Origin of the sequence: Hufsiella arboris (assembly GCF_009834875.1) — a bacterium.
Taxonomy (GTDB): domain Bacteria; phylum Bacteroidota; class Bacteroidia; order Sphingobacteriales; family Sphingobacteriaceae; genus Hufsiella_A; species Hufsiella_A arboris.
In genome coordinates this window covers 1-57,671 of record NZ_WVHT01000002.1, presented here as the reverse complement: position 1 = coordinate 57,671, position 57,671 = coordinate 1, and the positions used below count along the sequence as shown (strand labels likewise).

General features: G+C 41.5%; 41 protein-coding genes, 1 tRNA gene and 1 pseudogene (1 of these 43 running past the window's edge). 11 read left to right on the top strand and 32 right to left on the bottom strand.

Features of this window, described 5'->3' with window-relative positions; translation table 11 throughout:
* On the top strand, positions 1–17 hold the end of the coding sequence (locus tag GS399_RS03925; protein WP_160843294.1) for a hypothetical protein. The gene continues 478 nt to the left of window position 1, outside the view; 17 of the gene's 495 nt are visible here — the last part of the coding sequence; its start codon lies off the left edge, out of view; its stop codon occupies positions 15–17.
* A 19-nt stretch (positions 18–36) separates the two neighbouring features.
* The gene (locus GS399_RS03920) at positions 37–1,770 is read left to right on the top strand and encodes a hypothetical protein (RefSeq protein ID WP_160843293.1); all 1,734 of its coding nucleotides are present in this window, start codon (positions 37–39) and stop codon (positions 1,768–1,770) included.
* 14 nt (positions 1,771–1,784) lie between these two features.
* Here GS399_RS03920 and GS399_RS03915 read toward each other — a convergent pair whose 3' ends face one another.
* Entirely contained in the window at positions 1,785–2,498 is a 714-nt protein-coding gene (locus GS399_RS03915) for a hypothetical protein (protein ID WP_202409370.1), read from the bottom strand.
* A 242-nt stretch (positions 2,499–2,740) separates the two neighbouring features.
* On the opposite strand from GS399_RS03915, the gene GS399_RS20625 reads away from it, so the two are divergent.
* Entirely contained in the window at positions 2,741–2,884 is a 144-nt protein-coding gene (locus GS399_RS20625) for a hypothetical protein (RefSeq protein WP_170205941.1), read from the top strand.
* Between the two features lie 48 nt (positions 2,885–2,932).
* Positions 2,933–3,667 (top strand): annotated as a pseudogene (locus GS399_RS20775) (recombinase family protein); the annotation flags it as partial.
* Positions 3,668–4,448: 781 nt separating this feature from the next.
* On the opposite strand, the gene GS399_RS03905 reads toward GS399_RS20775, so the two are convergent.
* Positions 4,449–4,522, bottom strand: a tRNA-Pro gene (locus GS399_RS03905).
* Positions 4,523–5,025: 503 nt separating this feature from the next.
* On the opposite strand from GS399_RS03905, the gene GS399_RS03900 reads away from it, so the two are divergent.
* Positions 5,026–6,957 (top strand): sensor histidine kinase, encoded by a 1,932-nt coding sequence (locus GS399_RS03900; protein ID WP_160843292.1) that lies wholly within the window; start codon positions 5,026–5,028, stop codon positions 6,955–6,957.
* A 96-nt stretch (positions 6,958–7,053) separates the two neighbouring features.
* Here GS399_RS03900 and GS399_RS03895 read toward each other — a convergent pair whose 3' ends face one another.
* The 13 genes from GS399_RS03895 to GS399_RS03835 all read right to left on the bottom strand — a co-directional run bounded on the left by GS399_RS03895 (position 7,054) and on the right by GS399_RS03835 (position 31,579).
* Positions 7,054–8,883: a glycoside hydrolase family 35 protein gene (locus GS399_RS03895; protein ID WP_160843291.1), complete on the bottom strand. Its 1,830-nt coding sequence runs from the start codon at positions 8,881–8,883 to the stop codon at positions 7,054–7,056.
* Positions 8,884–8,889: 6 nt separating this feature from the next.
* Positions 8,890–10,749 (bottom strand): glycoside hydrolase family 2 protein, encoded by a 1,860-nt coding sequence (locus tag GS399_RS03890; protein ID WP_237487865.1) that lies wholly within the window; start codon positions 10,747–10,749, stop codon positions 8,890–8,892.
* Between the two features lies 1 nt (position 10,750).
* Positions 10,751–11,890, bottom strand: a complete 1,140-nt coding sequence (locus tag GS399_RS03885; RefSeq protein WP_237487864.1) for a glycoside hydrolase family 43 protein — start codon at positions 11,888–11,890, stop codon at positions 10,751–10,753.
* A 10-nt stretch (positions 11,891–11,900) separates the two neighbouring features.
* Positions 11,901–13,145 carry a DUF2264 domain-containing protein gene (locus tag GS399_RS03880; RefSeq protein WP_237487863.1) on the bottom strand — a complete coding sequence of 415 codons (1,245 nt, stop codon included), beginning with the start codon at positions 13,143–13,145 and terminating at the stop codon, positions 11,901–11,903.
* The gene (locus GS399_RS03875; protein ID WP_160843289.1) at positions 13,146–14,354 is read right to left on the bottom strand and encodes a glycoside hydrolase family 88 protein; all 1,209 of its coding nucleotides are present in this window, start codon (positions 14,352–14,354) and stop codon (positions 13,146–13,148) included.
* Complete coding sequence (locus GS399_RS03870; protein ID WP_237487862.1) at positions 14,351–15,763, bottom strand: BNR repeat-containing protein; 1,413 nt, start codon at positions 15,761–15,763, stop codon at positions 14,351–14,353. Before GS399_RS03870 ends, GS399_RS03875 begins: the two co-directional genes overlap by 4 nt.
* On the bottom strand, positions 15,732–17,345 hold the full coding sequence (locus tag GS399_RS03865) for a RagB/SusD family nutrient uptake outer membrane protein (RefSeq protein WP_160843288.1): 1,614 nt from the start codon (positions 17,343–17,345) through the stop codon (positions 15,732–15,734). The genes GS399_RS03870 and GS399_RS03865 overlap by 32 nt, the downstream gene beginning before the upstream one ends.
* Positions 17,346–17,374: 29 nt before the next feature.
* Positions 17,375–20,368, bottom strand: a complete 2,994-nt coding sequence (locus GS399_RS03860; RefSeq protein WP_160843287.1) for a SusC/RagA family TonB-linked outer membrane protein — start codon at positions 20,366–20,368, stop codon at positions 17,375–17,377.
* 260 nt (positions 20,369–20,628) lie between these two features.
* A complete protein-coding gene (locus tag GS399_RS03855) occupies positions 20,629–24,696 on the bottom strand; it encodes a hybrid sensor histidine kinase/response regulator transcription factor (RefSeq protein ID WP_160843286.1) in 4,068 nt (1,355 codons plus the stop codon).
* 92 nt (positions 24,697–24,788) lie between these two features.
* Positions 24,789–25,976 carry a tetratricopeptide repeat protein gene (locus GS399_RS03850; RefSeq protein ID WP_237487861.1) on the bottom strand — a complete coding sequence of 396 codons (1,188 nt, stop codon included), beginning with the start codon at positions 25,974–25,976 and terminating at the stop codon, positions 24,789–24,791.
* A gap of 251 nt (positions 25,977–26,227) precedes the next feature.
* Entirely contained in the window at positions 26,228–26,395 is a 168-nt protein-coding gene (locus GS399_RS03845; protein ID WP_160843284.1) for a hypothetical protein, read from the bottom strand.
* A 180-nt stretch (positions 26,396–26,575) separates the two neighbouring features.
* Positions 26,576–29,092, bottom strand: coding sequence for a DUF4982 domain-containing protein (locus tag GS399_RS03840; protein WP_237487860.1), 2,517 nt, complete (start codon positions 29,090–29,092; stop codon positions 26,576–26,578).
* A 132-nt stretch (positions 29,093–29,224) separates the two neighbouring features.
* Positions 29,225–31,579 carry a glycoside hydrolase family 127 protein gene (locus GS399_RS03835; RefSeq protein ID WP_160843283.1) on the bottom strand — a complete coding sequence of 785 codons (2,355 nt, stop codon included), beginning with the start codon at positions 31,577–31,579 and terminating at the stop codon, positions 29,225–29,227.
* A gap of 138 nt (positions 31,580–31,717) precedes the next feature.
* Between GS399_RS03835 and GS399_RS03830 the strand changes: the two genes are divergently transcribed.
* From GS399_RS03830 to GS399_RS03815, 4 genes are all read left to right on the top strand, one after another.
* Positions 31,718–33,376: a M1 family metallopeptidase gene (locus GS399_RS03830; RefSeq protein WP_160843282.1), complete on the top strand. Its 1,659-nt coding sequence runs from the start codon at positions 31,718–31,720 to the stop codon at positions 33,374–33,376.
* A gap of 244 nt (positions 33,377–33,620) precedes the next feature.
* Positions 33,621–33,959: a potassium transporter KefB gene (locus GS399_RS03825; protein ID WP_160843281.1), complete on the top strand. Its 339-nt coding sequence runs from the start codon at positions 33,621–33,623 to the stop codon at positions 33,957–33,959.
* Between the two features lie 38 nt (positions 33,960–33,997).
* Positions 33,998–35,242 (top strand): hypothetical protein, encoded by a 1,245-nt coding sequence (locus GS399_RS03820; RefSeq protein ID WP_160843280.1) that lies wholly within the window; start codon positions 33,998–34,000, stop codon positions 35,240–35,242.
* A gap of 30 nt (positions 35,243–35,272) precedes the next feature.
* Complete coding sequence (locus tag GS399_RS03815) at positions 35,273–36,676, top strand: B12-binding domain-containing radical SAM protein (protein WP_160843279.1); 1,404 nt, start codon at positions 35,273–35,275, stop codon at positions 36,674–36,676.
* 42 nt (positions 36,677–36,718) lie between these two features.
* Here GS399_RS03815 and GS399_RS03810 read toward each other — a convergent pair whose 3' ends face one another.
* The gene (locus GS399_RS03810) at positions 36,719–37,288 is read right to left on the bottom strand and encodes a DUF1572 domain-containing protein (RefSeq protein WP_160843278.1); all 570 of its coding nucleotides are present in this window, start codon (positions 37,286–37,288) and stop codon (positions 36,719–36,721) included.
* A 166-nt stretch (positions 37,289–37,454) separates the two neighbouring features.
* On the opposite strand from GS399_RS03810, the gene GS399_RS03805 reads away from it, so the two are divergent.
* Positions 37,455–38,306 (top strand): hypothetical protein, encoded by an 852-nt coding sequence (locus GS399_RS03805; RefSeq protein ID WP_160843277.1) that lies wholly within the window; start codon positions 37,455–37,457, stop codon positions 38,304–38,306.
* Between the two features lie 81 nt (positions 38,307–38,387).
* On the opposite strand, the gene GS399_RS03800 is transcribed toward GS399_RS03805, so the two are convergent.
* From GS399_RS03800 to GS399_RS03780, 5 genes are all read right to left on the bottom strand, one after another.
* Positions 38,388–40,643 (bottom strand): tetratricopeptide repeat-containing sensor histidine kinase, encoded by a 2,256-nt coding sequence (locus GS399_RS03800; protein ID WP_160843276.1) that lies wholly within the window; start codon positions 40,641–40,643, stop codon positions 38,388–38,390.
* A gap of 129 nt (positions 40,644–40,772) precedes the next feature.
* Positions 40,773–41,702, bottom strand: coding sequence for an alpha/beta fold hydrolase (locus tag GS399_RS03795; protein WP_160843275.1), 930 nt, complete (start codon positions 41,700–41,702; stop codon positions 40,773–40,775).
* Positions 41,703–41,720: 18 nt separating this feature from the next.
* On the bottom strand, positions 41,721–42,728 hold the full coding sequence (locus GS399_RS03790; RefSeq protein ID WP_160843274.1) for an MBL fold metallo-hydrolase: 1,008 nt from the start codon (positions 42,726–42,728) through the stop codon (positions 41,721–41,723).
* 36 nt (positions 42,729–42,764) lie between these two features.
* Positions 42,765–44,549, bottom strand: coding sequence for an amidohydrolase (locus GS399_RS03785; RefSeq protein ID WP_160843273.1), 1,785 nt, complete (start codon positions 44,547–44,549; stop codon positions 42,765–42,767).
* Between the two features lie 20 nt (positions 44,550–44,569).
* Positions 44,570–45,352, bottom strand: coding sequence for an alpha/beta hydrolase (locus GS399_RS03780; RefSeq protein ID WP_160843272.1), 783 nt, complete (start codon positions 45,350–45,352; stop codon positions 44,570–44,572).
* Positions 45,353–45,880: 528 nt separating this feature from the next.
* Here GS399_RS03780 and GS399_RS03775 point away from each other — a divergent pair.
* Positions 45,881–47,359 (top strand): alginate export family protein, encoded by a 1,479-nt coding sequence (locus GS399_RS03775; protein WP_202409369.1) that lies wholly within the window; start codon positions 45,881–45,883, stop codon positions 47,357–47,359.
* Positions 47,360–47,400: 41 nt separating this feature from the next.
* On the opposite strand, the gene GS399_RS03770 is transcribed toward GS399_RS03775, so the two are convergent.
* The 11 genes from GS399_RS03770 to GS399_RS20770 form a co-directional block, all read right to left on the bottom strand.
* Entirely contained in the window at positions 47,401–47,628 is a 228-nt protein-coding gene (locus GS399_RS03770; protein WP_160843271.1) for a helix-turn-helix domain-containing protein, read from the bottom strand.
* Positions 47,629–47,631: 3 nt separating this feature from the next.
* Positions 47,632–48,111 carry a DUF2975 domain-containing protein gene (locus GS399_RS03765; protein WP_160843270.1) on the bottom strand — a complete coding sequence of 160 codons (480 nt, stop codon included), beginning with the start codon at positions 48,109–48,111 and terminating at the stop codon, positions 47,632–47,634.
* A 575-nt stretch (positions 48,112–48,686) separates the two neighbouring features.
* Positions 48,687–49,118: a VOC family protein gene (locus GS399_RS03760; protein WP_160843269.1), complete on the bottom strand. Its 432-nt coding sequence runs from the start codon at positions 49,116–49,118 to the stop codon at positions 48,687–48,689.
* 302 nt (positions 49,119–49,420) lie between these two features.
* Entirely contained in the window at positions 49,421–50,545 is a 1,125-nt protein-coding gene (locus GS399_RS03755; protein WP_160843268.1) for a dipeptidase, read from the bottom strand.
* Between the two features lie 170 nt (positions 50,546–50,715).
* Positions 50,716–51,522: a DUF5694 domain-containing protein gene (locus GS399_RS03750; protein ID WP_160843267.1), complete on the bottom strand. Its 807-nt coding sequence runs from the start codon at positions 51,520–51,522 to the stop codon at positions 50,716–50,718.
* Positions 51,523–51,919: 397 nt separating this feature from the next.
* Positions 51,920–54,319 carry an ABC transporter permease gene (locus GS399_RS03745; RefSeq protein WP_160843266.1) on the bottom strand — a complete coding sequence of 800 codons (2,400 nt, stop codon included), beginning with the start codon at positions 54,317–54,319 and terminating at the stop codon, positions 51,920–51,922.
* A gap of 578 nt (positions 54,320–54,897) precedes the next feature.
* Positions 54,898–55,326 carry a hypothetical protein gene (locus tag GS399_RS03740; RefSeq protein ID WP_160843265.1) on the bottom strand — a complete coding sequence of 143 codons (429 nt, stop codon included), beginning with the start codon at positions 55,324–55,326 and terminating at the stop codon, positions 54,898–54,900.
* A gap of 171 nt (positions 55,327–55,497) precedes the next feature.
* Complete coding sequence (locus GS399_RS03735; RefSeq protein ID WP_160843264.1) at positions 55,498–55,995, bottom strand: hypothetical protein; 498 nt, start codon at positions 55,993–55,995, stop codon at positions 55,498–55,500.
* Between the two features lie 144 nt (positions 55,996–56,139).
* On the bottom strand, positions 56,140–56,535 hold the full coding sequence (locus GS399_RS03730; protein WP_160843263.1) for a hypothetical protein: 396 nt from the start codon (positions 56,533–56,535) through the stop codon (positions 56,140–56,142).
* Between the two features lie 141 nt (positions 56,536–56,676).
* Positions 56,677–57,159 carry a hypothetical protein gene (locus tag GS399_RS03725; protein WP_160843262.1) on the bottom strand — a complete coding sequence of 161 codons (483 nt, stop codon included), beginning with the start codon at positions 57,157–57,159 and terminating at the stop codon, positions 56,677–56,679.
* Positions 57,160–57,326: 167 nt separating this feature from the next.
* Positions 57,327–57,671: hypothetical protein (locus GS399_RS20770; protein ID WP_237487859.1), on the bottom strand; the 345-nt coding region annotated here is incomplete at its 5' end.

Genomic DNA, 57,671 nt, shown 5'->3' with positions numbered 1-57,671 from the left:
ATAAAGGAGATTGGTAAATCAACCTAAACAAAAGTTATGCTTAAAGTTATTGAAATAGAGCACATAAAAGGAATCCAACGAAAAAGGTTTGCTTTGGATATTTTGCCTAATAAGCCGAGTTTATTAGTGGCACCAAATGGTTTTGGCAAAAGTTCATTTGCAGCAGCTTTCAATTCAATGAATAACAGGAGAATAAATCTGAATGAAGATGATCTTCATGCAGAAGATGAAGCATTGCAGCCTAGGATCTATATTGAATATGAAAGGCCAGATTTAAGCACTGCAACACTTGAAGCCACAGCAACAACAAACACCATCAGTTCCGAACTTGATTACTTTGTTATAAACAATCTAACTAAACCTAAAGGAATAGGCAGTCAATTTGGTCGAGCAAGTGCTACTTTAGAAATTAAAGATGTTGTTCTGGTTGACCGTATTTCTACTAATATTCCGTTCGGGAACCAATATAGAGTCGCTCAACAACGATTCGGACAAAACGCAAGAGTTTTGCCAAATCCCAATGCAGCTTTGAGTAATTTGAAACTTGTTGAAAAACTAAGTCAGAATTATCAAGCACTGGAAAGAGCAAACGGCCAGAGAATTCAAGCCAGAATTGATGCAATAATCAATGAAATTAATCAAGAAGATGGTACAGCCGAAATTTTGACAAATTGGATAATGGCCAACAAATTAAACGACCTAAAGCAAATTGATTACCTAAATACAATTGGCAATCTTATTCACGAATTTGATGTTGGCTATAATTCAGAAACAAAAGACTACTTGGTAGCAATTCAGTTAATTTGGCTATACAATATCAATCCGAATAATTTTAAATCAGCTTGCAATTTCAGCAATTACCAATTGGACAAACAGCGTTTTGAACATACGCTATCCACATTTAATTGCACTTGGAAAGGAATTCGTGCCAGTCAAACAGGTGGGCAATTGGTCGTTAAATTTCCCAAAGCCATTCACATTTCCAACGGTCAAAGAGATATCCTGACCTTTGTATCAATGTTATTCAGAGCAAGACAACATTTAAAGAAAGATGCTAATATTCTGGTTATTGATGAGGTGTTTGATTATCTTGATGACGCCAACCTTACTGCAGCACAATACTACATAACAAGATTCATTAAAGATTTTAAAGATGAAGGCAAAAGACTTTATCCGCTTATACTGACACATTTAAATCCGAATTACTTTAAAAACTTTGCGTTCAGCGATCAGAAAGTTTACTATCTCGAAAAATCAAACATTCAGGTAAATCAAAGCGTTGTAAGGCTGCTTAGAAATAGAGAGCATATAACAATTAAAGACGCTGTGTCAAAACATTTACTTCACTTTGAACCAACCCATATTAATAAACGTGCTGAATTCATTGCTCTTGGTTTACGTGAGCTTTGGGGCGAATCAGACAACTTTTATCAATTTTTAAATAGTGAGGTTGACAGCTACTTGAATGGTCGAGCATTTTGTCCATTTGCAGTTTGTGGCGGTGTAAGAGTCAAGATTGAAGAAATTGCTTATAATAAACTGCAAAATCAAGCGGCACAAACTGAATTTTTAACAACAAAAAAGACAAGATCTAAATTAGAAAAGGCAGAAGAAATGGGAGTGGTTTCACCTGAATCACATTATCTGCTTGGGATAATTTATAACGAAGGGATGCACTGGAAAGACGGTTTTGATAATGTGTCGCCGATTGCATCCAAACTGGAAAATTTGACTATTAAGAAGTTGATTAAGGATGTCTTTACCACTTAGCCTAAGATATCTATTTATTTATCATTTTTTAGGTTCGCTAAACATTTTTTAACCTGTTCCTTTATTTCACCAGCATCATTTTTAGGATAATATTTTTGCAGGTACTCTGTAAATGAAGTTTGCGTATCGCCAGTTTCCCATTCCATAACCGTAAGGCTGAGCATAGGCCATTTTTTTGTCTGCTGCATAAATCCATATAACGGTAAATACGGTGGCGCATAATACAGTGAATTTTCGACCAGTTCCTCATAAAGGGGTTTTGTAAACGCCCGTTTCATATCCCGTACCACATCATACGCAATGCGGTACCTGCTGCCTTCCCGGATAGCTACAGCAAAGGCAGGCATACCCTTATCCTGAAAGAAAGTGTACATATAGTCAGTAAAGCCTTCCTCTGTAACATCGCACAGATCCCTGCTGTAAAAGGCGTATTCCTGTTTGAACATGTCTAACGAAAAATCGTCAGGATGCTTGTTGATGATAAAATCAATGACTTCGTTTTCTTTGGCTGTTATTTCCCCAATAGAGGGGCCACGGCTCAATCCGGCAGCAGACAAGAAATACCTGGACTTTGAAAAAAGCTCAAAATAGTAGCTTTTGAAAAAGATAGTCTTGCGCTCAAAGGTCACCTGAACGTATAAAGGATAAGTTTGCTGGCCATGCAGGTACACCTGCTTTAGCCGGTCGTTAAGGTAGGTTTTGTAACTAACTTTATACACTTTGCTCATTTGCCCTTACTTACTGGTTTTTAGCTTTCTTATGCCACTACATATATTTTGCCTATGGTCAAACTGCATCAAATTTAATGAAATGCGATAGTGTATTTATATATTATCTCAATCTCCTGACAAAGATAATAAAAAAAGTTTTGGTAAAACATAAACTATCAAAACAATTTGCTATCTTAGCTTTCTGAAAGGTGTCCTTCTGCACGAAGGTTTTGTGTGAATGATTTAATGAAGAGGTGCAAATGGAAAAATTAAAACCAGAGCAGGCAGTAGAACTGCTGCGCAAAAAGGGAATTGAGGTATCTTTAGAACAGGCTGTAGTTATTCTTGAGTTCCTGCATTTATTGGCGAATATCCTGATCGCACAATATCTGAGAAAGCATTAGGGTTATATCCCACGGGTAAGTGATTATTGAATTTAATTTAAGGTGAGTATGAAAGTAGCTGATTTGTACATACGGGTAAGTACAGACGAACAGGCCGATAAGGGCTACTCGCAGCGCAGTCAGGAAGAATTGCTGCGCAAGTATTGCGACATTAACAACATCGCCATCCGTAGGGTGATGTTTGAAGACCATTCGGCAAAGACCTTTGCCCGTCCTGAATGGAAAGCATATTTGTTGGAGCTTAAAAAGCACAAAGGAAAAGCCGATCTGGTCTTGTTCCTTAAATGGGACAGGTTTAGCCGTAATGCCGGGGATGCCTATCAAATGATAAATACCCTGCGTAAATTAGGCGTGGAGCCGCAGGCAATCGAACAACCATTGGACTTATCTATTCCTGAAAACAAGATGATGCTGGCATTCTATTTAGCTGCTCCCGAAGTAGAAAATGACAGGCGGGCATTAAATGTAATTCATGGAATGAGGCGGGCAAGAAAAGAAGGCCGTTATATGGGTTTAGCCCCTATCGGCTATATCAACAAGACGGATGAAGCAGGAAGAAAGTACATTGCCATTAATGAACCGCAGGCAGGCATTTTACGCTGGTCATTTGAAGAAATAGCCAAAGGGGTATATAATACCGAGCAGGTCTTTAAAATGGCAAGGGAGAAGGGATTTACAGGCACTAAGAGCCTTTTCTGGTTTGCCATCCGTAATCCGGTTTATTGCGGGAAGATATTTATCCCTAAATACAAGGATGATGAAAGCCGCTTTGTCAAAGGCTTGCATGAGCCGTTGATACAGGAAGATTTATTTTATCAGGTGCAGGACGTGCTGGATGGCAGAAAGCGGAACCAATACAGGCTAAAAGTAGTCTCTAACTCAACCCTGCCATTAAGGGGCTTTCTGATTTGCCCTACATGTGGCAAAATATTGACCGGGAGCGCATCAAAAGGCCATACCAAGTACTATTCCTATTACCATTGCTTTGCAGGCTGTAAATTCAGGCACAGGGCTGATGCGATTAACCAGCAGTTTGTCTATGAACTGAAAAAGTATATTCCTCGTCCTGAAATGGCTGAGCTATATAAAATTGTATTGAACGAAGCCTGGCATAGCCAAACAGCCCATCTGTTGGATGATAGAAAGCACCTGTTGAAGCAGATCAAGGAACTGGAAGATAAGCTATCTTATATCCGCGACCTGTTATCATCAAAGCAGATAGAACCGGAGGATTTCAGGGAAATGAAGTCCGACTACAGCAGCAAGGTTGAAAAACTGGAAGCCAAGTTAAGCGGGCTTTCCCATAATAATATAAACATTAAAGACCTGCTTGATAAGGGAATTGACATTCTTTTAAAGCTGGATTACATCTATGAAACCGCAGATATAGAAAAGAAACGGGAAGTCATTAGTTCGATGTTCCCCGAAAAATTGCATTTTGAAAATAGTTCACTTCGAACTGGCAGAGTAAATGAAGCTGTCAAATTTATTTACATGATAGACAGCAATTTAGGCGGCAATAAAAAAGGACAAGCCAAAAATAAATTTGACTTGTCCTGTAAAGTCGGGATGGCAGGATTCGAACCTGCGGCCTCCACATCCCAAATGTGGCGCGATACCGGGCTACGCTACATCCCGAACTTTTTACCTCAGAAATATAAAATCTCTTTCGGTTTGGGATTGCAAAGATAGAAACTTAACAGGCATTGGCAAATAATTTTTCAAATTTATTTTCAGACGAAAAAAATCCTCAAAAACAAAGTTAAATGACTGATTATCTAAGCTTTACAAAACAAAACAAGCATCATAATTCACTCGCTGAACCAGAAATATTGCCTGAATCGAAGACAAATTTATACATTAAATTTAATTATCAAATTGTATGAGAGCTGGTTTTAACTAATAAATATGCAGGGTACTGTAAGTCAAAACAATAAATTACGAAAACACATCTAAAATTCGATTAATACAGGTAGGTAAACTTGAAAATTGAACTTCACAGAGCTCGCAACTTTCGCGGCATTGCTATTTATATCACCTAAGAGCATCGTGGTACATGCTAAAATTATGGTCAGCAACTTTTGTCGAAAAGCTGTTATCTTCAACCTTTATTTGTGTTATCACAGAAAAAGCTGTTAGCAATGCTCAAAAACTTCGCGTTATTTATTTCGATACTGCTGTCAAATACTGCCTTTTCTCAAAATATTAAAAGCGTAGCCGACTATGAAAATCTGATTAAGCATTATCGCTACCTTAAACCTGATTCGGCAGTTTATTTAAGTCAAAAAGCATTAAACTTTGCAAGATCAAAAGGCGATAGCAATGGAGTAGCTACGATACTTCTTCAGCAGGGAATGATTGACGATAACAACGGTAAATTTGAAGACTCTGAGAAAAAATATCAGCATTCGCTGGAAATCTTCAATTCGTTGAATTTCAAGAAGGGAATCGCAAGTTCTCTCATACGCATTGGCGTAGTAAAACTAAGAAATGGTAATTATGACAAAGCTATCGGAGATTTTTTGAGCGCTTTAAAGAACTCAGAATCAATCAAAGATAATTTTGGTTTGATGGAGGCCAATTACAATATCTCCTGGGCATATCTTGATCAGAACAAATTCGCCCTTGCTCTTCAATATTTAAAAACAGCCGAGAGCTATAATCTTAAAATCCCCTTTTCGAATATTTCACTAAATATTTACAATCATTTTGGAGTGATATATTCCTACTATAACGATTTCAAAACAGCAGAGTACTATCTCAGGAAAGGCCTGCAATTAAGTCAAAAACCAGAATATCAAGGCTTAAATATCAATTTACTAAACAACCTTGCCGGTGTTTATTCAAAACAGGGACTTACCGGCCAGGCAATTAAGCTGCAAGAGGAAGCTTTGGCCAGGTCACGAAAAATCGGAAATTATCTGCGCGAACTGCAATCACTTCTTGCTTTGTCCAAAACCTACACGAATACAGATCCGAAAAAAGCCATTTCATATTTAAACCAGGCTGTGTTACTGGCAAGAGCTAAAGAAGTTCCCCGCCAGGAGATACGTTTTTTGCAAAGTTTATCGAACCTCTACAAATCACAGGGTCAATATAAAGAAGCCCTTGAGACTAAGGACAGACAATATGTTCTTGCTGACAGCTTTTTTTATAAGAAGATGTCGCAAAATATTGAAAAGCTCAAAACGGAATATGAGCTGAGTAAATCAAACGCACGGATAAAGGAACTCAGTTATATCAATAACCGGCGGCAGCTTGAACTAAAAAATTCCGTTCTCTACAGAAACATCACCCTGGCCGGCATCTCTGTATTGTTAATCATCCTTGTTCTGTTATACAAACAAAACCAGCTGAAAAACAAAAGCAACCAGGAAATCAACAGAAAAAATGCTTCATTAAAGAAACTTCTTGAAGAAAAAGAGTGGTTGGTGAAGGAGGTCCACCATCGCGTAAAAAACAATCTTCAAATTGTAGTCAGCTTGTTGGATACGCAAGCTAAATATCTGAACAATAAAGAAGCGATCGAAGCGATTGACGAGAGCGCTCACCGAATGCAGGCGATGTCGCTGATTCACCAAAAGTTATATCAGGGTGAGGATGCTTCAATTGTTAATATGGAAGCATATCTCGGAGAACTGACAGACTATTTAAAAGACAGTTTCAGCCAAAGTAAAAACATCCAGTTTAAAAAACTTTTTGATCCATTGGAACTGGATATTGTGCAGGCAATTCCTCTTGGCTTAATTGTAAACGAGGCGGTGACAAACTCCATCAAACACGCTTTTGACGGCAACGAAAATAACTCGATCTGCGTTGCGCTTTCTGGTATGGAAAATGAGCACATTATTCTCGAAATATACGACAACGGAAAAGGCTTGCCACCTGATTTTAATTTGGAAACCTGTAATTCAATGGGCATCCACTTGATTAAAGGCCTGGCTCAGCAGATTGAAGGAGCGTTAACCTTCGAAAACAAAGGCGGGCTTTATATTAAAGTGGATTTTGTAGCTGACACCAACCTCACTTTTTCATCCAGGAAAGAAGTATTTGGCGAATTTTTGACTCAATAAAACCCGGCCAGCTTTATTCCTAAAATAAAAGCAAGGAAACCTTAATTCCCTTGCTAGTTAAACATTCTTTTCAAACCTTAAATGAACCAATCAGGATTAAAATTCATTTAAGATCGGCTTACTAATTCCCCGGATCATATCCGCTTCGGGCTTGAGCTGTTCAAAAACAACAACTTCATTGCTACCTTTCTTTAGCCACTCAGCCGGTACATAAAGTGTTTGCTGCGGCCCGATACTCCAGTAACGGCCAAGGTTATGTCCGTTTATCCAAACGACTCCTTTGCCCCATTTACGCATATCGAGATAAGTATCAGCAGGTGTTTCAATGGTAAAACTACCTTTCCTTACCACCGGAGAAGAAAAATTAAACGGCTTTGTACCATATTTAATATGACTTATATCAGCAAATGGCATGCTGAACATCTGCCAGTTGGTTACTTCCTTGCCTGCAAACAATACTTTTTCAGTGATGCCTTTGCGGTTTTGCAGCATATATTTCCCGAAGTTTATACGGCCCATGTTTTCTACCAGGATATCTAACTTTATCGTTCCTGCCGGCAAAGTGAGATTTACGCTGTCTTGATTCAACCGGCGATCGAGTGTTGCAACCGTTTTTCCGTTTACCATGATGACCGCATAATCCCGCAAATCTTTAAGTTTTAGTACGCCGCTTTTCCCTCCGCTTAATTGTGTACTGTAAAGAACATATCCGTAATCCTGGTTCAGATCTTCAAATGTTAACGGCGTATTGTTTTTGTGTGGAGTAGGAAGATTATTCATCAGGCTTGCTGCTGAAGTAAGTTTAAACTCCGTAATTTCTGTTACCGGTTTCGCTTTGGGAACCTCAGGCAGGATTTGGCCAGCTGGTAGGTTCTTCTGGATCGCCTTTCTGAACTGCATAAATTTTTCGGTAGCGTTACCTGCTTCATCCAGCGGTGCATCGTAATCATAGCTGCTGGTTTGCGGCTCATACGGGCTGATGTCTTTGTAATTGGCGCCATTCATGAAACCACGGGTCGTTCCGCCATGAAACATATACATGTTAATTGAGATTCCTGCTGCTAAAACAGAATCCAACCTTCCGGCATACTGCTCTGGTGGAACGGTATGATGCTTCGTTCCCCACCAATCAAACCACGCCGGGTACCATTCGGCGATGTAGAACGGTCCTTTGCCATTGTGATTATCCCTGATAATCTTCTTTACCTTTTCCGGATTGTCCAAACCGTTCACCGCCGGCAGGAAGCCCGGTAGGTGGCCGTTTACCAGGTCGGGCGCCGGATCGCAGGTATAAAGCAAGCCGTCAAAGCCCGCTTCGCGGAACATTTTTTCGTTAATGCTCAGATATTCCTTATCCGATCCGTAGGAACCGTACTCGTTCTCAATCTGAACCATCAGGATATTGCCGCCGTGGTTCACCTGCAAGGGAGCAAGCTGCTTGCCAACCTCTTTAATGTACTTCTCATATTCTTTCAAATACTGAGGCTCCTTACTTCGAACTACAAGGCCTTTTTCATTTTGCAACCAGTATGGGTAGCCGCCATATTCCCATTCGGCGCAGACGTAAGGGCTCGGCCTTAAAACCACCCACAATCCTTCCTCCCTGGCAATTTTTACAAACTCGGCAATGTCATTATTTCCCTTAAAGTCAAACACGCCTTTCTGTGGCTCATGCAAGTTCCAAAATACATAAGTACCAATCGTATTTAATCCCATAGCCTTAGCCATTTTCATTCGCTCCCGCCAGGCTTCTTTCGGTACCCGGGAGTAATGGATTTCCCCGGAAATCATCTGAAATGGCTTGTTATCCAGCATAAAAGCTGAATCGCCGAGTGCGAAATCATGTTTATCCTGTGCTTTTGAAAAGGCACAGGAAATCGCCAGAGCCAGCGTAAATACTGCCTTAAGTTTGTTGCTAATTCTCATAAAAACTTATTTAGAGACGGATGTCTGTTTGTTTTTTATTTCGTTATAATAAGATTGCAGAATGTAGAATGCTTTCTTTTTATTGCCCTTATCATCATAAAGCCCCTTGCGGTTCCATCCTTCCTGGTATAATGGGTTGTTTCGTTTCGGCGACCTGAAATCAGTCAGCACCCATGGCGATATACCCACAAAATTGTCTGGCATGCGTTTAAGCATTGATATCTGCTCTTTGTAATACCATTCCTGGAACTCCTCACTAAAACGTGTCAACGAATCAGCGTGGAAGCCTCCCTTCGCTCCTGCTCCGGTTTCGCTGATGAATAATGGCTTATTGTAAATGGTCGACCAGTTCGTTGTGCGGCATTTATCGGGCAATCCGCCGTACCAGCCGAGATATTCGTTAAATGCAACCAGGTCTACGAATTCTCCAAGCGGATCATCGACGACATTTGAACTTTTCAAAGCGCTGTAATTTACTTCGAGCGCAGCTGAGATCATTCTCGTTTGATCGAGGCGTTTAGCTTCGGTAATCAGGTTATGCATAAAATCAGTTCGGGTTGGACTAATAGGAGTTTCATTTCCCACCGACCAAATAACAACTGAGGCCCGGTTGTGATCACGGGTAATCATTTCATTGAGCTGCACCTTAGCTTTTGCAAGCACTTCCTTGTTACCAAAGTCAATTGTCCAGTAAACAGGGATCTCCGACCAAACTAAAATACCGAGAGAGTCGGCCATCCTCGTCATTTTCTCATCATGAGGATAATGTGCCAGCCGAACCATATTACAGCCCAGCTCTCTTGCCTGGTTTAACAATTGTAACGCATCCTCGTGGCTGTAGGCACGCCTGATTTCGTTTGCTATCTCACCATGAATACTGATTCCACGCATAAAAATGGGCTTTCCGTTCAGCAAAACTTGTTTGCCCGCCGCTTCAATTGTACGGAAACCAATTTTATCCTGTGTTTTGTCTGTCGAAGTGCTTACAATGACGTTGTATAGCTTTGGGTTTTCAGTCGACCATAACCGGACTTTCGGAAGTTTGAATTGCACCGGCACCTGGGCTCCGACCGCGGTGAATTGTTTTTTAAATTTTAGTTCCGGAATACTGACAGTAACAATTTCGCCGGCAGCAGGAGCATCGCTCAATTTTACCCAGCCTGATACACCTGGTTGTTTTGATGGTGCCTGTCCGTTTACCGGTTTTGTTAACTGGATTACAAAGTCCTGAATAAACGTTTTAGGAACTTCCACTAACTTCACATCGCGGGTGATGCCACCATAATTCCACCAGTCGGTATTTAATGTCGGCACTTCATCAGCATAACGTTTGTTATCCACTTTCACGACCAGGAAATTGCCTGCTTCCTTTAGCAAGCCTTCGGGAACTTCAAAATTGAAAGGTGTGAATCCGCCTTTATGAGCGCCTAACTTCTTTCCGTTCAGATAAACATCCGATTTATAATTTACGGCTCCGAAGTAAAGAAAAACGCGGTCTGCGGCGTTTGCCTTTTTGTAGTCAAACGATTTTTTATACCAAACCGTGCCTTCGTAATATTCGAATTTTGGATCCTGGTGATTCCAGTCGCCTGGAACCTGTAAGGTATATTTATCAATGTATCCGTGTTCTTTCTTAGCCGTTTTATTTTCGGGAACGTCTGTATTCCAGTAGGCGTCACCATTTTTTTCATTCAGCTCTTTGTAGCGATAATCGTAAAATCCCGTTTCGTACGGATCGACGATATATTGCCAGGCTCCGTTAAGACTTAGCGTTTTACGGTCGCCGATATTGGTTATCAGGTTTGTTTGGGCATTTGCTGCTGAAACCGCAAACAACAGGCCTGTCAGAAATTTAAGTGTCTTCATATTAATTTTTAAACTCATTCAAATCCCAGCTGTTCAGCCAGTTAATTTCTAAATCGTCACCTTTAAAATGAATCGGCAGCCAAAGGTAACGGCCGTCAATAGCATTTTTTGGCGTCCACTTATCGGCCATAAAAATGAAGGCGTTTTTTTTGCCTGCAACTGGTAGTACATGGGTGCTTTGTCCACCGTAAGTGATGTCTGATCCCTCACCTTTACATGGATTTCCGTGAAACGTCCACGGTCCCCAGATCGATTTGGCAGAAAACCACCGGGCGGCGTTAGGATCCCATCCGGTACATCCCGAACCAATCATGTAGTAAATGCCGTTTCTTTTAAATAACGTAGGCGCTTCGGTTTGATGACCAGCATGTACACGGATAAATTTTCCGGTATGCGACGTGTAGTCATCGCTAAGCTGTGCGATTTGAAGCGTGAAGTTCTCTTCCGAAGAAAACACATGATAGGCTTTGCCATCGTCATCCACAAACACCGTCATGTCCCTGGCCATCTGTCCGCCGGGAAGATCGCGGCAGAAAAATCCGTCGGTTTTGCTTGCCGGCTTAACACAATTTATCTTTTCGCTGTCGGGTGTACCTGCGGGATAAAAAGGCATTTCGCCTGGATTGGGCCGGTAGCTCTTGAGAAATTGATACGGGCCGGTAACCTTGTCACTTGTCGCAACTCCTGCCCTTGCCGCGCTATAACCTTTCCCTTTGAGTTCAACATGGAACCACATTACATACTTTTTCGTTTTCTTGTTGTAGACGACCTTTGGGCGTTCGAGAATACAGCCTTTTTCAATATCGTTTCCGGGAGTATTTGAAACATTGAGGGCGATTCCTTGATCTTTCCAGTTATACAAATCCTTCGAGGAATAACAATGGACACCAACTTCGGCTTTATTACCAGCGTCGCCGGCTATTTTATGCTCGCCAAACCAATAATATGTTCCGGACTGATAAATTATTCCGCCACCGTGAGCGTTGATATGGGTTCCATGATTATCAGGCCAGATAGCGCCCGGAGTAAATTTATTCACCTTTCCGGCTTTTGTCGAATCAGGCGTTGCTGCAATGGAGCTCACCGAACAGCTGATTATAAGCACAGAAAGTAATATTTTATAGTATTTCATCGTGTTCATGTAGTATTTCTTAATGTGTCAGATCAAGCGCGTGATCAGCCTTTACATCTTTTCCTGACCATATTTTTACCGACGTCCAGGCATCGTCATCTCCTGACCAAAAGCCATCCGATTCACTTAAACCGAGAGGCAGAAAAATATCACACGCGAGATATAAGCTGCCTGTTGTAATATAAAAATCTGCAAGCCCAGGCTGATTGCCATACAAGCCTGCAATTAGCCAGCCTTTATCGTCGAAAGTTTGAGGCGCTCCCAATGTTTTTTTCATAACGGCCGTTAATGCGCCGCGTACCTGTGCAGGCGATAATGTTTCGGGCAGCCGCTTTTTAAGTGCTTCATTAGCCAGGTGATGAAAAACGCCGGAGCGGTAAGCAATAGATCTGCCCAATGCCGGATAACTTCCGTCGGTATTTATCATACGCTCAAGAATCTGTGAATACCGCTGACCTATTTTCGCCTGTTTTTCAGCTTCACGACTGTATTTTTTATCGAAAATTTCCAGGATCTCCGAAAGGTAAGGCTGAATAACGATGCTGTTGTAATAGTCCAGATGAAAGCTCATTCCGTCAGAATACATGCCATCTCCAATGTACCAATGCTGCGTAAATTCACGTACAGCGAACTCAACACGTACCGGATCATAACTGATATCATACTTTGCGAAAAAAGCCTCGATCATGCCACTGAATAATATCCAGTTAGAATATACCGGAACGGTGTTTCTTGTCAGCTTAAAAGCGTCAATTAACTGTTGTTGTATCTTTTTATCAAGATGATTCCAAACCCATGGAGCACGAACCAAGCCCAAAGCCAGAAATGACGCATCGACAAGCGGCTGTCCTCCTTTCCACTCCAGGTAATCTTTCGCATTTGGATTTACGGCGTTAGCTATCGCCTTAAGTGTCCAATCACGATATAAATTCCGGAGCTTTACTTCATCTTTATCTCCCCCATCCGATTCAAGCCAGGGCGCGATACCACTGAACGTCCGGCCAAAAGCTTCCAGGTAGGCTACTTTTTTACGGCTATCAGCATTGTCAACGTTTTCCGAAAGCTTTACCGGCATCTCAATCTTCAGCCGGTTATCGGCCAGATTTTCCATCACAGGCCGCGCAACCTTATCCAGGTACTGAAGCCAGACCTTCCGCACATTATCCTTTTTTTGCGCAGCTGCCGGAAAGCAGAACATCACAAAGAGGAATGGCAAAATAGAGCCGGTTATCTTAAATCGTCGGATTGCAGAAGGTATGCTCATTTAATTTGTCATATTTTGATATCGCTGCGCTGCTTCAATAAAATAATAATCAGCATACGTTAGAGGTACATCGACTTCTGATTTCTGAGGCAGATGTCCGACACTATGTTCCAGGATGAATCCGCCGTTAGTGCCCTGCTTCGCAACATAAGCATCAGAGGATAAAGTCTTCAGCATCTGTTCCGCATTTTTAAAATAGAAACCAGCGTCGCCTGCGGAAACGTATTGACTCAACTCAAGCAATGCTGAAGCCATAATTGCACCTGCGGAAGCATCTCTTAACGCATTCGGGATATTCGGTGCATTGAAGTCCCAGTAAGGTATTTTATCCTTTGGAAGATTGGGATTACCCAGGATGAATTTTGCTATATGATTGGCCTGATCAAGGTATTTTTTATCATGTGTTTCGCGATACATAACCGTATAGCCATATAATCCCCATGCTTGGCCCCGCGCCCATGCCGATTCATCTGCATAACCCTGAGCGGTACGCTTTTGCTGAACGCCGCCGGTCTCGGAATTATAATTTATTACGTGGTAAGAACTGTAATCAGGTCTGAAATGATTTTTCATGGTCGTATTTGCATGAGTTACAGCGATCTTGTAAAAGCTCGAGTCCCCTGTTTCACGTGTAGCCCAGAACAGCAGCTCAAGGTTCATCATATTGTCTATAATCACCAGGAAGTCAGTCTTTTTTGAATCCCACGATTTAATGCAGCCGACAGCAGGATTAAACCTTGTTGACAGAGATTTGGCACTGTTGATCAAAATTTGTTTGTACTCGGGCTTTGGAGCAATTTTCAACGCATTGCCAAAACTGCAATACATCATAAAACCAAGGTCATGTGTAGAGGTATTGTACTGCTCTTTCGACAACGGCCCTAACAAGCGTTCCGACTCAGTTAACAAAGCCTGGTCCTTATTTTGCTGATACAGGTAAAGCAATGTCCCCGGATAAAAGCCACTGCACCACCAACCGGAGTTGCTTGTTTCCAAACTGTCTTTTCCGGCATAGTAAGTTTTGGGGAAACGATCTGCCGGCAAACGTTTCATCATTACCTTTGCCTGTTGATCAGCCAGTTTCAGATTTTTGTCAATTGCAGACGATAATCCCTTGTCTTTCTTGAAATGTTTAATAGTTTGTGCCGGCAATGATGGTGCTGCAAATGGTAATGCAAGAGCCAGAGCAAGTAATTTTTTGGAGATCATGGTAAGTTTTTAACGGTTAGTAAGGGGTTCCATTCCAGGATTTTAACTGGCTGTGGCCGGATGTCAGATTTCCCTTCTCCATCTACCTGGTCAACTTTTTGAACAAACAGGTGAAGCAATTTTTTGTCCTTCCAAAGCTCAGTATCATAGCTTGGTTCCCATGAACCATACGATTCATCGGTAAGATTAAGAATTTGCCAGCTATCTTTCTCTATGTTTGATGTAATTGCCACTGAAATTTTACTATCGCTGTCGGCATCCCGAAATATTACAGCTGCTGATGTACTGTCACCCTGGGTCCAGGCAACGATCTGAGGCCGTGACACAGGGATACTCTTAGTTCCCATACCACTTAACGAAAACGACGTTTTCCTGAATTTAAGATCTTTAACAATCCATTTCCCGTCAGCATTAAATACGAGGTGAAATTGCGGAACGCTTTCGCCCTGTTCTTTCCAATAAGTCGCGATAAACGGCCGGCCCTTATAATCAGCAAACATTGACGTTTGGTTGATCAATTCACTATTTTTCGGAATTCTGGCGGCGTATTCAGCTGTCGCTGCGGTTATTGGCAGCTTGTAATTTTCACCCGTAGATTTTTGCCAGGTAAGGCCGCCGTCTTTTGAACATGCGTAAGCCATATCATGATTGCTGGCAACATCCGGAGTTTCGCGCCATACCCATGATACGTGTAACACACCTTTCTTGTCGGAGGCAACTTGCCAGTATGCGCTCCGCTGGCCCTCTCCATTGATTAAATTATCCTGCAAACGTGTCCACTGCTGTTTTTTTATTGCATACTTATTGACAATAAGATTTCCGTTTCCCGAACCGCCATCACGGTAAAAGAATAATAAATTCCCGTCCGGTAACCTGTAAAATTCAGGATAACTTAATTTTTCTTCCAGCTTACTGGTCATACTTAGCTTATCAGTAAATTCAAATGAGCCGGGTTTTACGCTGCGGACATAGTTTAACGAATTGTTATGCTGCCCCCAAACAAGATGCAGATACCCTTGTCCATCGATCATAATACTGATGGATTTATGAGCATCCGCTGCATCGCCTTTTAAACTGGTTGGGTGGAGTTCCCATTTATCCGAGCCGAGTTTTCTTCGCGCTATAGTAACAAACTCGTTTTGGTTATAATAGGCGACATATTGATTGTCTTTATAAGAGATAACCGAGTTTTTACGAAAAATGATCGTGTTGACGGAATTGCCAGCCCATCCGTCGTTACTGACAGTACTCATGTGAACCTTTTGCGAAAAACCAGCATAACTGTTTAGCAAAAGCAGAAGAAGCAAAAATTTCGAATACGTCATATTAAAAAAACCGACCAGGCCACTAACCTTAACCCAGCCGGCAATAATATTATTAATAACCAGGATTTTGCTCCAATACTGCATCCTTATTTAACTGAATTTCAGACAATGGAATTGGCAGCAATAAATTTTTCGAAGTCAGTCCGGTTAACGGTTTTTGCGCGTCGTTGCTATTCAGACGTATTGCACGATCGACCAAAGTGCCTGTACGCATCAGCGTCATACGACGATTTTCTTCACCAATCAGTTCACGTGCACGCTCATCAAGGATAAAGTCCATATTCATTTGTGCGGCGGTTACTGTTGGAGCATGAGCCCGATCGCGCAAAACGTTAATCGTTGTGGCAGCTGCATCAAGTTTACCTTGTTTAACCTGTGCTTCGGCAAGCAATAGATAGGTTTCGCCAAGTCGCATCAGAATAAAATCTTTGATCATCGCATAGCCGAAAGTATCATTCGGATCAAAAGCACCCCACTTCGTTGTGCTCGGACAAATTTTGAAAAGAGTATCCGGGCCGGTAAAAGGAACCTGCTTGCCAAAGTTCGGCGAAGCCGGATCATTATAATAGTAACGGCGGCGGATGTTATACTGGGAATTACGGACGTCATTTTTATCATACAAGCCATAAAGCACCCAGTTGCTCAGGCGCAAACGGCCAATACCGCGTCCTCCCAGCGAATCTGTGATCACCATGCCCGCAATATTGTAGTAAGCTGCACCCCATACGCGGCGCTGTTGCGGATTATCTGTAATACCACCGGTTACCGCACTAGGATTTTCCTGCTCAAGAACCCAGATGGCTTCAGTGTTACCTTGTACTCTTCTTTCGTTTCCGTACTGGAACATGTCCGAATAGTAATCACCAGGTTGATTTGCCTTTATACCGTAACGGTTTTTAATTAAGCTGAAACGGCCGCTAGTGATAATAGCCTGCGCTTGCTGCTCTGCCAAATCGGGCTTCCCGGTTCTCAGATAGACCTCCGCAAGAAGTTGCATCGCCATAAATTTATTGGCACGACCGTATAACTTACCTTTTGAGTTTGTTTTTACAGATTCAATATCCGGAAGATTGGTAGCCGCAAAAGTAAGGTCGCTGATGATCGCAGCATTTACTTCGTCGAGTGAATTACGGGTATAATCAGTTTTGGGGCCCGTTAATGCATGCAGTTGCAGGGGCACTTTTCCGAACAGCGTAGCAAGATTATTGTAGGCGTATGCTCTGAAAAACTTAGCTTCCGCGCTGATTGCAGATTTACCTTTAGTGCTAATACCGGTTAACGAAGGGTTTTCAACGTTATCAATAATTGTGTTCGCGAGATTTACCATTATATAATCCCTGTTCCACATCCTGGAAGCGCCTATATCTGTTGGCGTCAAAAGCGCATAATTATAATATGGAATTTCAACACTTTGCTGGTTCGCTGTACAATTCGCAACGTCTGTTCCGACCTGCCAGACACTCGGCCAGCCCTGCTGGTCAGCCCAGGAAAAAATCGTACTGGTATGGTTATATAACCCTATCAACGAAGACTCAAATCCTAGTGAATCATTTAATGTAGTCGGCGTATAGGATGAATACGGTGTTTCATCCAGGTAACTTTTTTTGCATGATACAGCTGCAACGATAACTGCCAATGCGGATATTTTCAATATAGTCTTTTTCATTGTTGTCGTTTTTTGAATGTAGCGGATCATTATTTTAACGAGATATTGGCACCGAATACGAAAGTGCGCACGGTTGGATAATTATCTACCCAGCTGTTACTTCCACTGGTAATCCCTCTTCCCAGGTAATTATTTTCAGGATCCCATCCAATCCAATCAGTGAAAGTGTATAAGTTACGGCCGCTTGCATAAATTGTAAGACCGCCCAAATGTAACTTATCGAGCACTTTTGGATTGAACTGGTAGCTCAGGGTCACATCTTTGATCCGGGTGAAGCTCGCGTCAGAAGCGTAGCCATACCCCCTGGTATTGTTATAAGATAACGCAGGGCGGGTGTTGTTTCCGTTGGTTGATGTCCAGTATCCGATTTCAGCAGGCGTATTTCTTCTGCCTGTCTCATCACCATAATTCAGATCGGGGTTACTTTTTGTTACGCCTTGTACTGTTTGAATGAAAACATTCAGATTGATGTTTTTATAGTGAAAAGTATTTGTCAAACCGCCTGTCCATTTTGGTGCTGTTTGGCCTAATACTACTCTATCGTCTGCTGTAACCTTGCCATCGCCGTTAACGTCAGCGAATTTCAAATCGCCGGCTTTGGATCCCGGATCCTGCTTAGAAGCATCCTGGCCTGTTTGCCATACTCCCTGCATTACATAATCGTAAACAACATTAATCGGCTGACCGATAAACCACCTGTTGCCAAGGTCACTTTGCTTATCGCCGTATAAATCGACGATTTTATTTTTGTTGGTAGCAAAAACAACTGCGGTTTCCCACTTGAAATCACCTTTAACAAAGTTGCGGGTATTCAGGGAAACTTCAATTCCCTTGTTAGCTGTTTTACCAATATTGTCCAGCACGTTGGCGTAGCCGGTAATGATCGGTAAACTTCTCCTAAGCAATAATCCGCTGGTATTAAGATCATACATATCAACCGATCCGTTGATACGGCTATTGAAGACTGAGAAATCGACACCCACGTTTCCACCAACAGTTTCTTCCCAATGCAGGTTCGAGTTACCTAAGTTGCTTGGTATGGTTCCGATGGTGCTGATGCCATTAAAAGGCGAACGTGCTGTATTATCGGTACTAATTGTTCCGTAAACATCAACAGCCTCGTTACCCGACTTACCGTAAGAACCCCTTATTTTAAGATTGTCTATCCAGGTCAGTTTTCTCATGAAATCCTCATTGCTGATATTCCAGCCAATTGCAGCTGAGGGGAACAAACCATATTTATCAGCATCGGCTCCGAATACAGACGATCCGTCGCGTCGGGCTGTAAGAGTCAATAAATAACGGCTTTTGTAAGAATAATTTACACGAGCCATTTGTGATACAAGCGCTCTTCTGCGTTGGTAAGAATTACTTGTTTGCGTTGCACCGGCACCCAGGTTGTCATATCCCAGTTGATCATTGACAAAACCGGTAGCTCCAGCGGTAGTGGACCGGAATTTTGACTCCTGATTACTGTATAATGCTGTTACATCCAGGTGATGATCTTTCCAGTCGCGATTGTACGACAAGATATTTTCCAGGGTATAGCTGTTTGTTTCCTCATTGTAGTTGCTTGCTGTACCGATCATATCGTTCGCCTCACGTCCTGTATAGCTCGCGGTACGATAAGGCAGATAAGTGTAACCTGCATTGATACGATATTTCAGGCCTTTTAACGCTCCGCCAAATTTGACATCAGCATATAGGTTGCCGTTCAAATTTGTTCCGCGATCAAGACGGTCTGTTACAAGTCCCAGCAGTGGATTTGTATATAACTGCTCCGGGTTCATCGGATAAATAGCATACGTTCCATTTGGATTGTACTCCTGCCCATAAGGACTCATAGAGGTTGCAAAAAGAAGATTTGCCCGGCCACCATCTCTGTTGTTATTAGCTACGAACAGGTTGGTTCCAACACTCAGGAAGCTGGCAAGGTTCGCATCGAGATTTGTGCGGAAACTTACCCGCTTGTACTGATAACCTCTCACTGCACCTTTTTGATCCATGTATTCGCCAGACACATAATACTTAACATCTTCTGTACCTCCCGAAATACTCAGGTTATGATCTTGCATAATACCTTGCTGGGTTGCTTCTTTTACCCAATCCGTTGTGATGCCGGCGTTATAATTCGGCAGTTCCCCATAGTTAGGAACCGGGTTGGTTTGAGTCTGCCCTGTTTGCGACATGTAATCAGCATATTTTTGAACATACTCAGCGCCGTTTCTTGGCTCAAGAATATGAGCCAGATTTTCAGTTCCTACGTATCCGTTATAACGGATAACAGGTTTGCCGGTAGCTCCTTTTTTGGTTGTAATAAGGATTACACCCTGAGAACCGTTGGTACCATAGATGGCAACGGCCGATGGGTCTTTAAGAACTTCGATCGAGGCTATGTCATTTGGATTAATATCGTTCAACGTACCTCCCTGCTTACTGAACGGGACTCCATCAACAACGATATAAGGTCCGCTGTTGGCAGTAATTGAATTTTGACCGCGGATCAACGCTGCCGGCTGGCTGCCGGGAACTGACGAAGTAGTTGTGATGTTTACCCCAGCAACCGCACCTTCAACGGCCTGTAATACGTTCGTCACCGGGATTTGTGATAAACGTTGTTTGGGAACAGATACTACAGCGCCGGTAACGTCTGAACGTTTTTGGGTACCGTATCCTACAACAACCACCTCGTTCAGTTGCTTTCCACTATCATTTAAGATAATGTTCAGGGATTTACTAGCACTGGTAACATCTACGGTTTTTGGCGCCATCCCAACATAAGTAATAGTAAGCGTAGAAGCATTGCTTAGCGTAATAGAAAATTTTCCGTTTGCATCACTTGATGTACCACGTGTTTGGCCAGCGGCTTTAATCGAAGCACCGGGCAGCGGATTTCCTTTCTCATCGACAACCGTACCGCTCACGGTAAACTGATTTGTCTGAGCTTTAACGACATTGCTGGTACACACCAAAAAGCATATCAGCAGCGCCGCGTTAAATAAATAAGTAATTTTCTCTTTCATTTTTGGTTAATTAATAATTGGAATTGAAATGTTTGTTTGCCTGAGTTTAAGGCGAAATACTTAGCTCCCCTTCTAGTAAAAAGCTGTCATAATTTTTTTGAATTTAAGTTTACAAATTACGGCCGGGCGTTACGATCCGCATGATTAGTCAGCACGAAATAAGTGTAAATTATACAAATAAAAAGGGGGCAAATCTGTAAAATTAAGGGGGTTAAAATAGCACCCGCAGAGACCAATCTCTACAGCGACATTTTAAAACGCTATTTTTCAGTGTACTTGTAGTATTTTTCAACCAAGTAGGTTTTATGGAAGGCAGTACGATGTTTTTTGATAAACTCTGAAGGTTTGATACCGAACAGGCGGGTAAAATGTTCTCTAAAATATTTAATGTCATTGAAGCCCGCATTTAGGGCCGCTTCATTAACATTACAGTTTGTGTTGATCATTATTTCGGCCGCTTTCCGGAGACGGACGAAACGAATAAAACTCGTTACAGACTGTCCGCTTATTGATTTGACCTTTTTAAAGAGACTGGAATAGCTCGTTCCCATTTCCTTGGCGATGGTTTGCACATCAAAATTCGGATCCGAAAGATTGTTCTCGATAATTGATACGCACTTATATAAAAATTCTTTGTGATGCTCGGATATGTTCCGGGTGTTATACTTTAGCGTAATTTCATTATAAAAATAATTCTGGAGCTCTGTTTTATTACGGAGAATACCCTGCACTCTTGCTACCAGCAAATCCTTTTCGAAGGGCTTGCTAACAAAGTCAATAGCTCCTACTTCAATCCCTTTCAGTTTTAAACCGGGTGTAGCGTCGCCTGTGAGCAGAATTACAGGAATATGGCTTAACGAACTATCCTGCTTAATAACCCTGCACAATTCAATGCCGTCAATTCCCTGCATCATAATATCGCTGATTACGATGTCCGGCAAAAACCGTCTTATCTGTTCAAGACCTTCTGAGCCGTTTACCGCCTGGTAAATTTTGTAATTGTCTTTGAAGATCGATTTTATATATGCCCTGATTTCGTCGTTGTCGTCAATGATTAAAATTGCCTGCCGGTCAGAAATTAATAATTCGAGATTGTAAGGTTCATCGTCCGGCGCTTTATCATTATAATCGTCCTGGAAAAGCTCGTCGATCAACTCACTTTTCTCACTATTATCTATCTCAGCAGCAGGATCCTGTGCCTTTTGTAAAACGATATTGAAGGTTGTTCCGCCTTGTTCGTTGATGGTATGGCTGATTTCACCTTCATGGCTTTCAATAAAAGTTTTAACGAGATATAAACCGATGCCAAATCCCGTTTTCAACGATTTATCTTTCGTTTGATAAAACTTCTCAAATATTTTATCGCCGGTCGAGGTATCAATTCCGCAACCGGTATCCGATATCTGAATATTTGCCCTGTCGCCGACACCGGTTATCGTCATGATGACTTTGCCGCCTTCAGGCGTAAATTTGAAGGCATTAGAAAGAAGATTAAACAGGGCAATTTCAATCTTATCGCGATCAGCATTAATCTGGATATCTTCATCCGGACAATTGAATTCGTATTCGATTGATTTCAATTTCGCCTGATGAACAAAGGAAAGGTAAACATCGTTACATAGCGCGCATAAGTTAATGCACGTCATTTTCAGGCTGTCATTTTCGCTTTCAATTTTTCGGAACAGTAATAGCTGGTCTACCAACCTCAGCAGCCTGCGTGCATTACGATAAATTAAGTTTAATTCCGAGTTGTCCTTATCGCCGCGCTGCTTCAGCAGATCCTTTATAGGGTTTATAATTAATGTTAGCGGTGTGCGGAATTCGTGCGAGATATTTGTAAAAAATGAAAGCTTCCTTTCATTCAGCTCTTTTTCCCGTTCCATTTTCAGGTTGGCAATTTCGATCTCATATTTCAGATTACTTTGCCGTGTGCGGTATAACAGAAAACTATAGACAAGGGCTGCGAAAATTCCGGTGTAGATCAGATATGCCCACCAGGTACGGTACCATGGAGGTAAAACAATAATATCGACAATTAACTGCCGGCTATTCCAAGATCCGTTTGTATCTGTCGCTTTTATATGAAGCGTATAATGGCCTTCATTAAGCCTGGTATAATAGGCCGTTTTCAGGTTGCCGACCGCATTCCAGCCGTGATCCCAGCCTTCCAGAAAATATGCATAGTTGATTTTGTCGGGACGCGAGTATTCAAGAGAAGCATAGTCAATCGCAATCGTGGCGTCGTCATAAGGTACCTGGATTTTTCTTAGTTCAACTACAGAACTATAATCGGTATACGGCGAACTGCCTTCGATAAGTTTATTATTGATTTTTAACCCCGTGATCTTAATTTCGGGATAGCTCACCGCATAGCTGATACTGTCAGGATAAAAGATATTAAATCCGTTAATTCCGCCGAACATAAGCGCTCCGTTTTTAAGCTTCAGTCCCGCATTATAATTAAACTGATTGCTCTGTAAGCCGTCGGACACATCGAAATTTTTAAACTGTCCAGTCGCCGGATCAAATCTTGTTAATCCGCTGTAAGTACTGCACCATAGAACACCCTTGTTATCAATCAATATGTTTAAAATAGTGTTGCTGGGCAGTCCGTTTACTTGTGTATAACGGGTAAACCTCTTTTTCGCGCAATCAAATTTAAGAAGGCCGCCGCCTTCAGAACCCAGCCATAATATATTGTTATCGTCTCCTGTTATTGAACGAATCGCATGGCCGACATGGATATATTGATGTTTTCTATTTTGGATATCAATCCGGATCAACTGGGAATAATTCCCGGCCCATAGCCGGCCGGCCTTATCTTCGAAAATTGTATGAATATTCGTGAGCCGGTGATCAAACAGTTCAAACCGGTCGGCTTGCCGGTTATACTTGTAAAGCGCTCCGCCTCTTGTGGTTCCTGCCCATAAATTGTGCCTGGAATCTTCAAACAGCTTCCATAAGTTGCTGTCAAACCGTTTGGTTACAGGGTTGTAACAATCATAATGTTTGAATGAATGACGGCTGTTGTCGAACGCGTCAATGCCGCCACTGAACGTTGCCACCCAGATTTGCCCGGTATAATCCTCCGCAACGCTGGTTACAAAATTGCTGACTAATGAATTCGGCTGACTGGTGTGAGTGTAATTAGTAAACTTACCGGCTGCAGGGTTCCAGTAACTCAGTCCGCCGCCGTCGGTTCCTATCCAGATGTTGTCCTTTTTATCTTCACAAAATGAAAGGATGAAATTATTAACAACACTGTTATTATTAAACGGGTCATGCCGGTAAACAGGAAAAATTTCCGGTTTATTATCGATGATGTTAACGCCTCCCCGCAAGGTCGCAATCCATTTCCGAGAATTTCTGTCCTCGTAAATTGCATTTACAGCACCGCTTTCAAGCGAACCACGTTGTTGTCCGGGAAGTATATAGTTGATTTTTTTTGTTCCCGGATCGAGAACGTTAACGCCGCCACCATTGGTTCCGATCCAGATCAGGCTGGATTTATCCTGCTTAATGTCAAATATATTCTGACTGCTGAGCTTCTCGCGGCTTTCGTCAAATCTCGATAAAAAATCTTGCGGATGATTGTAAGAAAAAAGTCCGTTTTCTGTTCCTATCCAAAGCTTTTTATCATTACCGCTGAGCAGGCATGTGGCAGACTTGAGGCTGCGATTAATCACCCGGATCTTGCCGTTTTCGAGTTTACAAACGCCTGTATCTTTAATAAAAAGCCAAATGCTATTCCCTGCGTCGGCTGTTAAAGCTTGTACATTGTAAGTGCTTTTTAAATCTGCAGTAAAGAGCTGTTTACAATCCCCGTTAGCGCCGCTATATACTAGCAAACCATTATTTTCGGTGGCAACGTAAACGTCTCCAACTTTTGTAGTAATTAATGCATTTATATTTGAATTTATTGGCTGACTTTTTCCCTGTTTGTTTTTAAAAGAAACAGGATAAAACTTAGCATCCTGGTAATTATAATAAATCAGCCCTCGTTGTGTCCCGATAAATATTTTGTCCTTTACCCCTGACAATGCGATAATGTGATTGTCTTTCAACGACGTCTCATCGCCCCAAATATTTCGAAAGATTTTAAATTTAGTACCATCGTACCTGTTCAGGCCGTCGTAAGTACCAAGCCATATAAATCCATACTGATCCTGGTAAACAGATGTAACTGCATTGTTTGACAAACCCTGTTCAATACCCAAATAGCGAATTGGATATTTTGTACCAGCCACGCAGGTTGCAGAAACCGCCGCGACGAATAAAATATATGTAAAAAAAAGAATCAGTTTCCTGACCGGATTAATCAAGTCCACAAGAATATTTAGCTGCGAATTTCCCGTAACGGGCCGCTCAAACTTAGCTCATTTTTTTTTAATTGTTTAACGCGGAACCGGCGAAGCTTATACTAATGATTTCGAATTTTCCTCATCTTTGGTGTACTTGCAGCTGGTATTTTGGCGGGATGATCGGATAAGTGAGCTAATTTATCATGAAGCCAGCGTGTGAGCCTGTGATGTAAGGGCACCAAAATTGCGGCTAACGTTATGAGAATCAGCAACTCGATCACAGGCAGATGGTTGCTGATACGCTGGACAAGAGGATGAAGCAGCAGCGTTATGAACTCAAAACACATTAACAGCGATACCACGCTCATAAATTCGATTATCCTTCGGTGGATACGGCTTTTGCTCAGCATAAGTAAAAACAGAAAGAAAAAAGGTATAAAAATCGCAATACCAATGAGCTGCAGGTCGATTATTCTTTTTTCAGCCTCACGTTTTTTCTCTGCGGCTATGGCCTGCTGCCGCTCGGCTTCGTTAAAGCTTAGTGTTTGTATTTCTTTGATCCTGGCGGCATTGAACATGCTGTCTCTTGCAGCGATCGCGATTTTATAATACCGGAATTCCTCGTGTTCATTTTTTCCGTGGTAATACTCCGTAAGTAAATTACTGGCATTGTAAATACCTTCGGCGTAAGATGCAGCTTCTGCCGTTTTAAGAGCGTTAGATGCATAATGAAAGCTGGAATCTACCTGGCTGCTTTTGAGGAATAACCTGGCTATACTGTTATAAGTATCAACAATAGCGCTTTGATCGTCATTTTCTATCGCGCACGAAACACTTAAGCGGTAATATTCAAGTGCCATTGGAATATTACCGATTTTGTAATTTATATCGCCCAAAATCGACAAGGTATTGGGCATAGTGTTTTTGTCATTCAGTGAATGTTGTATTCCATAGGCCTGCAGTTCAAAACTTAATGCCGAGTCTATTTTATTGAGTTTCAGGTAGCAGTTGCCAATATTAGATAATACAATGCTCGTACGTTTTTTATCATCCAACGATTCAGCAACAGCTTTCGCTTTAAAATGATACGTTAGGGCCTGAACATTATCGCCCTGATCGGAATAAATGATTCCAATGTCGTTCAGGCTTTTTAACATGCCTAACTCATCATTTATTTCTTCCCGTAATTTTAATGAGCTTAGCAATAAAGACAATGCACGGTTGTATCTTCCATTTTTCCAGTAAATAACCCCCATCCGGTTAAGGCTGTTGCCTTCGCCTTGCTTATAAGCGATTTTTCTTGACAACTCAAGAGCTTGTTTTGCATAGATAAGAGCGCTGTCAGGCCTGGTGGACTGTATTTTCCGGCTTTTATTAAGGAGTGATTCAACTGCCGTGGAATCAGATAAATTATAGTGGTTTTTTTTTGTCTGCTGTGCGGATATATATGTACTTATGCAAATTAGAGCACATAAAAAAGTTACCCTGCTGGTTAGATTCAGGCGCATATGTTTTCATAAAACACCCCAAACAGGGCAAATTAGATTAAAATCCCAGATTAGTCTTCGGCTGCTTCTGGTGCTGAATTCTGATCTTCACTTGTTGAACTTTCGTTTTCGTTTGCCAGGGGATCTGTTGCCTGGTCAATTGCAGCCGATACCTGAGTTTGGTCCTGCACAGTTGCCCTATTGGTTCTGCCCATAGAGGTGTTCTTGTCAAATGACATGGTTTTGATCTTAAGTTAATGCCTACTTCTTTTTCGGTGTTTTCGGCTTATTCTCCTTAATTAAATCTATAACATTAAACACTAATAACCAAGCAATTAACTCACAGTCGATACACGTTTTTGTATCAATAAATGTGCATTTTATCTATCAAAGAAACTACTTAAACAGGAGCATGACGATCATTTACTTGAGATTGTCAAACTACTGCTTTTAAGTGACGATCCTGAAACTGACAACTTCATTGCGCCCGCTTGTTTTGTAGATTCGAGAAGCACAACCAACTTACCGCTAAAAAGCTTCATACCCGACGCATTAAACGGCACAAGGGATGTTGCATCTCCATTACATGCCGCCAGATATTTTCCGGGTCCGGTTACGCTAAACTTCAGGTACTGGTCTGCGGTCGGACAACGATTGCCGTTTTTATCGACAACTGAAACGGTGACAAACGATAGATCTTTACCATCCGCGTTAATTGTTTTTCTATCAGCTTCCAGCACAATACGATAGGGTTTTCCAGCGGTAACGATTTTCTCTTCGGCAGCGGCTTTACCGGTGCTATCATAAGCCACCACTTTCAAGGTACCGGGCTCGTATTTAACGTCCATCCACATAAGCCGGTAACGGTTCTGCGGACTTGAATTATTTTTCTTTTGTACACCGAGGCTCTTTCCATTCAGAAAAAGTTCTGCGCTGTTATAACTGGTGTATACAAAGACTGGCGTAGTCTGCCCTTCACGTCCCTGCCAATTCCAATGGGGCAATAAATGCAGTGTCGGGCTTTCTTTATTCCACCGGCTACGATAAAGATAATACCTGTCTTTTGGCAATCCCGCCAGGTCGCAAATACCGAAGTACGAACTTCTCGAAGGCCAATAGTCGTCATAGGGAGTCGGTTCACCTAGATAGTCGAACCCTGTCCAGACGAACTCCCCTATTACCCAGCTTTTATCGTCCTGCAAAACAAAGTCGTCATCAGGAAGATTTGACCAATTACAGCATTCCATATCATAAGAAGAGCACTGAAGGTCATCATACTGTTTATCTTTAGCAAATACTACCGGGAATTTATATACACCCCTGGAGCTAACAGTAGAAGCAGTTTCGGACCCGAGAATAAAACCCTGTGGGAAAGCTTTGTAAGCATCCTCGTACAAGTGTGTTCTGTAGTTCAGGCCGGGAACATCAAGCAACGCCCCAAAACCCGATTGCATTGTTGCCTTTACCTGGTCCATCCCCACTGTTACCGGCCGTGTCGGGTCTTCCCGGTGAAATATCTCCTGTAACCACTTCGCCCGTTTCACGCCCTCTGCACCAAATTGATCGGGCACCTCGTTACCGGCACTCCACATAACAATGCAGGGGTGATTTCTTGTGGCCCTAACCAGGTTAACGACGTCCTTCTCTGCATCGGAATCAAAGAAAAGATGGTAACCGTTTTCGACTTTTGGTTTTGCCCATTCGTCAAAACTTTCGGCCAGGAACATAAAACCCAGCTCATCGCAAAGTTCAAGTTGTTCGGGCGAAGGCATATTATGGGAACTACGAATGGCGTCACAACCCATATCTTTTAAAATCAACAGCTGTCTTTTAAGTGCTGCTACATTGATCGCGGTGCCTAGAGGACCCAGGTCATGATGAAGGCATACCCCCTTAAACTTGCGGGTAACACCGTTCAACCTGAAGCCGGTACCAGGTTTATAACTTATCTCCCGAATACCGAACTTTGTTTTTGTGACATCTTTTAATTGATTGCCCTGGTATAATTCCGTTACCGCTGTGTATAAATATGGTGTTTCAGGGCTCCATCTATGCGGCATTGAAACGGCCAGATTCTGATCAAATTCATTGCCAAACGAGGCAACACTGGTATCCGCGGTAACCTTATTTCCTGAGTTATCAAATAAAGTAGTAATGAGACGCAAGCCTTTGCCGGAGAAGCGCGTTTTAACATTAATCTTCGCAAGCTGACCGGTAACAAGCGGTGTGGTAACGGAAACGCCCCACTGTTCAATGCTGTTCTCATCTTTAACGATCAGATGCACATTTCTATAAAGCCCCGCACCCGGATACCACCGGGATGACTTGGGTCGATTGGACAGCTTTACGGCTAAGGAGTTGAACTCTCCGGCAGTAACCTTGCTGGTTATATCGAAAAAGAAATAGCTATATCCATAATTATTGTGGCCCACCTGTTGTCCGTTGATAAATACTTGCGCTTCGCTCATCGCGCCGTCGAAAACGAGCAGTACTTTTTGATTTTGTTTGGTAGCTGGAACCCGGAATTTTGTAAGATACCAGGCTTCGCCGATATAAGGTAAAGAACCTGTCCGGCCGGTTTTTTCCGTCGGCTTAGTTTCACTGTTTTGCGTAATCGCGACGACCTGTTTATCAATCTCTTTATCAAAAGGCCCGGCAATTGCCCAGTCATGCGGAACGTTCACGGTTTGCCACTTACTGTCATCAAAATCTTTTTTGTATGCATTTTCGCTGTTACCACGACGAAACTTCCAGTTTTCAGTTAGCTCGGTTTCGGTTCGCGTCTGGGAAAAAGTGCTGAGGTAACCAAGGCTTAGAACAGTCAATATCAGTCGTGCGGAAAACATTCGAACTAAACGCATCTTACTTGCGGATCCAAGCCTTTTCAATGGAAAAATCGCTGATTTTAGTTCCTTTCTTTTCGTGGTAACATTCATTTCTGGGAGTATAATTTAGGGTCGATGAGCGTTCTATTTGTACGACGGTCAAAATAAACAATTCTTTATTATTCAGCTACAAAGTGAGCAGATCACCTATTTGCGAAATCATCGAAAATTATATTTATGCTATTATTTCCTGATCATCCTTATCTCGTACACCCCGGCCGTTGCCGAGCCGTTCACTGCTTCAAGCTTTACTCTAACTTTTGAATCGCTTGTTTGAACAAATCCGGCAGGAATCACATATTCTTCGGAATAAAACGTATCGCCGTGACTGCCGTCAAGGTTTACTTCGGCAAGCACTTTATCGTTTATTTTAACAAGAAAACTCCTTCCCTTTTCTTCGCCGTAATAGGTTAATCTCAAAGCAGCTTTACCGTCGATTGGAGCTTTCATCTGATAACTAAACCAGCCTTTCGCACTTCGCCAATGCCTGTCCTGGAAAACGCCTGTCACAGAATTTTCCGATTTAAAGAAATGATCCGACTCGGGCTGCTGCTCTCCTGCAGTAACAAGGTCCACCGTAATGCTGTCGAGTTTCGCAGCAGCAGCTTCCTTCGAAGCAATCTCCTGCTTTATTTTTTGCAGACCTGCAGGCGTTTCCTTTTCCCAGTAAATTACATACCGTGAGTCGTGTACTTTATAAAAAGGAACCAATTCAAGCGACGCATAACTTGCAGGTTGTATAAGGTTCGAAGCTTTAAAAGTGAGCGGTTTTCCTGGTACCGGTTCGATAAAATTTTCCAGTTCCTGGCTATCGCTCACAAACATAGGCATTTGCTGCAATGGATATTTTCTCCCGCTGGCAACGTGTCCCATGCGGCTATCATCTGCGAACAAGCCGGCCATATTTGCGGTATCTGTTTTAGCTGCCAGTACAATCGGTCCATGAAGTATCGCAACAAAGTTTAAACCGTCCGGCAATTGATCGATTGTATTGTGCATGGGCAATTGTATATCAATCTTATCGCCTTTTTTCCAGTTTCTTTGCAGCGTTATCCATTCTGAAGCCGACGCCTTGAAAGAAAATAGCTTGCCGTTAACCAATATTTTAAGTGCTCCGTTTTTAACCCATGACGGATAACGGATCTTTAAATTAACCGTAGATCCCGAAGCTGATTCAACACGCAACATCGTCCTTTCTTCTTCGGGAAAATGATTTATTTGTGTTAAAACCAATCCTTTTTCGCGCCATTGCACACGTGATGGAACAAAAAGATTAACATACAGATCGTTCCCGGAATGCGCATAAATCAGTTCGTTATACTTAGCATGATTTTCCATCCCCGACCCTACACAGCACCACATACTGGTTTGCGGCTGAGAATAGACGCGGTAATGGCCGGGGCGCATCGGCGTAAAATAAACAAAGCCTCCCTTACCAGGATGCTGAGTGCTCAGAATGTGGTTATACATCGCCCGTTCGTAGTAATCGATGTATTTAACGGAGGGATTTGACTCATACAGCAGCTCCGTTAGCTTAAGCATGTTATAGGTATTGCAGGTTTCCGGCCCCTGTTCGCTTGTTATCATCGATGTAAAATTGTTCGCAGGATTGAAATGTTCCCGTACGCTGTTTCCACCGATGGCAACGGAGCGCTTGTTCACCACGGTTTCCCAGAAAAAATCTGCTGCCTTTTCATAGGCCGCGTCATTATTAGCTATCGCAATGCGTTCGAAACCAATGATTTTAGGAATTTGCGTATTGGCATGCAGGTTATTCAGCTCGTCTTCATCATGTTCGAGCGGATTCAATATTGCCTGGTGCGAAAATTTATATGCAGCATCAAGGTATTTTTTGTCTTTTGTCAGGCTATAAACATCAGCCAGGACTTCGTTTATGCCTCCATGCTCCGTATTAAGCATCTCCTGCAGTTGGGAAGTTGATAGCGCATTAGATAAATGAACAAACCAATCGCTGAATTTAATAAGCATATCCTTCGCTTGTGCGTTTCCCGCTATTAAATAAGCATCCCGAATGCCTGCATAAGTTTTATGAATATTGTAAAGCGGAACCCATTTCTTTTTAACAGCGTCTATATCTCCCCGAAAAACGGCTTGCCAAAGTTCCCTGCTGCCGGGTACACCACCGATATAACCGTCGCCATTCTTATCCTGGCATTTTTTCAATTCACTTAACATATAATTGAGACGCGCTTCAACCTGTTTGTCGCCGGTGGAAGCTTGCATCATCGCCAGTGCTGAAAGATAATGCCCGCCGATATGCCCGTCTAGGCCGGTATTTTCCCAATTAGTATAACTTTCGGCTTTGGGAGTTAATCCCGCCTCACGGAGATAGGGCGCCAGTAACCTGTCCGGGCTTAAAGCCATGATGTATTTTAAATCGGTACTCCTGGCATCCAGAAAGATACTGGGCAATAGCTGCACATCTGTCATCGGAAACAGCTGTACCGTTTTAACGGCCTGCGCATAGGTCAGCACAACAAAACACAGGGAACAAGCAAGGGCAAAAGATTTCTTCATCAGCAAGGCAAGCGTTGGTTAGAAAACAAAATTAAGTGTTTTTATGACATTTAAAAGCGCTGGAGGCTAATCTGTGAGATTTTAAAATATCTTTCAAATTTTAAATCTTCACGTATATTATGATCCAAATAATCATAAATGAAAGTTGCCCGCTTTTTGATTTCTCTCGCCTTATTATCTTTTTTCAAAAACCAATCACAGGCTCAGTTCTTACCTGGCAAAAATGTCTTTACCCATGCCGATACATTACGCGGAAGGCTAAGTCCGCTGCGTGCTTGTTATGATGTTAATTTTTATCATCTGGATGTTCGTTTTGATATTGATAACAGATATATCAGCGGAAGCAATCGTATTAAGTTTACCGCAATGCGAGATTTTTCAAAACTGCAATTTGATCTTTTTGACACCCTTAAGATCAGCAAGGTTATTTATCGTGATAAGGAAGTCCCTTATACAAGAGAAGCGAATGCGGTGTTTATCATGTTACCGGTATCAATAAAAAAAGGGCAGCAAGATGAGTTTACCGTTTTCTATTCCGGATATCCAACTGTCACCCAAAGAGCACCGCGCGACGGTGGAATTGTATTTTCTAAAGATTCTTTAGGTAAGCCGTTTGTTGCAACGGCGTGTGAAGGTACCGGAGCGAGCATTTGGTGGCCTAATAAAGATCATTTATCAGATGAACCGGACAGCATGCTAATAAGTATAAGCGTACCCAAAGGATTACAAGAGGTATCAAATGGCCGTCTGCGTCTGGTAACTGATCTTAAAGATGGGTACACTCGTTTTGATTGGTTTGTAGGCAATCCGATCAACAATTACAATGTAGCCGTCAACATAGGCGATTTTACACATATTAATGATAGTTACAACGGCGTGAAAGGCAAGCTTTCGTTAGATTACTGGCCTCTTAAATATAACGAAGTGAAGGCTAAGAGAATTTTTAGCAGAAACGTAAAAACCATGCTACAAACCTATGAACATTGGTTTGGCCCTTATCCTTTCTATTCCGACGGTTACAAGTTAGTTGAAACGCCCTACCCCGCAATGGAGCATCAAAGCGCTATAAGTTACGGCGGTTTCCTTAAAGGTATTCCGCCAAACGAGCTGAAAGGCGGTAACGATGCGGAAGGATGGGACTTCATTATAGTGCATGAAAGTGCTCATGAATGGTTTGGAAATAATATAACTGCAAAAGATCTCGCCGATGCCTGGATACATGAAGCTTTTGGTACTTATGCCGAATCACTGTTTTTGGAAACACTATATGGCAGGCAAGCCGGATTACAGCATATTTATCAAAATCGGCAGAACATCGCTAACGACGCGCCGGTTGTTGCACCTTATCAGGTTAATCAAATGGGTTCCGGAGATATGTATGCTAAAGGTGCCGTTGTGTTGAATATGATAAGATGTATAATTAGTGATGACGAAAAATGGCGCGGTATACTTCGCGGTCTCAACGAAAAATTTTATCATCAGACAGTTACTTATGAAAATATCGTTTCTTATTTAACTGAAAAATCTGGCGTTGACCTTGCCCCTATGTTCAGTCAATATTTACATTATAAAAATCTTCCGCTTCTTGAATTTGTAAACAAAGATGGGATATTAAATTGCCGTTGGATCTCGGACGTCAGAGGTTTTACAATGCCTGTATTGGTTAGAAAAAAGGGCGGTAATTATCAATTAATAAGGCCTTCATCAAATTTTAACCCTGTTGGAATCAATGGCGTTTCCAAGGAAAACGTTGAACTTGATTCGCTTGATTTTTATGTGGGTGTTATTACCGATTAAAGTTATGAATTCCTGAGATTTGCTTTGGCTTAATAAACAGCTATCATCTCATCTTTAAAAATTCCAAACATTCTTCTTGATTAAATAAAATTTAGTTTTAACTTTGAATAACAAAGTACTTTTAGCTATGACAACGAAACTCTTATTCGCCAAAGACATTAAAGCTTAACCATTTTTTTGCGCTTAAACTTTGCAATTCAAAGTACTTTACAAAAAAACAATTATTAAACATAAAAAAACAGCCATGACACACCAAAACGAACTAACTACACAACCAGTACACCCTATTTCACTGGGAAAACTAATGCTGATTGCCGCCGGTATTGCATTAATCCTGATCTCTGTCTTTTTATTTCCGGTGAGAGATCCCAACCCTGCATGGGGGAAATTATGGATGGTCAAACCGCTGATCATCGTTCCATTGGCCGGATCCTTAGGTGGATTATTTTATTACAATATGGATTTTTTACGTCACCAGGGCGGCTGGAAAAAAGTGCTGGCAAATCTGGCCAGTTTGATTGTGTTCGTCATCGTGTTATGGCTGGGCACTGTTTTAGGATTGAACGGTACACTTTGGAATTAATGTCGCTAGTTGATCAGAACTGAAAAACCTTATATAAAATGAAAGACGAAATAGTCAACCACCTGAACGACCCCGGGCATCTTGAAAAAATGTACAGAAACAACAAAGGCTCTTTCAAAAGGGAGTTCAGCAAACTTTATCCAGAGCTCAAAGGAAATATACTTGCTGATTTCTGGCATGAGCGGCTCCATTATGAAAGCGATGAGATCAATTGGGGCACAGGCAAAGAGCTAACCATTATAATAATAGCTTCGCTTATAGCAGGGCTTATCGCCAAAGTTCCCGCCATATTTCATATCAGCGAGGATTTCTTCTATCCCAGAAATATCGGTTTCATCTTTCTGCCGCTGCTTACAGCTTATTTTACCTGGAAAAACAATTTACAGCCTGGGAAAATTGCTATAATCTGCGGCGTAATGTTTCTTTCGGTTGTCTATATCAACGCCCTTCCTGCATCTGAGAAAAGCGATACTTTACTGCTGGCATGTATTCATTTACCGTTATTACTGTGGGTGTTATTAGGCTCTGCATTCGTCGGTAATGATTTAACAGATCATCAAAAACGGCTCGGTTTTCTAAAATACAATGGCGACCTGGTTGTGATGACGACACTCATCCTGATCGCCGGTGGAATAATGACGGGTATAACCATCGGCCTTTTCTCTATAATCGGCTTTAGTATTGAAAAATATTATTTCCAATATGTGGGAGTCTTCGGACTTGCCGCTGCACCTGTCGTAGGAACTTATTTAACACGTACGAATCCACAGCTGGTAGGAAAAGTTTCACCAGTAATTGCCAAAATATTCAGTCCCTTGGTATTAGTCATGCTGGTAATCTATCTCGTGGCAATGCTTTTTACAGGTAAAGACCCGTATAAAGACCGAGAGTTCCTGTTGATTTTTAATGCTTTACTGGTCGGTGTTATGGCCATTATTTTCTTTTCCGTCGCTGAAACATCGAAAATATCCAAAAGTCGCGTTGAGATTTGGATTCTTTTTATGCTTTCGATTGTAACCACAATAGTTAATGGAATTGCTCTTTCGGCCATCTTGTTCAGGATATCAGAATGGGGAATTACACCGAACAGGATTGCTGTTATGGGTAGTAACGTACTGATCCTGATAAATCTTTTGCTGGTAACTATCCAACTTTTCAAAGTATTATCAAAGAAACGTGATCTAACAGAAGTCGGAAATGCCATCGCAGTTTTCCTTCCCGTTTACGGCTTATGGGCAACGTTCGTAACCTTTTTATTTCCGCTTTTATTTGGCTTCAAATAGTAAATCATCTCAGTTTTCTATAGAAATAAAATGAAAATAGACATCATTATAGCATATGTTCAGCGGTACGAATTTGGCCACGAAAGAGATTTTGTGCCGCCAATTACCGGTATTCATCTAGCGGCGATAACTCCCGCCGAACATGAGGTGAGGGTGTTTCATCAGCAAGTTGATAAAATAGAACTGGATACTGACGCCGACATAATAGCGATCTCTTTCTTCAGCGGCTTTGCCCTCGCTGCTTACGATCTTGCAGCTGAATTCAGGAAAAACGGAAAATTAGTAGTGGCTGGCGGTCCGCATGTTACTTATTGCCAGGAAGAAGCACTCACTTATTTTGACGCTATCGTAACCGGCGAAGCAGAAAACGTGTGGTTAAATCTGCTACGTGATATAGAGCTTGGCCAGTTAAAACAAATTTATTCCGGAACACCTTGCGATATGACAGGTTTACCAACACCAAGGTATGACCTTTTGCCAGACAAGTTCTTCATCAAAAAAGTCATCCAGGCTACAAGGGGCTGCCCTTTCTCGTGTTCTTTTTGCACTGTTCCCTCATTAAATCCGGGCTTTAGGTTACGGCCTGTCGGGGATGTGGTAAGAGATGCGTCTTACGATAAATTTAAGTATTGGTGGCAAAGAAAAATCGTCTGGTTCTGGGACGATAACCTCACCATCAGGAGGCCTTACATCAGGCAACTTTTAACGGCTATGATCCCGCTGAAAAAATGGTGGTTAACCCAGGCCAGTATGGATATCGCCAAAGACCCGGAGCTATTAGATCTGATGAAAACATCAGGTTGTATAGGTGTCTTTTTGGGAATCGAATCATTTGGAACAGAATCACTAGCCGACGCCAATAAGAGGCAGAATAAAATAGCCGACTACAAAGAAGCTGTAAGCCAGATCAGAAAGCGGGGAATTGCTGTGATGGCTGGTTTTATTGCCGGCTTTGATCATGATGATGAACAAAGCGTAACCAATATGGCGGACCAATTGATGGAGATCGGGATTGATGTTCCGTTTTTAAGTATCATGACCCCATTTCGAGGTACACCTATTTATAGCAAACTCAAACTGGAAGGACGGATCATTGAAGAAAGAAACTGGAATTTCTACAATGGTTATAATGTGGTGTTCAAACCGCAAAAAATAAACGAAGAGCAGTTGCTTAACGCGCACCGCGCACTTTGGAAAAAATCATTTTCACTAACGTATTCTCTCAAGCGGATCGTTCGGGCAATGTTTTCTTTAAGAACAGGCGCATTTTTGATGGTGTTATTTATGAACTTATTTTACGCCCTCAAAAGATTGAGAAAGAACTATCCGATTGACATGAGCAAAAGAGCAGATTTAAGTAAAGTGATAAAACCACTAGGAAAAGCTGCAAACGACAATCTATCAACTTGTGATAAATCACTAGTTGCAAGTTGAGTAACAAACAATCATTCCAAACAAAACAACCCACTTGAATAACTATTTCTTGTCCTTTAAAATTTCATTTGTAAAATGTTCTTTTTGTTTTGGCTGTGAAAATTTCGCTTCGTTAAATGGCTGAGAATGTCCTTTTGGAATTGATAACGAAATCCATTCATTATTTGCTAGCATCTTACCCAAAAAAATAATCTGTCCAATATGATACGGATAATGCGCAAGTTGCCTGTTAATTGCTTCCATTACTGTATGACCTTGATTTCTTATGTATATGACTTTCTCAAGGTCATCTGTTGTTAAAGATTTTACTGCTTCAAACAGGCAAGTCCAGCCCTCATTCCATTTGTCCATCAGTTCTTTCCTGGTTTTGATATTATTTTCAAACTCGGCATCTCTGTTTCGCCATTCTTTTTCGCCATCGGAAGTCAAAAAGTCCGTCCATCTAGAAAGCATATTCCCGCTTAAATGATTCACTATTACCGCAATGCTATTGCTATCATCATTATACTTCCAGAATAGTTGCTCATCTTTCAGCTGTGAAAAAGTCCTTTCTCCGAGCAACTTGTAATACTCAAATTGCTTGCTGATACTTTCTAAATAATAATTAACCATATTATTAAATTTGATCACCTGGATTTATTGCCATCACGTCCTTCATGGCTCTTTAAATTGAAATTAAAAAAGTTTATGGTACATTCATAAGAAATGTGTTTTAATGATGGTAAAGACAACTAAGACAATTCTGATATTTATATTTTTATATTATAATTTCTCTTTTTTGAAAGCGCAAACGAGCTTTTGGAAGAGTTCTAAAGCTTTCATCGGTCAAAAACTACCGGGTGATAAACCTGAAATTTTTGCCAAGGGCTTACTCGAAGATGGCGGAATTGCATTAGACCGCGTGGCATTTTCGCCGGATGGCAAAGAGTTCTATTATTGCCATGCACTTCATTGGTTTGAATCGAAAGGCGCAACCATTCGCTATTTCAAATTTGATAACGGCAAATGGAATGGGCCAGTCGTTTTAAACGAAGGATATTATGCTCCGTCGTTTTCAACCAGCAACGACAGTATATACTTTATCGGCGGCGGGATGCAGGGTGTTGTCTGGAAATCAGCGAGAACAGCCACTGGATGGACAAAACCAGTACAATATATAAAAGCCAGCTATGGCCTGTACGATTTTATGAAAACACAAAGCGGATTAATGTATATCGGAAGCAACGGTAACCAGGGAAACATTAAAGATTTCAGTACCTACGACTTCTGTCAGTTAGCGATATCCGGCACTGACACAACAATTAAAAAGTTAGACGGCCCTGTAAACACCGAAGGGTTTGACGGCGATTTTTTCGTCTCAAATGACGAATCCTATATAATTATCAGCACCAATGAAACGAAAGAATATGAGTCTGAGCTTTTTATCAGTTTCAGAAATGCAGATAAATCTTGGAGCACTCCTAAAAGCTTAGGCCCACTGGTTAATAACGGCAAAGCTCACCGCTGGGGGCAATATGTTACACCTGACAATAAATATCTGTTTTATACCCAAGGCACCAGTGAGAAAGACTGCCATATCTATTGGATGCGATTTGACTACCTGCTAAGACTATTGAAAAATGAAACCTAAAGCCTGACATGCGGAAAGCGGTTTCAAGTCAAGGCAATTTTGTATGAATTCTAATTTAGTGCCCCGTTCTTGTGCGAGAAATTAATGCGTGATCACAAAGCCTTCCTGTTGATTATATTGATTTTCCGGAATACCAGAATTTTCCACCTTAAATTTAACTAGCACTATCATTCCGCTGTCATATGTCATTTTGAATAAGCCTCCAAGCTGTTTTGTTAATCCTTTCATCAGGTTTATGCCCATAGAATTAATAGAAGAACTATCAAATCCTTGCGGAAGTCCGGCACCATTATCTTTAATCATCAAATGATGGCAACCGTCTGTTGTTGCTAAAAATGAGATAGATACTTCGCCATATGTTTGATCGGTAAATGCATATTTTATGGCGTTCGTGATGGCTTCATTTAAGATCAGGCCGAGTGGCACTGCCTGGCTAACATTCAGATAAACATCGTCGACATCTTTCTGAAAATGGATCCGGTTTCCCAAATCAAAACTGTCTTTAAGGTAATTTACCAGTTCAGCGATGTATTCAGGCATATAAATAAATCCGGGACTATCCGATTGATAAAGTTTTTGATGAATAAGTGCGATAGAATGCATCCGATCCTCACTATTTCTTATTGCTTTTAAAGCTTCCTCATTGTTAATATAAGCGGACTGGCGCTGGAGAAGGCCCATCACAATTTGCAGGTTATTTTTCACCCTATGATGAATTTCTTTAATAAACCACTCCTTTTCCTGCAGAAGTGCGTCTTTTTCGAGCACGAGTTGGTTAAGCACGATGTTATTACGTTGTTTTACCCAATAGTTATAATAGAGCAAGCCGACAAACAGGCTTAATACCGCAATACCTGCGTAAGTGAGATTACGGGCATTTTGGGCACGGATAACATTCTGTCGCTGCAACTGGCTTTCCTTGGTGAGCAGCTTTATTTCTGTTTCACGCTGGCTCGTTCGGTACTGTAACTGTAGCTCCTCTACTTGTTTACTTTTACTGAGGTTGAAAACAGAGTCGTTCATTGTTTTATACTTCCTGAAATGCCTGATCGCTGAAAGAAAACGCCCACGGGAAGAGTCAACTTGAAAAAGCAGATATTCAAGGTCTTTCGCTTTCGAGAAGTTTGAGGGTGGTGTATTATCATTCAGGAACGCGGCAGCTTTCAGATATTGTTTTCTAAGTACGTAGAAACGAGCTATGTCATATTTTGCTATGTACCACATTTCATCATCGCCCTTCCGGTAGTCATTTATCATGCCCAGGTATGCCTCTTCAGCTTTTTTATAATCCCTGAGTGCTTCGTAGCAATAACCTTTAATCTGTTCAATGAATGCATATTTAGCTTTGTTATCCGGCTTATGCCGTTTTTCAAGAGCTTCGATATAGTTTAACGCTTCAACAGGCCTGTGAAGTTTTATTAAACCCTGGGCGATAAATCCAGCGGTCCTGAACAAGTACTCTTGCGGTATATTTTTCCGCTCACGTATTTCAATGGTCTTCTTATAGTAAACGATACTATTTTCTGTTTGCTCCAAATCCTGGTAAGTCTGAGCCAACTCCGCGAATATCTGTTCTTCTGCAGTCGTGTCTTTTGTCGAGTTCATTAGCTGCATACTCTTGAGCGAATACGAGAGTGATTTATTCAGATTGCCCCTGTACCTGTTTATTCTTGATAAAAGACTATAGATATAATCAAGGTGAAGCGCATTTGTATGTTGATATTTAACAATCATCTGATTGCATCGAGCCTCTGTAAGCCGATAGTTATTGGCCCGATTACGATGCAGGTCTGTAAGCGCAATCCAATAATTTGTAAATACTATATCACCCGGTTGATTCAATTCCTCATAAATGCGCAGAGCTTTAAACAGCAACGTTTGCATACCTTCATAATCATCGGAACCCGGCCAGATGTTTATTACACATCTTAAATAGGTATTCGCTTCCTTAGCAATAAACTTGCGGTCATGATAAAATTTTGCCGCCTGGATAAATAACGACATAGCTTTTTCCGGCTGGTTCTCCAATACAAAGACCTCTGCTAATTTGCATTGGAATTCATATTTTCCATATTTTGAAATTACATTTTCTGAATCCGCAATGCCATAAGCCGTAAAAAATACTTTCTCTGCATTCTGAAAATCGGATAATCTATCCTGATGTTTTCTTAAAAGATAATAGTCACCCAGTTCATACAGTGTCCTTAATCGGATTGTATCAGCCTTGCTGTTGTTGTGGAATTGACGCACAGTTTTTTGCTGTAAAGCAGACGCCTGTGCTACTAATAAGAGCAATACAACAATTATTGACAAGGACCTGGCTGCCATCTTATCCATTTCCTGCAATATAATTAAGAATGGCCACAAGTCCTAAATGACAGATCTGCACCACACGGTACTGTGAATAAGCGAAGCATCCATCGGGAGGCCCGAAAGATGCTGCTGCTAGCCGGTGATGAGCTGAATCTATCTTATAAAGAAATTCAACAGGTCTTTTTGCACCTGGGCAGTATTTTCCTGTACCACCCAATGTCCTGAGTCTTTTATAACAGACTCCTCTACATTGTCGGCGACCAGTTTAGTATGCGCGGCCAGGAATGCGCCGGCGAAATGATCGGACCCCATGGCCAATACGGGCATAGGCAATTTTTTTCGTGCAAATTCAACATTGTCTTTAGCATCCTGACCGAAATAGCCAAACCAATGGAATGCACCGGTTGTGGCACCGGGGACCGAATAGGCGCGAATAAATTCGGTGCGTTCTGCTGTTGTAAAAGCGTTTTTTTGAAAACCTACAACCGGCCAAAAATCCGTTAAAAACATCCCCACCTTGCCCGAAACTAATTCTCCGGAATGTGGCTGAGCAAAAAATCCAAACCACCAGGCCTGGGCTTTCACCTGGCTCCAAACCGGTTCGATGCCTGGCAGCAAAGCATCCATCAGTGCCAGTTTTTTTACATCACCAGGAAACTGTGCGGCGTAAGCATAAGCCACCATCAGTCCAATATCATGCCCCGCAAGGTTGATATGATGATATCCCAACTTTTGCATCAGCTCGTGCATGTCAACCGCCATATTTTTCTTATCATAACCGGCTGCCGGTTTTCCCGACTCCCCGACACCGCGCATATCCGGCGCTATCACCGTAAAATGTTTAGATAACTCCGGCAGCAGCCTGTTCCACATATACCAGTTCTGCCCGAAGCCGTGTACCAGCAATAGGGGTTCGCCTTTACCGCCGATAACGTAATGAATTTTGACCCCATTAACTGTGGCGTATTGGTGTTTAAAATTAGCCGGCGGATTAGCTGGTGCAAGTGCCGCCGATACGCTGCCAGCAAACGCTGTTAATACGATGGCCAGCATTAAGTGTTTGAGTTTAGTTATTGCTTTCATGATTTTTGCTGTTTATTATTATTTCTTGTTATTGCTGATGTCTTTATAAGCATTAGGCAGGTTAAAGTTGTAATGCAGCCAGTTGAACAACACATACCCTTTATCGTATTCTTTCATTTTAACATACTCCCGGGTTTGCTCAAGTGTAAGGCCTTTGTCAACCGCTGCTTCTACTTCTTTTTTTAGTTCCTGCACATAATCTATCGTGTATTTAATGCCGGCTTTATTGGTGATACGTCCATGGCCGGGAATGACAACTGCATCTTCGGGTAAAAAATCGTATATCTTTTTCAGATTACTTGCCGGTTCTAAAAAGAAGCCGTCAAAAAGCCATGGTATAGCCGGACTTTCTGCGATGAACGGATTACCGGCCCAAAATATTTTCTGATCAGGCATCCATACGAACAGATCAGCCGGCGACTGCGCGGTACCTACATTTAGCAACTCCACAATTTTACCGCCACCAAGGTCTAATTTCAGGTTACTGTTTTTAGGTATCACAATATCAGCCGGGCGGAAAATGGTATTTTCAATCCCCCTGCCCGAGCCAAACAAGGTGACCATAAATTGCTTGATACCGTCATAGTTTTTCGCGAGGTTTTCTTTTGCGAATTCGTTCTGAATGATCACCGTTTTTGCGGGCAATAAATAATTGCTGAAGCAATGGTCGCCGTGATCGCTGGTGTTGACGGCGAAAATGATAGGTTTATCGGTGATTGAACGAACCAGTTTAATCTGCTGATCGTACAGTCGCTTTGTTAGCATTACTTCTATCAGCAACACACCTTTTTCGCCTACAATGAACCCTCCTGTCGTAGCTTGTGGGATACCTTTAGCTGTCTCTTTTGCGGCAGTTGTAGGTATTATGGCATAAACGTCATTACTTATTTTTTGCAGCCCCAGGCTTACTTTATTGGCGTCCCAGATGGGAACAGTCGGCGGCATTGGCATTTGAGAATAAGCCTGATGGCCAAAGCACATCAGCAACAGGCTAAGCTTGGCTAATTTTAAGAATTGTATTTTCATTGTGGTTGCTTTTAAATTTGTTTCAGATACAGACTTCTATTTTTGGTAGCCGCCATAATATTTCACCGGCGACCAGGAAGGGATCACGTCTGCAATTGACGGGTTTTGAGCAGCATATTTACCGGATGCATAAACCACTTTTCCATTTACCACAGTCATCAAAGCGGTGATGTGTTTGATTTTTTCGGGGCTGGCAGTAAAATAGTCATCGGACAGGATGGCCATATCGGCATACATCCCTTTAACCAATTTACCTTTAAGTTTTTCTTCGCCCGAGAACCAGGCGCTACCTGAGGTATATAATTGAAGCGCCGTGAATTTATCCAGTACCTGATCTTTCGGCCAAAACTGCATACCACCGATGGTTTTGCCCGTCAGCAGCCAGTCCATCGCTATCCAGGGGTTATAAGTAGAAATACGCGGCGCATCGGTACCCATGCCTACCGGGATGCCCATAGCCAGCATTTTCTTTATTGGCGGAAGCTGTGTTTTGGGTTGGCCGTACATTTTAGTGTAAAGCTCTCCCTGGAAATACATTCGAAACTGAACGGCGACTCCGCCTCCAAGGACTTTAACACGGGCAAGCTCAGAATCTGTAATAGTTTCTGCATGATCGAAAAACCAACGCAAACCGTTAAATGGCGTGTCCTTGTTTACCTTCTCAAACACATTTAACATCCTGTCAATTGACTCACCGTAGGTAGCATGCAGGCGAAAAGGCCAGCGATTTTTAACCAACAGGCGTATAACCGGCTCCAGATCAGTTTCCATATCAGGAGAAAGCACTATTCGTGGCTCCAGGAAGTTTTCAAAATCAGCAGCAGATGCGACAATGTTTTCGCCCGCGCCTTCCATATTATAGCCGTTGGCCATTAACAAATGGTCGTTTTTATTAGGATATGTTTTCCCGATCCATTTTTCATAATCCTCGAGTTCCTTCCCTTTTTGCTGTGCGAACAGATAGTAAGCCGTTCTTACTGTTAACTTCCCTGCCTTTGCAAGTGAAAGCGAAGCCTGGTAGTCGGCATCATAATTTTGCGAGCCCCCGGCCGCATCAACTACGCTGGTTATACCGAAGCTGTTAATTTCACGATAGAAATGCTCGGAACTATTGATTCTTTCTTCTGGAGTCAGCGTGCCGGTAAGGGCAAGCGTGCGGTAAATAGCCATAGGCGTTTCTTTGGCGTACAAAAGACCAGTAGGTTTACCATCTTTACCTAACTCAATTACGCTGCCCGGGTAGCTGGTATTCTTATCGTAACCAAGTACTTCGATGCCCTTTTTATTCAAAAAAGCTTTGCCATACAGGTAAGTGATAAATACCGGTTTGTCTGGCACCGCGGCATTGATTTCGTCAATGGTAGGCTGTCTTTTTTCTGCAAACTGGAATTCATTCCAGCCGCCAACTACTTTCACCCAGGCGCCGGGCGGCGTTCTTGCGACCTGCTCTTTCAGCATCGCCATAGCACGCTTTAATGTCTTCACGCCATCCCACCGTAACTCCATATTGAAATTAAGTCCTTCCCTGATGGCATGCATATGACTGTCGTTGAGCCCGGGTATGACGGTTTTACCTCCGGCATCAACGAGTTTAGTAGCGGTATTTTTATACGTGGTTAAAATAGCCTGCGTGCTGCCTGTTGCCAGGATCAATCCATTTTTCATAGCTATTGCTTGTTTAAATTCATCCGGCTTTGCCATGGTGGCAATTTTCCCGTTGTAAATAATCAGATCAGCTTTTTGCTGGGCATACACGTTCATAGCTGATGCAGCAAAAAGTACCAGGAACAGTTTCTTAAAAACTGGCAATAAAGATTTCATTTGTATTTACTTTGATGGTTTTAATTTTTTTTAATCCAGCTTAACACAAAATCGGCGATCTCCGACCAGTTTGGCTGGCCAAGTACGAAATGATTACGGCCTGCAAATTCTTTATAATCGGTTACCGATTGGTGATGGCTGTATTTTTTGTAATTACTATAGTTAAGCGAAGCCGGTATGAAGTGATCGGTACTGCCTGCAAGGAATAGCAGTGGAGCGTGCGCAGAAGAAAAGTTGATTTTTGCTGCGTCGGTTGTGGCATCCCTGACCAGCAGTTTTGATTCAGGCACCAGCAGGTTATAGTATGCCTCCTTTTGCTGCTCGAAAGACATGCCATTTGTAAACGCATATTGCCATTCGCGAAATGACATGAGGTAGGTTTTTTTCGTATCTGTGAAAAAACCCAATGCCCCCCAGCCCGCTTTATAAAAAGAAAACTTAAAAGTAAAAATACCCTTGGGCTGGAGTGAATGAATGGCGATACCTGCAGTCGCCAGATCTTTTTGAAGCAACAACTGCGTTATCAACCCGCCCATCGAATGGCCAATAAGGATCGGCTTCTCAGACAGCTGCTTTACGATGGTTGCAAAATAATCGGTTAATGAAGCCAGGCGCAAACTGGCGACTTCGGCATCGGGATGTCTTTCCCGCAATGTGCAGGCCGGTGCATCCTTATGAGGCCAGGCTGGCGCCAATGTAGTATAGCCCCGTTCCTCGAAATAGGTTTTCCAATCGTTCCAGCAGTCGCTGCTTACAAACGCACCGGTAATAAAAACAATGGTCTTAGATGTCAAAGCTTTCATAATGTGAAGGTGTTAATGATTTATCTGCTGTCTTCCAGGCAATCGATGGTACTGGCTGAGGTTTTGCGTTCATATCCGTTTTATTTGATATGAAATTCAAATGGCAAGCAGCGAGCCACCAATGCAAATCATTAACAAACAGTCACTTATGCTTTTTTCAGCAATTCATATTTGCTTTATATCGTTATCTGGTATTGTCAGCAACGAAATAAGGTAATGCTGGCAGCAATTCTCTGACAAGAGATGTAATGGCTGAAAAGTTGAAATACTGTATTGTTGCGAAAAGCCTGATTGAACTTATCTATCGTTCCTTTTGATACGGTTCATACCTGACGTTATTCCAATCGATCGCGGCAAAAGCTAGCCAATAACAGGACAACGTTATATCGTAAAAAACCAGTTAAACTCCGAAATACAGCTACCGGATTTGGATAAACGAAACACAACTATTTATCAATCAATAAATTACATTACCGGCCTATTCTTAGCTAAGTTTTGTGGCAGTGATTAACTAAACGAATTACTATCATGGAACTTCCACCCGATTTACTTCCATCCGGCAGTCATGCATTAGTGCTCATCGACTTTAAAGATCAAGTGGCCAGCAATCAGGTTGATCTGAAATCCCGTTTCCTCATGAAGACCTTAATTGCCCTGTTTTTTTTACTTACATCATTAAGCTGTTTGGCGCAAGAAAAATCCTTTAAGCAGCTGCGATACGACGAAAATTACAGCTACCTGGCTAAAGATACCACAAGTGATTGGTATCGCAATTTGAAGTTCAATTCCGTTTCTAAAGACAACGCCGCCTATTTTAGTTTCGGTGGCGAAGCACGCTTCCAATACTTCTATTACAAGAATCAGGACTGGGGTGAGGCGCCCGAAGACAAAGACGGTTTTATACTGGCCAGGTATTTGGGTCATGTCGATTTTCATGCCGGCAAACACTTTCGCACATTTGTACAGCTGCAAAGCAGTTTGGCCGGCGGCGAGGCAGACACTCCATCACCGGTTGATCAAAACCCCCTTGATCTGCACCAGGCTTTTTTTGACGTTTCAACAACCTTAAGCAACACAAGAAAATTGACTTTACGGGTAGGCCGGCAGGAACTTTCATACGGATCACAAAGATTAGTGGCTGTGCGCGAGGCGCCAAATAATCGCCAGTCCTTTGACGCTGCCAAGATTATGTACGGCAGTCAAAATGTAAAACTTGATCTTTTTTATTCTCATTACGTATTCGCTAAGCCAAATATTTTTGATGACGGCTTCAGCGATGCCACGCATTTTTGGGGCGCTTACGCTGTTTTTAACAAAATAAAGGTCGTGTCAAATTTTGATATCTATTATCTCGGCATTCGTAAAAAAGCGGTCTCATTTGATGATGGCAGCGGGACTGAAACGCGCCATTCTGTTGGTGCACGATTGTGGGAAACCACGCCAGCCTGGCAATACGACATCGAGGGCTTATATCAGTTTGGTGATTTTGCAGCCAGTGCCATTTCGGCGTGGACGATGTCTGTTAACGTTGCCTACACTTTTTTTCACAACAAATTCAAGCCGCAGATTGGTTTAAAAACTGAAGCTATAAGCGGCGACAAAACCTATAACGACAGCAGGCTTAACACCTTCAACCCCTTATTTCCTAAAGGTGCTTATTTTGGCCTGGCTGCGCTGATCGGCCCGTCTAACTTAGTAGATGCTCATCCGTATATCCAGTTCAATCTCACTAAAAACTTAATATTCTCCAGCGATTACGACCTTTTCTGGCGTATGAGCCGTAATGACGGAATTTACGCGGTTAACAGCAAACTCATTTATTCCGGCAAGGTCGGGACATCAAAGCAAATTGGCCGTCAGCTAGGCGGCGCACTGGAATATTTTCCTAACAAATATTTGTATTTCAGGCAGGAATTTACCTGGTTTAATACCGGAGATTATTTAAAAGAAGCCGGTCCGGGGAAAGATATTTTGATGTTCGGCAGTACCATCACTTTTAAGTTTTAACCAAATATGCCCTGTGACTGCCGGCGAATTGCTAACTGATGCTAACGGTCTGTTGTTTTTTGTTCATCATTAACATATTCTAAAATGTCACCGGGTTGGCATTCTAATGCTTTACAAATTGCATCCAAGGTGCTAAATCGTATTGCCTTCGCCTTCCCTGTCTTTAAGATCGATAGGTTAGACAGCGTCAAGTCAACTCTTTCAGAAAGTTCGTTTAATGAAATTTTTCGCTTTGCCATCATCACATCTAAATTTACAATAATTGGCATAGCTTAAATTGTTAAGTCATTTTCAGATTTCATATCGATGGCATTTTGCAAGAGTTTTTCAAATATTGCCGCAGCAGTTGCAACTACGATAGAAACAAAAGTAGTTACGATACAAATGGCAAGAAAGCCCGCAGGGTCGTCATCTTTATTGTGAAATAGTCTTATGTATAATCCCGCTAACACAATTAAAGCACCCAGCACGATTGCACAATATTTTATACCCTTTAAAGTCTTAACAGAGCTTGGAGAGAAAACTTTATTATGTCCGATGTATCCAAGTAATTTGAACGCCTTGTACAGCGCGACAAAAAAAGCGACTGATGCCGCGTATGCATACAAAATGAGCGGGTCAAAATAAATGCTGAACAAGTCTAAGTTTGCGGCCCTTCCCTCAGTTAAGGGAAGCCAAAGCAAAATGACAAGTGCAATAGTGCCGATAAGCACGATGACTGCCTGAAGAAATACTATTGGAATTCTTTTCATAATGTTTTAACCATTTGATTCATTACGCTAAAATAATAAATTATTATTGATAAACAATAATAATTTAGTGTATTAAAGGAAATATTGAAGTAACCATAGCGGTTAGGCGACTGAGATATAACCCATTGCCATCGCCAGCAACGCCTCAAAAACCTTAAGCAATAACGATAAAGGGCGAGTAGTTAAAAGTCAAAATCAAGCTCTACGCCACAGCCTGCTCTAAATAGATAATTCTGCCAGGTCGCGGTCTTTTCCAACAACGAATTCTATACCTTGGAATATCGAAAACTATCTGCGGCTGAGGCCGGAACTTATAAAACTAAATGAGAAAAAAGAGGAGAGGTTTTTAGACCGTTTGGCATAAAGGGAAAGGCTACAGTTCTAAAAACTAAACTTTAATTGTTGGTTTATTTTACGTTATATCTTGGGTCGTTTTCTTCATGCTGTGGTATAACAATCAGGATCGCCAATGTGAATGATTACTCCATTCTGTAACCTTGCACAAATGTCCAATCGAAGCTGTTAGCTTGCATTTGGGAATACCGTGATGTATTCGTTATTTTCTTCGGCTATATTTAGCCCTTAAAATTCGAATCAAAATCTATCATCCATTCAATTCCATACTTATCTCTAAACATACCAAAATATGTACCCCAGGGGCTGTCAGAAATAGGCATTTCAATTTGTCCGCCTGCAGAAAGTCCATTGAATAATTTGTCAGCTTCTTCTTTGCTTTCCGCGCTAATTACAATTTTACTTCTGTTCTCATTTTCATTTGTTCGCCCCAATATTTCAGGTACATCATTAGCCATTAAAAAAGTTTTACCGATTGGTAAAGCAATGTGCATTATTTTATTTGCTTCATTTTCTGCTACTGGAAATCCAGCATTTACCAGATCTTTGAAACGCATTATTTTTGCGAACTCTCCGCCAAATACTGATTTGTAAAAGTTGAACGCTTCTTCTGCATTGCCGTTGAAATTAATGTGTGGATTGATATTTGCCATAATTTTATTTTTTTTTGTTGCAATTCAAATGTACTGCTTAACCGCAAAACAGATAGGGCATAATGCGTCAAAAAAGTGGTCTTCTGCGTCAAGAGGTTTTTATAACGATGCATAATGGTTTCGGGCTTTGCGTTCGGGCGTGTTTCGGAGTACAAAACTTCCAATATGTATGGCGAATTTGCCAGGCCGCCTGTTGTGACATGTCCTATCCACTGGAACACTTGAGCTTAACGCATCCGGCTTGTCAAGCCCTGCTTTGGCAATATCATGTTACCTGCCATTTTTTGTCAGCATACCGTTTTTCAAATATCTGTTGCCTTGTCAAAAATGCGGCAATAATTTTCGCCGCCAATTTGCGTAATTTCTTTTTCGGTAAATCCTGTTTTTAATAATGCGTCAACCACAGTATAGAAAAATCCGTTAGTAGTGGTATTCCAACTTTGATTGGTCTTGCTTCCGAACCTGTCGTTGCTTCCGCCTGGCAAAGCCATTTTAGTATCCGTGCCGATACAAACATGCTCTGCTCCGATAACGTCGACCAATGCTCTTATATTTTTTGCATAATCCAGGGGCGTATCTGCAAGATGTGTCCACACGCCGATAACGCCGCCGGCATGAGCAAATTTCTTCGCTTGTTCTTTGCTGATAAGCCGTGGCATCATCATTTTTACCATTCTTTCATTTGTTCCCAACTGTGTATTTAGCCCTGTGTGTGAAATGAGCATTGGTTTAGTTGATACTTCCAGGGCTTTATTAATGGCTTCGTTACTACAATGCGCAAGGTCAACGAGGATGCCAAGCCTGTTACATTCTTTAATCGTGTCAATACCTAACTGCGTCAGCCCGCCAAATTGTGGTGTGTCAGTGTAGATATCTCCCATTGGTGGAGAAGTCTGTCCATCGTGCATTAAACCTAAATGACGTAACCCTCTGTCGTAAGCAATTTTAATACGTTCTATTTTGCCTTCAATGAAATGTCCGCCTTCTATTGATTGAATAACGATTCGCTTATTCTCTTTTTTTACCTTTTTTAAATCTGAGTAGTTTAATGCCCGAGTCAGGTGGTTGGCTTTAAGCATTTCATCCATTTCGTCGAGGCTCGTTATAAATCTTTCGTATGCGTCACCTTCTTTTTCCAATTTAGGACGGTCAACGCAAAAAGTCATACAAATAGCCGTTAAACCCGACGCTTTCATTTCACCTGCTAAGTCATATTGCTGTCCTTTGAACTGTTCTAAACTAAATGGAACGTCCATGTGATTATGAGTGTCAATGCCTATTGCTTTGGCTGCTATTTTTTTCACTTTGTCGTCTTGTCCAGCAGCGGCTAAAGAAACAAATGGACTAAACAGGAACATTGTACCAGCACTGGTTACAGTTGTAATAAATTTCCGCCTTGTCCAATCTTTCATTTTATCGTTATTCATATTTTCTGATTTGCCGAGTGCCGGTCTAAGAATGGCAGGTAATGTTTAGGTCTTGCGTTCGGGCGGAAAATCAAAGCAGAAATCTGGTTTTGTTATATTGCCGATAGCATTACCACTGCTGAGATTATGCACTTCAGCCCGCCTGGCGCAAAACCCTTGCTGGTGCAGTTTTATTTCAATACGCTGTTAACTTCTATTAATTCATAATCGTCATTGTTCTGAAAAAAATGTTGCAAAATTGGAATATGTCCTTGACCAAATATTACAATAATAAATTTATCGGTCGGTTTAACCTGATTCAAAATATTAGCATAAATTCCTAAGTTTCGTAAATACCATTCTGAAACAAATTCCGCACCTGCAAAATTATTTCCTGCACCAATTTTCGCAAAATATTTAAGATATAGCGAAAGATTTCTCTGTAATAAATCAGGCCGGTTAATGAATTTTAAAGTTTCAGTTATTGAACTGCTTTTTACTTTATTATCGACCTCACCTAACAAAGTTTTAGCATCTTCACCAAGTTTTTCAAGCAGATAGAGCTGGTTGTTATTTTTCGCAGTCACTGACATTAAACTGTCGTGAAGACTATAATCAGCATCAATACAGTTAATTGCTTTCAGTTTTAATTTTTTCGCCAGTCGAAATCCAATTTGTTCTCTTTCAGAAACTGTAAGGTTATATTTATTAGTGAGGTAAGCATTATAAAGACTGTCAATTTTATCCTGGTCTTTTGATTGTCGCTCTATCATTACTTTGTCTGCCTTAGTTTCAAGCAAATTTTTCGTGAGTTCTTCTAATTCTTTCTGTCTCTTAGGTTCAAGGAAGTTATCGGTTTCTAATTCAAATTTATCTGTATGTGGCGTTTCAAAATGGACGGTACCAATCAACAAAATTTTAGTTTTAGTAGATAAATTTTGTCCGAATAAAAAGTTAGCAAATAAAATAAGCGCCAGGGAAAATGCAAGTTGTTTCATTAAGTTATTTTGATATTGTTATAGCGGTGTCTTCAAAAAATGACACCAACGGTTTGTGGGCTTTAGTTGTGCCCTCAATAAAAGTGCTTCCTGTAGCCGGCGCTAAAGTAGTTAAAAAGAAGTAGGGAGCAAGAACCACGTCACCCGGCCATAACTTGAACCCGATGTACGTCCTAACTACTTAAACAAACGCTTTTAATTTTACTCAAGCCACTTTCCGAATAATCCTTCAATTTCAACAAGGTAGTTGCATGTGCTTTTTATTCTTTTTCAAACATAATTCCATTGAATTCATCTTCGCCTCCAATTGTTATGGGTATGGCAAGCCTTATCTGTGGCAGCATCTATGATCTAAACAGATATAACTACACATGGCACCAAACTACTGCATCAATAATCACTCAGACCTCAAATTTTGTACAGGGTTAGAAAGGGCGGCCTTTACTGTCTGGAAACTCACTGTTAATAATGCCAGCAACACTGCAAGCCCTCCTGCAACTGCGAACATCCACCAGCTAATGGTAATGCGGTAAGGAAAATTATCCAGCCACTGATTCATGAAGTACCACGCAATCGGAGAAGCCAGCAAAAGGGAGATCAGCACGAGCTTCAGAAAATCTTTTGAGAGCAGCACCACAAGTCCCTCCACCGTGGCGCCCAACACTTTTCTCACACCAAGCTCCTTCTTTCTACGCTCCGCCGCATAAGCTGCTAAGCCCAGCAAACCGAGACAAGAGACAAAAATGGTTATTGCTGTAAATAGCGAAAGCAAGGTTTTAAGCTTATCTTCTCCTTTATACATCTTACCAAAGCTTTCGTCAAGGAAATTGTACTCAATAGGATAGTCGGGGCTGTAACGGTTCCATACGTTTTTGATCTTGCCAATAATAGGTTCGATGTTTGAGCCACTTATTTTAACCGCTACTTTAGAATAGGCCTGCGGATAAATCTGCAGCACCGAAGGCTCTATTTTTTCGTGCAGGCTTTTGTAATGGAAGTCTTTCACCACGCCAATTACCGGCCCTGTCTTTAATGAATCAGGCTTTCTCCATGTAGGCCATGACAGCGTTTTACCGATAGCCTGCTCGGCACTGCCCAATCCAAGCTCACGAACGGCTGTTTCATTGATGATATAGGCGCTTACGTCGCTACTGATATGTTTCGAAAAGTTCCTGCCTGCAAGCAGCTTTAGCCCGAGAGTTTTTATATAATCTTCGTCGACCATTAACTGGGTGGCTCTTGTTGGCTTCACTTCAGGCTTTTCCTTTACGGTCATTAAGCCATCGCCAAAGGCATCACCGGGGAAACCATAGCCAATCGATACCGATGCTATTCCCGGGTAGCCCATCAACTCATTCTTAAAGCTTGCATAACTCTTTTGCAGGTTCTCACCTCTCATAGGAAAGAACATGACCTGCTTTTTCCGGAAGCCCAAATCCTTATTGTGCATATAACGCACCTGGTTAATTACCACAATGGCGCTAATGATAAGCAGCACCGATAATGAAAACTGTATTATCACGAGGCCATGTCTCAGCCATGGCCTACCTCCCTGCGCGGCATCTGGTACAATGCTCCCTTTTAAAACTTTCACCGGCTGAAAAGAAGACAATACCAGCGCAGGATAGAAGCCTGCAAGTATCCCTACAACCAATGTAAGCGCCGTTAATGTGAGCCCAACCAATGGATTGCTAATCAGATCGAATTCGATGCTCTTCTCCGTAAAGCCATTAAGTGAGGGCAACAGGAGCCTTGTGGCCGCGACGGCAATAACCATACTAATAGCGGCGAGCAATATTGTCTCACCGATAAACTGTATCACCAGCGCTTTTCTGCCTGCGCCAATTGTCTTTCTCACGCCTACTTCCCTGGCTCTTTTTAGTGCACTTGACGTGGCAAGGTTTACAAAGTTAAAGCAGGCGATGAGCAGGATAAAAATAGCGATGATCGTAAGGGCTTTCACATATGTGATGTTACCCCTGATGGACATATCGTAGCTAAAGTCTGATGAATAGAGATGCACCTGACCGAGCGGCTGGAAGTACGGCACATTGGTACCCCCTTCACCTTTCAGAAAAGGCTTTGAAAAACTTTGGAATTTTGCCTGGAGCTGATCTGCGTTGCTGCCATTCCTTAGCCTCACATACGTGTTGAAGGGATACCATTGCCAGCTTTGCATTATGTCGGCCGGGTAGCCTGCGGCGTTCAGGGAAATCAGAAAATTGAGTGGTAAGTGAAACTTCTCGCTGTTTTCCAGCACCCCCTGCACACGCATTACATCTTTTGAGAGGGTTAGCTCCTTACCAACCGGATTCTCTTTGCCGAAATATTTCTCCGCCATAGCAGCAGAGATCACAATGGATTTTGGATCGCTGAACACTTTTGCCGCCGATCCATAACGGAAATGGAGCGAAAACATCTCAAAAAAATTACTGTCGACAAGGAATCCATTCTCTTCATACAGCTTTTTGTCGTTTGCTTCAATCAGCTCTTTTGAATTAAAGGCCATCACACGAACGGCCTCCTCCACCTCGCCAAAGTTCTGTTTGAGTGCCACTGCAAATGCCGGAGGTGATGTAGCAATGATATTGCTTACATCTCCATTCATTTTTTGATAAACGCGATAAATGTTTTCAGACCCTGGATTGAATTTATCGTACTGCTGCTCATCTCTTACAAATAAGCCAATGAGTAAGCTGGCAGTAAAGCCAAGGGTGAGACCTGCAATATTAATGATTGAAAAACCTTTTTGGCGTCGAATGTTTCTAAAACCTGGTCTCAGGACAGACTGGAACATAATAGTCATTTAATAATTGAACAGAGCTTTACGGCTGTAAGTGCGACTAATAGAATGCCACCAAGCTTGCATCCTGATATTCAACTTCTTACACCTAAATAGTATCTTTAAAATTGTTCGAATGCGATACAAAAATTGTACGCTTTTGATACAGATTGACTTGTCCTTATTAGCTATAAATGTGAGAGAAGTAAATCTTAGTAACCTATACATATCGGCAGAGTCCGCGTTGATGGTTCTGCTGACCAGCTGTGCTTTCTGCCAGCCGCAGGATTGCCGATAATGGTTGGCAGATTTGTGATGGGCATGCTTTTCGGCACAAATGTTAATAGGAGAACTGACCTTTCTGCAATCACAAACTTTCTGAGGAGGAGGCCCGCCCATTGCAAATCTGCTGTTATAACTCGTTTTTTATTATCTAATATATTCAATCATCTCTTGAAGTTCGGCCGGACTATTTCTATTTGCCTCTAAACGTCCGATTCTTCCAAGCACAAACGCATTAAAAAGATCGTTTGATTTTAAAAGTCTGTTTTGTTTTTTCATTTTATTATTCAGTAGTAGAGCTTGCGGAGTTTTTATAATGCCCCAAGGAAAGCCCACCAACCGAACAATGCCGATTTTATCATTGCTTGATTATTCGCTTTGTCAAGGCAATTAGGACAGGCTATTTTTAATTCTTTTTTATAACTGGTCATAATGATAAAGCTTACCACACATCCAGTCATCGTTGCATTTAACTTTTCTTCGGTCGATTTACAAATAGGACAAGGAAGTTCTCTTAGAAGTTCGGTATATTCTAATAGTGTTTCATTATCAACTTCTTGAAATTGAGCATCAATTCCTTTTGTAATGTCTTTTGAGAGTCCGCGTTCGCTAATAATTTGTTTAAGAAGTTCAACGGCTTCTGGTCGAAGTCTCGTTGCTTCTTCCGTTGCGATACGGACTAATTTGCTGTTATCAAATTTTTCATAATTTTTTCGTAATTCGTCTAGATTAGGTTCCATATAGTTTTTTAAATGGTTTACCACGTTTGGGTATTGGAAGGCTGGGCATTAGCGTTACGTCTAGGCCGTAACTTTTCGTTTGTTATGGCCAATGTACCACAGTTGATTTATATTCCAAAGCTCAGTTCTTATTCCTCAGCCCAGCTTTTGCCAATACCTCGTTGGCAGCAGTTATTTCAGTTTTATTTTGTTGTTTGTCAAATATGGATTCCACTGTTTCCTGTCTTTGCTATCGAGCCAATCAGTATACCTGTTTTGAAATTTTTCTACGCCGTCTCGCCTGATAGCATTTAGGTAATATTCTATAAGATTTGGGTTGTCGTTACAGAATTCTAGTGAGCAGTTTTGAATATGTGTCAACAGCGCATACGGCATAATCTCAATTCTATCAGCCAAAATAATTGCAACCTCGCCTTTTGTCAATTTTAATCCTTGACACTCTGAGTTTATTTCTGTGGGTGTATTGTCACTAAATAGTTTAGTCAGTAAGGGTAAAACTTTGTCACCAAAGCTAATTATTTGCGTAGCTTCTTTTTGCGTTGAAATGTCTTTTGATTTTTTGGTGTCGTACAATGCCGTCAATAAACTGTCAACCTGTGATTGGCTTTGACCAAAAGATAAGCTTGTTAACAAAGTCAGATATATTAATATAATTGCGGGTCGTTTCATAATTGCTGACGAGTTGCGGGTTTGAGAAAATTGCGAATTGCTTGCACAACCTCTGTCGCACCGCATTAAATTTTATAAAAAGAAGTGAAGTGGGTGAGAGCACTTCGCCCCGCATTTTTTTTCCCGTTGTTAGCGATTGGCATTTTATTTAGGAATCATATGGACTTTTAAAAGAATTCCGTCCGGGTCTTTAAATTCTAAAACACATTCCTCGCTTGTCAATTTACTTACTTTTATTATAGCCACTTTCTTTGTAATATTATCAGTCGTAGTAAGAATTTTGGTAGTTGGGTTATAATTCCAAGCTCCATTTTCGATATTGCCAGGCTCAATAGATTTGAATTTATGGTCGGCATAAAATATCATTTGGCTTTCATTTTGGTTTGCTGAGCCTAAATGTTTTACGCCAGCTTCCTCGTAGGATTTAAGTTTCCACGTTCCGCAAATAAGAGTCTCATTAGTTATGTTGTTTTGTCCAAATGTAATTTTGGTAGAATTTACTAATAGAAGTAGAAAGATTATTTTAATTGAGTATTTCATTTAATTTGTTATTCGTTTTGTTGGCATGATTACCACTAACGGTTTCGGGCTTTTCGTTCGGGTGGGTTTCGAAGCACAAAACTGTTAACCGGCACTAGACTTGAATAGAAGCACGTCAGCCCGCATGATGCAAAACCCGTGTTATGCATAGTTTTTTAGCCATTCTAGGTCTAAAACCTCTCTCAACCTGTTTAGACTCTCACGCGATAAAAATCTAAATGCAAGTTCAATAAAAAAGAACCTAATCATTAAAAACTGCCCGATTGCAACCAAAATTATGATTGGAGAAAATTCTTCCTTGCGACTTATTGCCATTGCAAGTATTCCGACAAGAGGAAGCGATAAAATGATACTCAATAAAATGCGAAATACTTTGTGTATCTCAACTTTTACACTTCCATCAACAGAATTGATATGCCCGGTCATAACACAAAATGCACCTTTCCCAATTGTCGAAGAAATCAGTCTAAATTCACTTCCGTTTATTAGTCCCCGAAATGATTTGTCAGTAACTTGGGAAGTTAAATTTTCAGACCTTTCGGTTCTTCTATTAAGTCTATCTAATGTCTCGGCTTGGTTATTGACAAGTCTAAACCCCAGTTCTTTTGTTGGAAATAGTTTCATGTTAAAATTAGGCATAACGGTTGGTAGCTTGAGGCAATAGCCTTAATCGCAGGAACTTTAATTTTTCACTAAAGATATTGATTTGATTAAGCTTTCAAAAAGCACTGTAATGGCTATTGTTTTAAGGCGCTGCTATGTGTAGTACGACCTCAAATTTACTGCCGCTTTTAGTCTACGAGTCGCCGTATCAACGTATAAGTTATTATCAAAGCTATAGTTCCGGCAAAAACATAAGAGCCGAACGCGTCGAGCCATATTAAAGCTACTAGAAGGATCGAGGGAATAAATGACACCGCCCATTGCCAATTACTATTCGTAACTCTTTCGCCCAACTTTACGAACGCTAAAGCGAGGAGAACAATTGGAATCAGCGGTAATACATATAATCCATACATGCCTCCTGAGTTAGAACCGCCGTATGCGATATTAATTCCAATAATAATCAACCCAACGAACAAAAGGAAACATAAAATAATGCAATGTATCACAATACTATTTAACGTTTTATCTAA

Excerpts from the sequence above, each read along its gene's own strand:
- GS399_RS20625 (WP_170205941.1), top strand. The coding sequence starts at position 2,741 with ATGGAAAAATTAAAACCAGAGCAGGCAGTAGAACTGCTGCGCAAAAAG.
- GS399_RS03765 (WP_160843270.1), bottom strand. The coding sequence starts at position 48,111 with ATGAAAAGAATTCCAATAGTATTTCTTCAGGCAGTCATCGTGCTTATC.
- GS399_RS03900 (WP_160843292.1), top strand. The coding sequence starts at position 5,026 with ATGCTCAAAAACTTCGCGTTATTTATTTCGATACTGCTGTCAAATACT.
- GS399_RS03750 (WP_160843267.1), bottom strand. The coding sequence starts at position 51,522 with ATGAAACAACTTGCATTTTCCCTGGCGCTTATTTTATTTGCTAACTTT.
- GS399_RS03860 (WP_160843287.1), bottom strand. The coding sequence starts at position 20,368 with ATGAAAGAGAAAATTACTTATTTATTTAACGCGGCGCTGCTGATATGC.
- GS399_RS03755 (WP_160843268.1), bottom strand. The coding sequence starts at position 50,545 with ATGAATAACGATAAAATGAAAGATTGGACAAGGCGGAAATTTATTACA.
- GS399_RS03825 (WP_160843281.1), top strand. The coding sequence starts at position 33,621 with ATGACACACCAAAACGAACTAACTACACAACCAGTACACCCTATTTCA.
- GS399_RS03795 (WP_160843275.1), bottom strand. The coding sequence starts at position 41,702 with ATGAAAGCAATAACTAAACTCAAACACTTAATGCTGGCCATCGTATTA.
- GS399_RS03815 (WP_160843279.1), top strand. The coding sequence starts at position 35,273 with ATGAAAATAGACATCATTATAGCATATGTTCAGCGGTACGAATTTGGC.
- GS399_RS03785 (WP_160843273.1), bottom strand. The coding sequence starts at position 44,549 with ATGAAATCTTTATTGCCAGTTTTTAAGAAACTGTTCCTGGTACTTTTT.
- GS399_RS03865 (WP_160843288.1), bottom strand. The coding sequence starts at position 17,345 with ATGAAAAAGACTATATTGAAAATATCCGCATTGGCAGTTATCGTTGCA.
- GS399_RS03835 (WP_160843283.1), bottom strand. The coding sequence starts at position 31,579 with ATGAAGAAATCTTTTGCCCTTGCTTGTTCCCTGTGTTTTGTTGTGCTG.
- GS399_RS03890 (WP_237487865.1), bottom strand. The coding sequence starts at position 10,749 with ATGAAGACACTTAAATTTCTGACAGGCCTGTTGTTTGCGGTTTCAGCA.
- GS399_RS03730 (WP_160843263.1), bottom strand. The coding sequence starts at position 56,535 with ATGAAATACTCAATTAAAATAATCTTTCTACTTCTATTAGTAAATTCT.
- GS399_RS03775 (WP_202409369.1), top strand. The coding sequence starts at position 45,881 with ATGGAACTTCCACCCGATTTACTTCCATCCGGCAGTCATGCATTAGTG.
- GS399_RS03840 (WP_237487860.1), bottom strand. The coding sequence starts at position 29,092 with ATGAATGTTACCACGAAAAGAAAGGAACTAAAATCAGCGATTTTTCCA.
- GS399_RS03800 (WP_160843276.1), bottom strand. The coding sequence starts at position 40,643 with ATGGATAAGATGGCAGCCAGGTCCTTGTCAATAATTGTTGTATTGCTC.
- GS399_RS03870 (WP_237487862.1), bottom strand. The coding sequence starts at position 15,763 with ATGCAGTATTGGAGCAAAATCCTGGTTATTAATAATATTATTGCCGGC.
- GS399_RS03915 (WP_202409370.1), bottom strand. The coding sequence starts at position 2,498 with ATGAGCAAAGTGTATAAAGTTAGTTACAAAACCTACCTTAACGACCGG.
- GS399_RS03790 (WP_160843274.1), bottom strand. The coding sequence starts at position 42,728 with ATGAAAATACAATTCTTAAAATTAGCCAAGCTTAGCCTGTTGCTGATG.
- GS399_RS03770 (WP_160843271.1), bottom strand. The coding sequence starts at position 47,628 with ATGCCAATTATTGTAAATTTAGATGTGATGATGGCAAAGCGAAAAATT.
- GS399_RS03740 (WP_160843265.1), bottom strand. The coding sequence starts at position 55,326 with ATGGAACCTAATCTAGACGAATTACGAAAAAATTATGAAAAATTTGAT.
- GS399_RS03830 (WP_160843282.1), top strand. The coding sequence starts at position 31,718 with ATGAAAGTTGCCCGCTTTTTGATTTCTCTCGCCTTATTATCTTTTTTC.
- GS399_RS03875 (WP_160843289.1), bottom strand. The coding sequence starts at position 14,354 with ATGATCTCCAAAAAATTACTTGCTCTGGCTCTTGCATTACCATTTGCA.
- GS399_RS03735 (WP_160843264.1), bottom strand. The coding sequence starts at position 55,995 with ATGAAACGACCCGCAATTATATTAATATATCTGACTTTGTTAACAAGC.
- GS399_RS03745 (WP_160843266.1), bottom strand. The coding sequence starts at position 54,319 with ATGTTCCAGTCTGTCCTGAGACCAGGTTTTAGAAACATTCGACGCCAA.
- GS399_RS03820 (WP_160843280.1), top strand. The coding sequence starts at position 33,998 with ATGAAAGACGAAATAGTCAACCACCTGAACGACCCCGGGCATCTTGAA.
- GS399_RS03885 (WP_237487864.1), bottom strand. The coding sequence starts at position 11,890 with ATGAACACGATGAAATACTATAAAATATTACTTTCTGTGCTTATAATC.
- GS399_RS03920 (WP_160843293.1), top strand. The coding sequence starts at position 37 with ATGCTTAAAGTTATTGAAATAGAGCACATAAAAGGAATCCAACGAAAA.
- GS399_RS03780 (WP_160843272.1), bottom strand. The coding sequence starts at position 45,352 with ATGAAAGCTTTGACATCTAAGACCATTGTTTTTATTACCGGTGCGTTT.
- GS399_RS03725 (WP_160843262.1), bottom strand. The coding sequence starts at position 57,159 with ATGAAACTATTTCCAACAAAAGAACTGGGGTTTAGACTTGTCAATAAC.
- GS399_RS03845 (WP_160843284.1), bottom strand. The coding sequence starts at position 26,395 with ATGTCATTTGACAAGAACACCTCTATGGGCAGAACCAATAGGGCAACT.
- GS399_RS03810 (WP_160843278.1), bottom strand. The coding sequence starts at position 37,288 with ATGGTTAATTATTATTTAGAAAGTATCAGCAAGCAATTTGAGTATTAC.
- GS399_RS03760 (WP_160843269.1), bottom strand. The coding sequence starts at position 49,118 with ATGGCAAATATCAATCCACACATTAATTTCAACGGCAATGCAGAAGAA.
- GS399_RS03895 (WP_160843291.1), bottom strand. The coding sequence starts at position 8,883 with ATGAGAATTAGCAACAAACTTAAGGCAGTATTTACGCTGGCTCTGGCG.
- GS399_RS03880 (WP_237487863.1), bottom strand. The coding sequence starts at position 13,145 with ATGAGCATACCTTCTGCAATCCGACGATTTAAGATAACCGGCTCTATT.